The organism is Amorphus orientalis (assembly GCF_030814015.1).
GTDB lineage: Bacteria > Pseudomonadota > Alphaproteobacteria > Rhizobiales > Amorphaceae > Amorphus > Amorphus orientalis.
The window spans coordinates 341162-392500 of sequence record NZ_JAUSUL010000001.1 but is presented as its reverse complement, the minus strand read 5'-3'; the positions used below and the strand labels follow the sequence as shown (position 1 = coordinate 392500).

42 protein-coding genes (2 of these 42 only partly in view) are annotated in these 51339 nt (G+C 67.8%); 12 read left to right on the top strand and 30 right to left on the bottom strand.

Features of this window, described 5'->3' with window-relative positions:
- Positions 1-48 carry the 5' portion of an alcohol dehydrogenase AdhP gene (gene adhP, locus J2S73_RS01785; RefSeq protein WP_306883709.1) on the bottom strand. The gene continues 984 nt to the left of window position 1, outside the view, so 48 of the gene's 1032 nt are visible here — the first part of the coding sequence; its start codon is at positions 46-48; its stop codon lies off the left edge, out of view.
- A 327-nt stretch (positions 49-375) separates the two neighbouring features.
- Here adhP and J2S73_RS01780 point away from each other — a divergent pair, with 327 nt between their 5' ends.
- Entirely contained in the window at positions 376-2358 is a 1983-nt protein-coding gene (locus tag J2S73_RS01780; protein WP_306883708.1) for a M23 family metallopeptidase, read from the top strand.
- 63 nt (positions 2359-2421) lie between these two features.
- Here J2S73_RS01780 and J2S73_RS01775 read toward each other — a convergent pair whose 3' ends face one another.
- A complete protein-coding gene (locus J2S73_RS01775) occupies positions 2422-3456 on the bottom strand; it encodes an aldo/keto reductase (protein ID WP_306883707.1) in 1035 nt (344 codons plus the stop codon).
- 101 nt (positions 3457-3557) lie between these two features.
- On the opposite strand from J2S73_RS01775, the gene J2S73_RS01770 reads away from it, so the two are divergent.
- Entirely contained in the window at positions 3558-4469 is a 912-nt protein-coding gene (locus J2S73_RS01770; protein WP_306883706.1) for a LysR family transcriptional regulator, read from the top strand.
- A gap of 137 nt (positions 4470-4606) precedes the next feature.
- Here the strand turns inward: J2S73_RS01770 and clpB are convergent, their stop codons facing one another.
- The 6 genes from clpB to J2S73_RS01740 form a co-directional block, all read right to left on the bottom strand.
- The gene (gene clpB, locus J2S73_RS01765; RefSeq protein ID WP_306883705.1) at positions 4607-7207 is read right to left on the bottom strand and encodes an ATP-dependent chaperone ClpB; all 2601 of its coding nucleotides are present in this window, start codon (positions 7205-7207) and stop codon (positions 4607-4609) included.
- 607 nt (positions 7208-7814) lie between these two features.
- Positions 7815-8513: a DUF4167 domain-containing protein gene (locus J2S73_RS01760; protein ID WP_306883704.1), complete on the bottom strand. Its 699-nt coding sequence runs from the start codon at positions 8511-8513 to the stop codon at positions 7815-7817.
- A 570-nt stretch (positions 8514-9083) separates the two neighbouring features.
- A complete protein-coding gene (gene prmC / locus J2S73_RS01755) occupies positions 9084-9941 on the bottom strand; it encodes a peptide chain release factor N(5)-glutamine methyltransferase (protein WP_306883703.1) in 858 nt (285 codons plus the stop codon).
- On the bottom strand, positions 9934-11004 hold the full coding sequence (prfA, locus tag J2S73_RS01750) for a peptide chain release factor 1 (protein ID WP_306883702.1): 1071 nt from the start codon (positions 11002-11004) through the stop codon (positions 9934-9936). The genes prmC and prfA overlap by 8 nt, the downstream gene beginning before the upstream one ends.
- 58 nt (positions 11005-11062) lie before the next feature.
- Positions 11063-13324: a phosphoenolpyruvate--protein phosphotransferase gene (gene ptsP, locus J2S73_RS01745; protein WP_306883701.1), complete on the bottom strand. Its 2262-nt coding sequence runs from the start codon at positions 13322-13324 to the stop codon at positions 11063-11065.
- 74 nt (positions 13325-13398) lie between these two features.
- Positions 13399-14658, bottom strand: a complete 1260-nt coding sequence (locus tag J2S73_RS01740) for an aspartate kinase (protein ID WP_306883700.1) — start codon at positions 14656-14658, stop codon at positions 13399-13401.
- 250 nt (positions 14659-14908) lie between these two features.
- On the opposite strand from J2S73_RS01740, the gene ubiG reads away from it, so the two are divergent.
- Positions 14909-15652 (top strand): bifunctional 2-polyprenyl-6-hydroxyphenol methylase/3-demethylubiquinol 3-O-methyltransferase UbiG, encoded by a 744-nt coding sequence (gene ubiG, locus J2S73_RS01735; RefSeq protein ID WP_306883699.1) that lies wholly within the window; start codon positions 14909-14911, stop codon positions 15650-15652.
- A 57-nt stretch (positions 15653-15709) separates the two neighbouring features.
- Here ubiG and J2S73_RS01730 read toward each other — a convergent pair whose 3' ends face one another.
- From J2S73_RS01730 to J2S73_RS01680, 11 genes are all read right to left on the bottom strand, one after another.
- Positions 15710-17887: an FUSC family protein gene (locus J2S73_RS01730; RefSeq protein WP_306883698.1), complete on the bottom strand. Its 2178-nt coding sequence runs from the start codon at positions 17885-17887 to the stop codon at positions 15710-15712.
- A gap of 8 nt (positions 17888-17895) precedes the next feature.
- Positions 17896-19074 carry a pyridoxal phosphate-dependent aminotransferase gene (locus tag J2S73_RS01725; RefSeq protein WP_306883697.1) on the bottom strand — a complete coding sequence of 393 codons (1179 nt, stop codon included), beginning with the start codon at positions 19072-19074 and terminating at the stop codon, positions 17896-17898.
- 109 nt (positions 19075-19183) lie between these two features.
- Positions 19184-20158, bottom strand: a complete 975-nt coding sequence (locus tag J2S73_RS01720; protein ID WP_306883696.1) for a 2-hydroxyacid dehydrogenase — start codon at positions 20156-20158, stop codon at positions 19184-19186.
- Between the two features lie 43 nt (positions 20159-20201).
- Positions 20202-21098: a DMT family transporter gene (locus tag J2S73_RS01715; protein ID WP_306883695.1), complete on the bottom strand. Its 897-nt coding sequence runs from the start codon at positions 21096-21098 to the stop codon at positions 20202-20204.
- A 332-nt stretch (positions 21099-21430) separates the two neighbouring features.
- Positions 21431-21922, bottom strand: a complete 492-nt coding sequence (locus J2S73_RS01710) for a MarR family winged helix-turn-helix transcriptional regulator (RefSeq protein ID WP_306883694.1) — start codon at positions 21920-21922, stop codon at positions 21431-21433.
- Between the two features lie 190 nt (positions 21923-22112).
- Positions 22113-22706, bottom strand: coding sequence for an NAD(P)H-dependent oxidoreductase (locus J2S73_RS01705; RefSeq protein ID WP_306883693.1), 594 nt, complete (start codon positions 22704-22706; stop codon positions 22113-22115).
- 46 nt (positions 22707-22752) lie between these two features.
- Positions 22753-24156: an FAD-binding oxidoreductase gene (locus tag J2S73_RS01700; protein ID WP_306883692.1), complete on the bottom strand. Its 1404-nt coding sequence runs from the start codon at positions 24154-24156 to the stop codon at positions 22753-22755.
- A 2-nt stretch (positions 24157-24158) separates the two neighbouring features.
- Positions 24159-25472 carry a cytosine deaminase gene (locus J2S73_RS01695; RefSeq protein WP_306883691.1) on the bottom strand — a complete coding sequence of 438 codons (1314 nt, stop codon included), beginning with the start codon at positions 25470-25472 and terminating at the stop codon, positions 24159-24161.
- A gap of 2 nt (positions 25473-25474) precedes the next feature.
- Positions 25475-26329: an ABC transporter permease gene (locus J2S73_RS01690; RefSeq protein ID WP_370874375.1), complete on the bottom strand. Its 855-nt coding sequence runs from the start codon at positions 26327-26329 to the stop codon at positions 25475-25477.
- Between the two features lie 26 nt (positions 26330-26355).
- A complete protein-coding gene (locus J2S73_RS01685) occupies positions 26356-27153 on the bottom strand; it encodes an ABC transporter ATP-binding protein (protein WP_306883690.1) in 798 nt (265 codons plus the stop codon).
- Positions 27154-27214: 61 nt separating this feature from the next.
- Entirely contained in the window at positions 27215-28240 is a 1026-nt protein-coding gene (locus J2S73_RS01680; protein WP_306883689.1) for an ABC transporter substrate-binding protein, read from the bottom strand.
- A 289-nt stretch (positions 28241-28529) separates the two neighbouring features.
- On the opposite strand from J2S73_RS01680, the gene J2S73_RS01675 reads away from it, so the two are divergent.
- Complete coding sequence (locus tag J2S73_RS01675) at positions 28530-28925, top strand: RidA family protein (RefSeq protein WP_306883688.1); 396 nt, start codon at positions 28530-28532, stop codon at positions 28923-28925.
- Positions 28926-28981: 56 nt separating this feature from the next.
- A complete protein-coding gene (locus tag J2S73_RS01670) occupies positions 28982-29806 on the top strand; it encodes a creatininase family protein (RefSeq protein ID WP_306883687.1) in 825 nt (274 codons plus the stop codon).
- Between the two features lie 15 nt (positions 29807-29821).
- Here J2S73_RS01670 and J2S73_RS01665 read toward each other — a convergent pair whose 3' ends face one another.
- Complete coding sequence (locus J2S73_RS01665; RefSeq protein ID WP_306883686.1) at positions 29822-31591, bottom strand: adenylate/guanylate cyclase domain-containing protein; 1770 nt, start codon at positions 31589-31591, stop codon at positions 29822-29824.
- A 174-nt stretch (positions 31592-31765) separates the two neighbouring features.
- On the opposite strand from J2S73_RS01665, the gene argE reads away from it, so the two are divergent.
- On the top strand, positions 31766-32923 hold the full coding sequence (gene argE / locus J2S73_RS01660) for an acetylornithine deacetylase (protein WP_306883685.1): 1158 nt from the start codon (positions 31766-31768) through the stop codon (positions 32921-32923).
- A 9-nt stretch (positions 32924-32932) separates the two neighbouring features.
- Here the strand turns inward: argE and J2S73_RS01655 are convergent, their stop codons facing one another.
- Positions 32933-34123 carry a GGDEF domain-containing protein gene (locus tag J2S73_RS01655; protein WP_306883684.1) on the bottom strand — a complete coding sequence of 397 codons (1191 nt, stop codon included), beginning with the start codon at positions 34121-34123 and terminating at the stop codon, positions 32933-32935.
- A gap of 418 nt (positions 34124-34541) precedes the next feature.
- Here J2S73_RS01655 and J2S73_RS01650 point away from each other — a divergent pair, with 418 nt between their 5' ends.
- Positions 34542-35045, top strand: coding sequence for a GNAT family N-acetyltransferase (locus J2S73_RS01650; protein ID WP_306883683.1), 504 nt, complete (start codon positions 34542-34544; stop codon positions 35043-35045).
- 27 nt (positions 35046-35072) lie between these two features.
- Here the strand turns inward: J2S73_RS01650 and J2S73_RS01645 are convergent, their stop codons facing one another.
- The 4 genes from J2S73_RS01645 to J2S73_RS01630 are packed head-to-tail and all read right to left on the bottom strand — an operon-like array spanning position 35073 to position 41901.
- Complete coding sequence (locus tag J2S73_RS01645; RefSeq protein WP_306883682.1) at positions 35073-37145, bottom strand: hypothetical protein; 2073 nt, start codon at positions 37143-37145, stop codon at positions 35073-35075.
- A 16-nt stretch (positions 37146-37161) separates the two neighbouring features.
- On the bottom strand, positions 37162-39957 hold the full coding sequence (locus tag J2S73_RS01640; protein WP_306883681.1) for a DUF4159 domain-containing protein: 2796 nt from the start codon (positions 39955-39957) through the stop codon (positions 37162-37164).
- Complete coding sequence (locus J2S73_RS01635; protein WP_306883680.1) at positions 39954-40856, bottom strand: DUF58 domain-containing protein; 903 nt, start codon at positions 40854-40856, stop codon at positions 39954-39956. Before J2S73_RS01635 ends, J2S73_RS01640 begins: the two co-directional genes overlap by 4 nt.
- Positions 40857-40896: 40 nt before the next feature.
- The gene (locus tag J2S73_RS01630) at positions 40897-41901 is read right to left on the bottom strand and encodes an AAA family ATPase (protein ID WP_306883679.1); all 1005 of its coding nucleotides are present in this window, start codon (positions 41899-41901) and stop codon (positions 40897-40899) included.
- Positions 41902-42130: 229 nt separating this feature from the next.
- On the opposite strand from J2S73_RS01630, the gene J2S73_RS01625 reads away from it, so the two are divergent.
- The 5 genes from J2S73_RS01625 (at position 42131) to J2S73_RS01605 (ending at position 46434) form a co-directional block, all read left to right on the top strand.
- Positions 42131-42748 carry a DUF1285 domain-containing protein gene (locus J2S73_RS01625; protein WP_306883678.1) on the top strand — a complete coding sequence of 206 codons (618 nt, stop codon included), beginning with the start codon at positions 42131-42133 and terminating at the stop codon, positions 42746-42748.
- Positions 42745-43416, top strand: coding sequence for a CoA pyrophosphatase (locus J2S73_RS01620; RefSeq protein ID WP_306883677.1), 672 nt, complete (start codon positions 42745-42747; stop codon positions 43414-43416). The genes J2S73_RS01625 and J2S73_RS01620 overlap by 4 nt, the downstream gene beginning before the upstream one ends.
- A 36-nt stretch (positions 43417-43452) precedes the next feature.
- Positions 43453-43722, top strand: a complete 270-nt coding sequence (locus J2S73_RS01615; RefSeq protein ID WP_306883676.1) for a DUF6111 family protein — start codon at positions 43453-43455, stop codon at positions 43720-43722.
- The gene (locus J2S73_RS01610) at positions 43712-44947 is read left to right on the top strand and encodes a CCA tRNA nucleotidyltransferase (RefSeq protein WP_306883675.1); all 1236 of its coding nucleotides are present in this window, start codon (positions 43712-43714) and stop codon (positions 44945-44947) included. Before J2S73_RS01615 ends, J2S73_RS01610 begins: the two co-directional genes overlap by 11 nt.
- Before the next feature lie 74 nt (positions 44948-45021).
- Positions 45022-46434: a serine hydrolase domain-containing protein gene (locus tag J2S73_RS01605; RefSeq protein WP_306883674.1), complete on the top strand. Its 1413-nt coding sequence runs from the start codon at positions 45022-45024 to the stop codon at positions 46432-46434.
- 123 nt (positions 46435-46557) lie between these two features.
- Here J2S73_RS01605 and J2S73_RS01600 read toward each other — a convergent pair whose 3' ends face one another.
- From J2S73_RS01600 to J2S73_RS01580, 5 genes are all read right to left on the bottom strand, one after another.
- Entirely contained in the window at positions 46558-46962 is a 405-nt protein-coding gene (locus J2S73_RS01600; RefSeq protein WP_306883673.1) for a F0F1 ATP synthase subunit epsilon, read from the bottom strand.
- 41 nt (positions 46963-47003) lie between these two features.
- Positions 47004-48431: a F0F1 ATP synthase subunit beta gene (gene atpD, locus J2S73_RS01595; protein WP_370874374.1), complete on the bottom strand. Its 1428-nt coding sequence runs from the start codon at positions 48429-48431 to the stop codon at positions 47004-47006.
- 76 nt (positions 48432-48507) lie between these two features.
- Positions 48508-49401, bottom strand: coding sequence for a F0F1 ATP synthase subunit gamma (locus J2S73_RS01590; protein ID WP_306883671.1), 894 nt, complete (start codon positions 49399-49401; stop codon positions 48508-48510).
- 33 nt (positions 49402-49434) lie between these two features.
- Positions 49435-50967, bottom strand: coding sequence for a F0F1 ATP synthase subunit alpha (atpA, locus tag J2S73_RS01585; protein WP_306883670.1), 1533 nt, complete (start codon positions 50965-50967; stop codon positions 49435-49437).
- On the bottom strand, positions 50967-51339 hold the 3' portion of the coding sequence (locus J2S73_RS01580; protein ID WP_370874398.1) for a F0F1 ATP synthase subunit delta. It continues 194 nt past the right edge of the window; the window shows 373 of its 567 coding nt (coding positions 195-567); its start codon lies beyond the right edge, outside the window; the stop codon is at positions 50967-50969. The genes atpA and J2S73_RS01580 overlap by 1 nt, the downstream gene beginning before the upstream one ends.

The following is a 51339-nucleotide window of genomic DNA, read 5'->3' as shown; positions in this document are numbered from 1 at the left end:
GGGCTTGCCGAGTTCGCGGACGACCGCTGCCTTCATCATGGGTGCCATCGATAAAAGACCCTCCGACTCACATGAACCAGTTATAGAATCCCGCACGCGCGTGACCGTTCCATGACGTGGATCAACGTGGGCGGGAATTTCCCGGACTATTGCTCCTCGTGCCGACGGAAACGGCGGGGTCGGGCGGCCCGTTCGACAGGCCGCCGCGCTTGACAGTCGGGGCCGCTGCGGCCAACGTCCGTTCAACCTCTGTGACGAAGTCTTTCAGTTCGTCATCTTTCTGCCACGCCGGATGATTTTGGTGGCACGCTTGGTGGTCCATGCAGGGCCCCGTGTTTCGATTCGTCCGCAGATCCGGGAACAGACGCTGCAAAGATGAAAGTTGGCTGGCATCACCACGCCACGGCGCAGAAGGTCGACCTGGGGGAAGAACCGCCCCTCGTCGTCGGCCCGACGGGTCCGGAAGCCTTCGGGCGACGCTCGGTCAGCATTCGCTGGCTGACCGGAACGGTTCTCACCGGCATCACGTCCATCGTCCTGATGGGCGGCGCGCTGATCGGATCCCTCGACGGACGCTATTCCATCACCCTGCCCGCGGCCGCCCACATCGGCGAGTTCGCCCCTTATGCGTCCCAGACCGGACTGGCGACCAAGGGCGACCTGATCAAGCCGGCCGCGGAAGAGTTCTCCAACAAGCAGATCGTCGAGGTCAGCACCGTCACGCGCCAGGGCGAGCGCAACCTGATCAAGAAGCAGCCCTACGCCCTGGTCACCGCGAGCCTGATCACGCGCGCGAGCGACATTGCGGAAGACATTCCGCCCTTCAATCCGCTTTCCATTTTCGCCGACACGACCGTCTTCCCGAGCCGGGCCGCCACCGACGCGATCTACGACGCCCAGGTCGACGGCGAGATCACCATCACCGAGCAGGATTTCCCCACCGGCCACCAGCTGGCCTACGCCCCGAGCGCGACCATGTCGGCCGATGAGGCCGAGGCGCAGCTCCGCGAGCAGCAGTGGTTCGACGGAACCGCCTCGGTCGAGTTCGCCAACACCTCGCTTGCCTCCGACCACCGGTTCGACTTCGCGTTCGCCGATCCCCGCAATCTCGGCGACACGGAGATCAGCATCGTTCCGGAGAACGTCTCCGAGCTGATCAAACGCGACGACGAGACCGGGTCCGTCGGCTCGGCCGACGAAGTCATCGCCCTGGTGGCCAAGGGCGACACGCTCGAGGACGTGCTGAGCGAGTACGGAGCCGACCCGGATGCCGTCGAGGCGATCCACGCGGTGCTGCGCGATCAGTGGAATCTCGAGGAGGTTTCCGCCGGTCAGACCGTCCGCATGGAAGTCGAGCGGATCGGGTTTGACGGCAACGCGCGGGTGCAGCCGGTTCGGGTGAGCATCTATGACGACGCCAGCCATCTGGCGACCGTTGCGATGACCGACGCGGCCGAGTTCGTCGCCGCCGAGCCGCCGGCCGATGCGGAACCGGGCGTTCAGGTCGCCTCGGTGAAGCAGCAGCAGTCGCCCCGGCAGCAGGGCAGCGCGCCGTCGGTCTACGATTCCCTCTACCAGACCGCGCGCGAGCACGAGGTTCCGGAAGACCTGATCGACGATATAGTGCGCACCTTCTCGTTCGACGTCGACTTCAACGGCAATGTCCGGGCCGGCGATCAGTTCACGGTCTTCTATGCGGTGCCCGACGAGAAGGCGGACGTCGAAGCGCCTTCGGAGGTGCTCTATGCGGCGCTTACGGCCGGCGGCGTCGAGCGCCGCTTCTACCGCTTCCGCACCCCCGACGACGGCTCGGTCGACTTTTACGACGAGAGCGGCAAGAGCGCGAAGAAGTTCCTGATGCGCAAGCCGATGGCCCGGGGCGTGTTCCGCTCCGGCTTCGGCTACCGCCGCCACCCGATCCTCGGCTATTCGAAGCTGCACTCCGGCGTCGACTGGGCCGCGCCGCGGCGGACGCCGATCTTCGCCTCCGGCAACGGCACCATCAAGGAGATCGGCTGGAAATCCGGTTACGGCCGCTGGACCCTGATCAAGCATGCCAACGGCTACGAAAGCGGCTACGCCCACCAGTCCGGCTTTGCCGACGGGCTCGAGAAGGGCAGCAAGGTCCGCCAGGGTCAGGTGATCGGCTATGTCGGCTCTACCGGCCTGTCGACGGGCCCGCACCTCCACTACGAGGTGCACGTCAACGGCCGGCCCGTCGACCCGCTCCGCATCCGCCTTCCGCGCGGCCGCGAGCTGACCGGCGACGTCCTGGCGACGTTCGAGCGCGAACGCGATCGCATCGACGCCCTGATCCAGCGCGAGATCCCCTCCGAAGCGAAGGTCGCGAGCCGATAAGGCACCAGGTGCCGGCCCGGAGCGGCCGGCACGCGGGTTTTCGCGTGGTGCACCGGGCTTTTCTCAGACCATCGGCGGATTGAGCCGCGCAGCGCCGGCCTGACGGCGGTAGGGGAAGTAGGGATAGGGCGCAGGGGTCACGCTCGCCGCATCCAGCCGCGCCTTCTGATCCTCGCTCAGCGCCCAGCCGATCGCCCCGAGATTGTCGCGCAGCTGCCGCTCGTTGCGGGCACCGAGGATCACCGACGACACGGTCGGCCGGGTCGTCAGCCAGTTGATGGCGATCTGGGGAATCGAGCGGCCCGTCTCCGCTGAGATCTGGTCCAGAACGTCTACGATGGAATAGAGCCGCTCCTCGTCCACCGGCGGGCCGAGATCCGCGGTGTCGTGCAGCCGGCTTCCGTCCGGCAGCGGCCGGCCTCGACGCACCGCGCCCGTGAGCCGGCCCCATCCGAGCGGGCTCCAGACCAGGGCGCCCACGCCCTCCTCCGCGCCGAGCGGCATCAGCTCCCACTCGTAGTCGCGACCGACCAGCGAATAGTAGACCTGGTTCGCGACGAAACGCGGGTAGCCGTAGCGGTCGGCGACGGCGAGCCCCTTCATGAGCTGCCATCCCGAATAGTTCGATACGCCCACGTAGCGGACCTTGCCAGACCGCACGACCATGTCGAGGGCCTGCAGTGTCTCCTCGACCGGTGTGCCCGCATCGAAGGCGTGAAGCTGCAGGATGTCGATATGATCGGTTCCGAGGCGGCGCAGGGCATCATCGGTTCCGGCGAGGATCCGGTGCCGCGAGGTGCCCGCTTCGTTGGGTCCCTCTCCCATCGGGAGCCCCAGTTTGGTTGAAATCATGAGCCGGTTGCGCCGGCCCCTGATCGCGGCGCCGAAGGCCGTCTCCGCATCGCCGTCGGAATAGACGTCCGCGCTGTCGAACAGTGTGACGCCGGCCTCGAGGCAGATGTCGATCAGACGATCCGCCTCATCGCCTCTGGTCTGGCCCCAGTGTTCGAACAGGGGGCCCTTGCCGGCGAAGGTGCCGGTTCCGAAGCTCAACACGGGCACCTGCAGGCCCGAACGTCCCAACCTTCTGTAGTCCATGGTTCCAATCTCCTCACGACAGGGCTGACGCGAAGATTGGACGCGGCGACGCCGATGAATAGATTGGCGCCAAGAACTTCACTCATGAAATGGATTCCACAATGGTGGACGTGAACCGCTCCGCTGAAATGCAGGTGTTCGTGCGCGTGGTGGAGAATGGCGGCTTCGCCGCCGCAGGTCGCGTCAGCGGCATGACCGCCTCGGCGGTGAGCAAGCTGGTCGGCCGACTGGAGAATCGGCTCGGCGCCCGTCTCGTCCATCGGTCGACCCGGAAGATGGCGGTTACGCCCGAGGGCGCGGCGTTCTACGAACGGGCGGTCCGCATTCTCGCCGACATCGCGGAGGCGGAACGCATGGCGGGGGCCGGCGAGGCTGCCGCGGGCCGGGTTCGCTTGAGCACCAGCGCGTCCTACGCGAACGCCGTCCTCTTCCCGATCCTGCCGGAATTTCTGGCGGCCTATCCGGATGTCGTCGTCGATGTAGGCGTGACGGACGATCTCGTGGACCTCGTCGAACACAGGGTGGACGTAGCCGTCCGCGCGGGGCGGCTTGCCGAAAGCCGGCTGATCGCGCGGCGGCTGGGGGCGACCCGGATGGTGATCGTCGCCGCGCCCGGCTATCTGGAGACCGTCAGCATTCCGAGCCATCCGAACGACCTCCGCAACCACAATCTCCTCGGCCTCTGCAAGGATGGAACGGTGCTTCCGTGGCCGTTCCAGGTCGACGGCGAACGCGTCGAGCTGCCGGTGCGTGGCAACGCGGTGACGGGAAACGGGGACGGCCTCAGGCGGCTGGCAATCGCCGGTGCGGGGCTCGCCCGCCTCGCCCGCTTCACGGTTCAGACCGACATCGCCGAAGGCCGGCTGGTCCCCGTCCTGGAAGAGGCCGTCACCGGCGACGAATTGATCTTCCACGCCGTCTATCTCGGCCAGCAGGCGCCACTTCCCGGCCGGGTCCGGGCGCTGCTCGACTTTCTGTTCGCCCATGGCCGGATCCCGGACCCGGAGGCCTGACCCGGATCCGGGTGACAGCGCGGCTCGTCGGGCGAACCGCCGACCGCAAAAAAGAAACCGGGACCGACCCGCAGCCGATCCCGGTTCCATTTCCGACCTTGCCGGGAGGCACCGCTCCCGGCAACAGCCACCCGTCGTCAGGCAGCGGCGCTCGCGCTGCGCTCCGGCTCGAACACCAGCCGGTCTCCGGCCGGCGTCACCTTCACGGTGTCGCCATCCATGACCTCGCCCTGGAGGATCTTCTCCGCGAGCGGGTCCTGGACCTGCTTCTGGATCACCCGCTTCAGCGGCCGGGCGCCATAGACCGGGTCGTAGCCCTTGTCGGCGAGCCACTCCCGCGCCCCCTCGTCGAGCATGAGCTCGATCTTGCGATCCTCCAGCAGCTTGCGCAGGCGCTTCAGCTGGATGTCGACGATCGAGGCCATCTGCGCCCGCTTCAGGCGGCGGAACAGGATGATCTCGTCGAGCCGGTTCAGGAACTCCGGCCGGAAATGCCCCCGGACGGCTTCCATGACCAGATCGCGCACGGCGTCCACGTCCTGCTCTTCCGGCTGATTGGCCAGATATTCGGCACCGATGTTCGACGTCATGATGATCAGCGTGTTGCGGAAGTCCACCGTGCGGCCCTGACCATCGGTCAGCCGGCCGTCATCGAGCACCTGCAGCAGCACGTTGAAGACGTCCGGATGCGCCTTTTCGATCTCGTCGAACAGGATCACCTGGTAGGGCCTGCGCCGCACCGCCTCGGTCAGAACGCCGCCTTCCTCGTAACCGACATAGCCCGGAGGCGCCCCGATCAGGCGGGACACGGCGTGCTTCTCCATGAACTCCGACATGTCGATGCGGACCATGGCCGTATCGTCGTCGAACAGGAACTCCGCCAGCGCCTTGGTCAGCTCGGTCTTGCCGACGCCGGTGGGGCCGAGGAACATGAAGGAGCCGATCGGACGGTTCGGGTCCTGCAGACCCGCCCGGGCGCGGCGCACGGCCGTGGAGACGGCGTGGACGGCTTCGCCCTGACCGACGACGCGCCGCTCCAGCGCATCTTCCATGCGCAGAAGCTTGTCGCGCTCGCCTTCGAGCATCCGGTCGACGGGAACGCCGGTCCAGCGCGAGACGACCTGCGCGATGTGGTCGGCGGTGACCGCCTCCTCCATCACGTCGCCCTTCTCCTCCGATTCCTCGACGACGGCGAGCTTGCGCTCCAGGTCCGGGATCACGCCGTAGGCGAGCTCGCCCGCCTTGGCCAGATCGCCGGCCCGCTGGGCCTTGTCGAGATCGATGCGCGCGTGGTCGAGCTGGGTCTTGAGGTCCTGGGCGCTCGAGAGTTTTTCCTTCTCCGCCTGCCAGCGGGAGGTCATCTCGGCCGAACGCTCCTCGTAGTCGACCAGCTCCTTCTCGAGCTTGGCGAGCCGGTCCTTGGAGGCCTCGTCGTTCTCCTTGCGCAGGGCTTCCCGCTCGATCTTGAGCTGGATGATGCGCCGGTCGAGCTCGTCGAGCTCTTCGGGCTTGGAGTCCACCTGCATGCGCAGCCGCGCAGCCGCCTCGTCGACCAGGTCGATCGCCTTGTCTGGCAGGAACCGGTCGGTGATGTAGCGGTTGGAGAGCGTCGCGGCCGCCACGATCGCGGAATCGGCGACGCGAACGCCGTGATGCAGCTCGTACTTCTCCTTCAGGCCGCGCAGGATCGAGATCGTGTCCTCGACGGTCGGCTCGGAGACGAACACCGGCTGGAAGCGCCGGGCGAGAGCCGCGTCCTTCTCCACGTGCTTGCGGTACTCGTCGAGCGTGGTGGCGCCGACGCAGTGGAGTTCACCGCGGGCGAGCGCCGGCTTGAGCAGGTTCGAGGCGTCCATGGCCCCGTCGGCCTTGCCGGCGCCGACCAGCGTGTGCATCTCGTCGATGAACAGCACGACGCCGCCTTCGGCCGCCTCGATCTCCGACAGGACGCCCTTCAGCCGCTCTTCGAACTCGCCGCGGTACTTCGCGCCGGCGATCAGCGCGCCCATGTCGAGGGCGAGCAGCCGCTTGTCCTTCAGGCTTTCCGGCACGTCGCCGTTGACGATGCGCAGCGCGAGGCCTTCGACGATCGCCGTCTTGCCGACGCCGGGCTCACCGATCAGAACCGGATTGTTCTTGGTCCGGCGCGACAGCACCTGCACCGTGCGCCGGATCTCCTCGTCCCGGCCGATGACCGGATCGAGCTTGCCGTCACGGGCGTTCTGGGTGAGGTCGCGGGTGTAGCGCTTCAGCGCCTCGTACTGGCCCTCGGCGCCGGCGGTATCGGCCGTGCGGCCCTTGCGCAGGTCGCTGATCGCGGCCTCGAGCTTCTGCGGCGTGACGCCGGCAGCCTTGAGGATCTTGCCGGATTCAGCGCCGGTCTCGCTGGCCAGGGCCAGCAGCAGCCGCTCGACAGTGACGTAGCTGTCGCCCGCCTTCTTGGCGAGCTTCTCGGCCGCCTCGAAGACCTTCACGGTCTCGCGGGCAAGATAGAGCTGGCCCGCACCGGTGCCTTCGACCTTCGGCATCTTGGCAAGGGTCGCCTCGACGGCAGCCAGCGCGTCCGCCGCGCGGCCACCGGCCTTCTCGATCAGGCCGGCCGCCAACCCTTCCGGGTCGTCAAGCAGCACCTTCAGGATGTGCTCGGGCGTGAATTGCTGGTTGCCCTGGCTCATCGCCAGGGTCTGCGCGGACTGCAGGAAGCCGCGCGCTCGGTCACTGTATTTTTCGAAGTCCATCAGGCTCTTCTCCTTCCCGCCTGCCGTCCCTGAAGGCCCGGCGGCGTCGTTCCCCGACGACGGAATCGCGTGTTTCAGAAACCACCCGTCCCGCCGAAGCGCATTGCGCTCGATCACAAACTGCCGCGTCGAGGCGTCGGCATCGCGGACGAGCGCATGACCGTTCTGTCGAGCTGGCCCGGCCAGCTCGATAAACGGCGGCTGCGGCCCCGAATACGGCAACCGCAGACCTCAATATGGTGTTGCCTGAATGCAACAAAAGAGGGGAGGCAGGGGAAAAATGGCGGGGGCGGAACCCCGTTCACCGGGCTGTGCCAGACGCACGGCGGGATCGGTCAACCGCCTGGTCCGGATGCGCTTTCCTGTCGCACCGGACCCTGACCGGTGACGATGTCGACCGGACATGCAAAAGCCCGCCACAACGGCGGGCTCTGCGGGGCGACGAGCGCCCGTTTCTGACGGAAGCCTCCGCAGCATGTCCCGTTCAGACCAGCCTGGCCTGAACGGACTGCCCGTCGGATCGGCTCCGGACCTCTCATCGCCCAGCTGGTTGCATCCGAGCAGAAAGATAAGGTTCCGAGGCCACCGCCGCCTCAGGCTGGACAGCTCACGCGTCGGAGGACGCGGTCTCGCCGTCCTGGGTCTGGGCCGCCGGAGCGCCTTCGGCAGCCTGATCGCTGCTGGCGCGTCGGGTCCGGGTACGCGGGCTGCGCGGGGTCCGGGCGCGGCGACGCGGCTTGGCCTCTCCGCCCTCGGCGTCCTCGCCGGCTTCCGCACCGGTCGACTGATCGGCCTGGGCCTCGTCACCCGACTTGGCGTCCGCCGCGGGTGCCTTGTCCCCGGACGCGCTGTCGCCGTCGTCCTTGGCGGCGTGGCGATCGGCCCCGTTCGACCGGGAGCGGTTTCCGTTCGAGGCCTGACGCTCGAACCCGGAATCGCTCGGCTGATCGGCGTGGGCCGGATCCGAGTGGGCCGAACCGTTGCCGCTGCCGTTGCCGTTGCGCTGATCCGCGCCGTTGTCGGCCTGATCGTCATCGCGCTGCGCGGACTGCTGCGGCTGATTGGAGCCCTGCGCCGCAGCGACGATACGGAAATAGTGTTCCGCGTGCTGCAGATAGTTCTCGCCCATCACCCGATCACCGGATGCCTGGGCATCCCGCGAAAGCTGGAGATATTTCTCGGCGATATGCAGGGCCGTCCCACGCACTTTCACGTCGGGACCGTTCGACTCGTAAGTCTTGGTGAGCGGGTTCGGCCCCTTCCGGTTCCGACCGCGCAGTCGCTTGTTAGGATTTCCTTGTCTCATCCGATCGTTTCTCGTTCGGAAGCAGGTAAGACCGGTCGTGAGCGTTCGTCACTGCATCCGGTCTCGGCGCCGTGGCTAAGCTCTCAGTGTCCCGGGGAACACGGAAAACTCGTGCCGTCAAAGTCCAGCGTCGAATCGAGCTCTGTCGCCCGGCGCGAACGCTTGGGAGCAATCCAGGTCGATCGGACCCGGACCGATTGCTCTAGCACCATTGGATCGAGCGTCGTCTCCGTCCCTTAGATCCCTCGGTTCGGGACTGCTCTGGCCGAATCGCACGTCTCGCTCGAACCCCGCCGGCTCGCCGCAATACCCATGTTTCCAGCTGGAAACGCGGTGGCGAGGGCAGTCGAGTTTGACGCGGTGGTCAGCGGCCTCCTCTTGGGCGCAAGGTTCAGGTTCGATTGCCTCTTCGCAGTCGACCTTTTCGGACACCCGCCTTTGGTCACCCGTGTCGGTGAGCGGCGTCCGTACCCCGTCGGCAACCGGAACGTAGCGATTTCGCTAGCAATTTCCAAGTCCAAAAATCCCACTGACGGCCCGGATTTTCGCCACAGAAGCCAAAATGTGGCTTCATGGCCACGTTGCGACCAGCACTCTGGCATGCCCCGCCATGTCAACGCGCGGCGGCGCGACGTCAAAGCCCGCGGCGCGGCACAGCATGGCCACCGATTCGGCCTGTCCGACGCCGATTTCGAGAATCAGCGCGCCGGCTGGTGCGACCAGACCCGCGGCTTGCGCCACCAGGCGGCGATAGGCGGCCAGACCGTCCGGCCCGCCGTCGAGAGCAAGCCGTGGGTCGTACGCCCGAACCCCGAGATCCAGCCGATCGATCTCGGCGCTTTCGATATAAGGCGGGTTCGACACCACCAGATCGAACGGGCCGCTTGCGGCGGCCGCGAGGTCGCCGACGCAGAACAGCGCCCGCCCGGACAATCCGAGTCTGTCGGCATTCCGGGCCGCGGTCGCTGACGCTTCCGCACTCAGGTCGATGCCGACCCCGATCGCCGCGGGACGTTGCGACAGCAGCGCCAGCAGGATCGCGCCGGTTCCCGTTCCTACATCCAGGATCTTGAGCGGCGCTTGCACGTCCGGCACCCGCTCCAGGGCCGCATCCACGACGGTTTCGGTATCCGGACGCGGTTCGAGCGTCGCCGGCGACAGCTCCAGATCGAGGCCGTAGAACGCGCGGCGCCCCAGAATCCGACCCACCGGCTCCCCGGCGAGCCTGCGCGCGACGACCGCTTCGATGCGCGCCGTCGCGTCCGGTTCGAGCGGGTCGGCGTCGGCCAGGATCATCCCGGTCGCGTCGAGATCGAGGACGTGCCCGACCAGCAGCCGGGCGTCGAGCCCCGCCGTGTCGATGCCGGCGGCCGCAAACCGCCCGCGCACGTCCCTGAGGACAGCGCCGACGGTCGCGCCGTCACGCATCCTGTTCGGCCAGGAGCGCGGCCTGATGTTCGGTGATCAGCGCGTCGATGACCTCGTCCAGCGCCTCGCCCGCCAGGATCTCGTCGAGCTTGTAGAGGGTCAGGTTGATCCGGTGATCGGTGACCCGTCCCTGCGGGAAATTATAGGTGCGGATCCGCTCCGATCGGTCGCCCGACCCCACCTGTCCCTTGCGCGCGGCGGCGCGTTCCTCGTCCAGCTTGCGCCGCTCTTCCTCGTAGAGCCGGGCGCGCAGCACCTGCATGGCGCGCGCGCGGTTCTGGTGCTGGGATTTTTCCGAGGACGTCACCACGATGCCCGTGGGCAGATGGGTGATGCGCACGGCGGAATCGGTCGTGTTGACGTGCTGGCCGCCGGCCCCGGAGGCGCGCATGGTGTCGATGCGAATGTCGGTGTCGGGGATCTCGAAATCGACCTGCTCCACCTCCGGCAGAACGGCGACGGTGGCGGCAGAGGTGTGGATCCGGCCGCCCGATTCCGTTTCCGGCACACGCTGTACCCGGTGCACGCCGGATTCGAACTTGAGCCGCGCGAAGACGCCGCGTCCCGCGAACGAGGCGATGATTTCCTTGTAGCCGCCGGCATCGCCCTCGCTCTCCGACATGATCTCGACCTTCCAGCCGTGCTTTTCGGCGAGGCGCTGATACATGCGGAAGAGATCGCCAGCGAACAGGGCCGCCTCCTGGCCGCCGGTGCCCGCGCGCACCTCCACGATGGCGCTCTTCTCGTCGGCCACGTCCGTCGGCAGCAGCCCGATCCGGATCTCCTGGGCCAGAGCCTCGACCTTCTCGACGAGGTCCGGCCGCTCCGCCTCGGCCATATCGCGCAGTTCCCGGTCGGTTCCCCTGTCGTCCAGAAGCGCGTCGATGTCGGCAAGCTCGGACCGGGCCTGCCGATAGGCCCGGATCTTCTCGACCAGCGGCTGCAGCTCGGCATATTCGCGCGACAGCTCGACATAGGCATCGGTCTCCTCGCCGGAAGCCATGCGGGCTTCCAGCTTCTCGAACCGATCGACCAGGGTGACGAGCTTTTCCTCGGAAAACATGGGGCTTTTTTCGATGTGACTGACAAAGGGAGTGGCGTGGCAGGCAAACGCCAGCGCGCTACAGCGGAATGTCGTGATCCTCGGCGTAGGCCGCCAGGAACGATCGCATGTGGCCGGGCCAGCGCCCCGGCTCCAGCCGCGGCAGAAGCCGGGCGCGCAGCCGGTCCACGTCGAGGGCGCGGGCCATCGCCTTGACCGGACCGATGGCGGCCGGCGGCATGGAGAGTTGCCGGTAGCCGAGCCCGAGCAGCGCCATCGCCTCGAGCGGCCGGCCGGCGAGTTCGCCGCAGACCGTCACCGGCACGTGGGCGCGCTCGCACTCGTCGACGATGCGCTTGAGCGCCCTGAGGAACGACACGCTCAGCGGATCGAACCGCTTGGTCAGCCGGGTGTTGCCGCGATCGGCGGCCAGCATGAACTGGAACAGATCGTTCGACCCGACCGAGACGAAATCGACCGCGGACAGGACCTCTTCCAGCTCGAACAGGAGCGAGGGCACCTCCAGCATGACGCCGAGCCGGATCGCATCGGGCGTGGCATGGCCGTGGCGCTTGAGATGCCGGATCTCCTTGTCGACCAGCGCCCGGGCGGCGGTGAACTCCGTCACCGAGGAGACCATGGGGAACATCAGCCGCAGCTCGCGGCCGGCAGCGGCGCGCAGGAGCGCACGGACCTGCATGCGCAGGAGACCAGGGCGGTCGAGGCCGAGCCGGATCGCCCGCCAGCCCATCGCCGGGTTCTCCTCCTCCACCGCCCGGATGTACGGCAGCACCTTGTCGCCGCCCACGTCGAGGGAGCGGAAGGTGACGGGCCGGTCCCCGGCCGCCTCGTAGATGCGGCGGTAGAGCTCCTCCTGTTCCCCGACCCGGGGCAGGCTGTGGGCCACCATGAACAGGATCTCTGTGCGGAACAGCCCGATGCCGGCCGCGCCGGATTCGTCGAGATGCGGCAGGTCGACCAGCAGGCCGGAATTGATCAGAAGGGTCAGGTCGCGTCCGTCGCGCGTGGTCGAGGGCGCGCTGCGCAGCCGGCGATACTGGGCCTGACGCCGGGCGCGGAAGCGCACCTTCTCCGCGTAGGCGCGCTCGATATCGGCCATCGGGCGGAAATGGACCACGCCGGTATCGCCGTCGACGATCACCGCGTCCTGGTCCTCCACGAGCGACACCGCACCCGCGACCTGCCCGACGGCCGGAATGCCGAGGGCGCGGGCGATGATGGTCGCGTGGCTGGTCGGGCCGCCCTCCTCGAGCACCAGGCCGCGCAGCTGATCGCGGTTGTAGTCGAGGAGTTCGGCCGGCCCCATGTTGCGCGCGATCAGGATCGCGTCTTCCGGGAACGTCGCGGCGCCGTGGGGGCGGCCGACGATCTCCCGCATCAGCCGGTTGGCCAGATCGTCGAGATCGTGCAGCCGGTCGCGCAGATAGGGATCGACGGAGCGCAGCATCCGCGCCCGGTTGTCGGACTGGACCCGCTCCACGGCCGCCTCGGCGGTCAGGCCGTTGCGGATCGCCTCCTCCATCTTGCGCACCCAGCCCCGGTCCTGAGCGACCATGAGATAGGCTTCCAGGACTTCCCGGTGCTCGCCGTGATGGGCGATCTCGCGCCGCGACATCATCTGGTCGAGGGAAAGCCGCACCTTTTCCAGCGCGCTGTCGAGGCGGGACAGCTCGCGATCGGCGTCCTCGGCGATCAGGTTGGTGACGACGACGCGCGGCTCGTGAAGCACCGCATGGCCGAGCCCCACGCCTTCGGCAAGCGCCGCACCCTCCAGATGCATCGTGCGCCTGAGATCGAGCGCGGGCCCCTGCTTGGCCAGGACCTCGATCTCGCCGGCCGCGATCATCTCCGCGATCACCATCGCGGTGGTCTGAAGCGCCTCGACCTCCTCGTCGTAATAGGTCCGATGGGCCTTGTTCTGGACGACCAGCACGCCGAGCGTTCGCCCGGAGCGCAGGATCGGCACGCCGAGAAAGGCGTTGTAGATCTCTTCACCGGTCTCCGGCTTGTAGGCGAAGGCGGGATGATTCTGGGCGTTGGGCAGATTGAGGGCGCGCGCGTCCGCCGCGATCAGGCCGACAAGGCCTTCGCCGATCCTCAGACTTGTCTGGTGCACCGCCGCCCTGTTCAGGCCTTCCGTCGCATAGAGCTCCAGCACCCCGTCGGAGCGCAGCACATAGACGGAACAGACCTCTGCCACCATGTTGGCAGCGATCAGGACGACGATCTTGTCTAGCCGTTCCTGCGCATCGATCGGCTCCGCCATAACCTCGCGGAGCCTTCTCAGAAGGAGGCGCGGACCGGCGAGAGAGCCTCGCATCGTGCCTCCCCGGAACCTCGAACGCCGATCTGACGGCACGCCAAAACGGCCGACCTCTCAGAGGTCAGCCGTTGTCAGGCAGTTGCCACCTTGTCGAGGTCATATACCGAATGCAGCGCTCGCACCGCAAGTTCCGCGTAGGCGGCGTCGATCAGCACGGAGATCTTGATCTCCGACGTGGTGATCGCACGGATGTTGATGCCCTTCGCCGACAGGGCGTTGAACGCGGCGGCCGCCACGCCGGTGTGGCTGCGCATGCCGACGCCGATCACCGACACCTTGACCACGTCGCAGGCGCCTTCCACGGCGGAATAGCCGATCTTGCCCTTCTCCGCCTCGAGCACCGCCATCGCCCGATCGTACTCGCTCTGGGGCACGGTGAAGGTGATGTCGGTGGTCGATCCGTCCGGCGAGATGTTCTGGACGATCATGTCCACGTTGATGTGGGAGTCCGCCAGGGGCCCGAAGACCGACCCCGCCACACCGGGCCTGTCGGCGACCCGGCGGATGGAGATCTGGGCCTCGTCCTTGGAATAGGCGATCCCGGTGACGACCTGCTGTTCCAAGATCTCCTCCTCATCGCAAATCAAGGTGCCGATCGGCTGATTGCCGGCCGCCCGGATCGCGTCCGGGTCGTCGAAGCTGGAGCGGACGAAGGTCCGCACACCGTGAATCATGGCCAGTTCGACCGAGCGCACCTGCAGGACCTTGGCGCCCAACGACGCCATTTCCAGCATCTCCTCGTAGGAGACGCGCGGCAGCCGGCGCGCGCCGGACACGATGCGCGGATCGGTGGTGTAGACCCCGTCCACGTCGGTGTAGATATCGCACCGGTCGGCCTGGATCGCTGCAGCCAGCGCAACGGCGCTGGTGTCGGACCCGCCGCGACCGAGCGTCGCGATGCGTCCGTCCGGAGCGATGCCCTGGAAGCCGGCCACCACCGCGACCTGTCCACCGTCGATGCGCTCAACAAGGCGTTCGCCCTCGATGCCGGTGATGCGGGCTGCGCCGTGAGCGGCGTCGGTGCGGACCGGGATCTGCCAGCCCTGCCAGGAGCGGGCATCGATGCCCATCGCCTGCAGCGTCAGCGCCAAAAGCCCGGAGGACACCTGCTCGCCCGACGCCACCACGGCATCGTACTCGCGGGCGTCGTGCACGGGCGAAATGGCGCGGCAATACTCGACGAGCTTGTTGGTCTCGCCGGCCATGGCGGACACGACGACGGCAACCTTGTTGCCGGCATCGACCTCGCGCTTCACATGGCGGGCCACGTTTCGGATACGATCAAGATCGCCGACGGAGGTCCCGCCGAACTTCATGACCAGTCGGGCCATGGGTGACTTACCGGCTCGTTGGTGATTGATATCTGGCGATCCGCATCGATTGCGGGTTTGCCGAACGGAATGGCGCGGTAGATATCACCGTGCAGCCCGGGCGGCAACTTGCCATCTTCCGGGTGGCGGAGCACGGCGGGAGGGGCTCTTCCGGGGCGCTGGGCGCCCAGCCGCACCCGAACCGACATCGACCGCGTCTTTATTCATTCGGGTCGACGCGACCAGACCCTTCGTGAGGCAGGAAAGCAGCATGAGCGACAGCACGATCGACCAGGCCGAAATCGACCGATTCTCCGCCCTTGCCGACGAATGGTGGGACCCGCGCGGCAAGTTCAAGCCGCTGCACAAGTTCAACCCGGTCCGGCTCGGCTACATCAAGGAGATGGTGGCCCGGCATTTCGGGCGCGACGTGGACGATTCCCAGGCGCTGTCGGGCCTGCGCCTGCTCGATATCGGCTGCGGCGGCGGCCTGCTGTCCGAACCGATGGCGCGTCTCGGCGCCGAGGTGGTCGGTGCCGATGCGGCGGCTACCAACATCGAGGTGGCGCGAATCCATGCCGAGCGCTCGGGACTGGAAATCGATTACCGGGCCACGACGGCGGAGGCGCTGGCCGACGCCGGCGAGCGGTTCGACGTGGTGCTCGCCATGGAGATCGTCGAGCACGTGTCGGACGTCGATTTGTTCGTCTCCGCCTGCGCCAAGATGGTTAAGCCGGGCGGCCTCCTGCTGCTCGCCACCATCAACCGCACGCCGAAGGCCTATCTTCTGGCGATACTGGGCGCGGAGTATGTTCTGGGATGGCTGCCGAAGGGCACCCACCAGTATGAAAAGCTGGTGCGGCCGAGCGAACTGGAAGCGGCGGTGGAAGGCTCCGGCCTCGCCGTTCTGGAAACCGTGGGCGTCGTGTTCGACCCGCTGCGCGACCGCTGGCAGCGCTCGGCCGACATCGACGTCAACTACATGATGCTCAGCGGCCGCTCCGCGTCGGACTAGCCGCGCCTATCCGGGGTTGATGCCGGCCATCTGCAACCCCCGGAAACGGCGCCGGCGTCAGCCCGTTCGCGCCCATTCGGTCTGCAGCTCGCCGAGGGTCTGGCCGATCCTCCGGCCGTAGTAGAGCCGTTCGACCAGGACCGCGGCCTCCGCCGCCGGGATCGACCCGTCGAGGGGGGCGACGGCCGCGAATTTCGGCAGCAGGTCGTCGAAATCCGGCAGGGCGTCCCCGGATCCGGTAAGCACGGCAAAGGCCGCATCCACGCGCCCATCCAGGTCGGCGAACGTTGCCCGGGTCGCTTCGCCAACTTCGATCCGGGTCATCCCCGCGACCGCACGCTCGTACAGGCCGACATAGCTCACCAGCGCCTCCAGCAGCGCCGCGAGCCGGTTGAGCCCGGCACCTCCGGTCCGCCCGAACCAGCGCTCCGCCTCCAGCGAGGGGAGTTCCGCCATCAGGAGGCGCACTTCCGTCTCGAGCGGCGCGGTGTGGTCGATCGCCGGGTTCGGATGACGGCCGATCTCCGCGAAGGTGGCCCGGCACTGGCTCAGGAAAGCCGTCACCTTGCCGCCGAACTGATCGCTGGAAAAGGCCGGCACCACGGTCCAGGCGACGGCCAGAGCCACACCGGCACCGATGAAGGTCTCGTAGGCGCGGGCCAGCATCACCCCCTGCCCGGCTCCCTCCAGCATGTGCAACCCCGTGACCACCAGGAAGCCGATCAGGGCCGACGCCAGCTCGTAGCGGATGTCGAACACCATCACCGCCACCAGCAGGCTGATCGCCACGAGCACCGTTTCCAGGACGAACAGATCGCCGATGAACGGGTTGAGCGCGATCGCCACCAGCACGCCGGCAGCCGTGCCCAACGCGCGCCGCAGCGTCCGTGCCAGTGTCTGGCCGACCGTGCCGTTGAGAACGAGGGCGACGGTGAGCGTCGCCCAGTAGGCATGGTCGAAATGGAAAGCATAGTTGAGGCTCGTGGTAATGGAGGCCGCGACCAGTCCCTGAAGGGCGAGCCGCCATCCCATCGCGTTCGTCCGCGGGGGCGTCTCGGGCGCCGGGCCCTCCACTGTCTCGATCCGTCCGCCCACCGCGTCCAGGGCGCTTTCCACCCGCGAGATGCCGGTCAGGAGCCGGATCAGCTGCAGCTTGGCCTGGCGCGACAGGTCCAGGTCGGCGATCAGCTCGTCGCGGGCGCGGACGAGCCCGTCCCGGTAGTCGGCTTTTGTTGCATCCGAGGCGGTCTCGGAAGCCGCGATATGCGCGGCAAGCGCCGTCAACGCGCTGGCGACCCGGTCGGCCCCGAACCGTCCGCCGAGGTCGGCGGCGTCGATCTCCGTAAGCGCCGAGGCGATCGCCTCCACCGCCAGCAGCAGCCGGAAGGCAGCCGCCACCTCTTCCGCCAGGTGCGCCGAGCGGCCGGGCGATTCGGCGGCGGCGAGTTCCATGGACTTGGACAGGGCGACCCAGCGGCGGCGAAGCGGATGGCCGAAATCGGTCGGACGCGCACCCCGGCGCACCATATCGGCGAAGGCGGAAAGATCCTCCCCGGCGGTCTCCAGGAAGCGGGCGCGTTGGGTCCGGTAGGCGGCGACGGGCGACGGCCGCCACGTGGCGAAGCGCACGGCATAGCCGACACAGACGCCGGCGATCGCGGCGACCGGCAACCAGATCCCCATGGCCCGATCCGGGTTCACGATCACCGCAAACAGCGTGAGCAGGATGATCGAGGTGCCGAAGCGCGCGCCCTGTGGACCGCGGCCGCGCAGATAGAGGCCGAAGCCGATGGTTACGATCCACCACAGATGCATCGGCAGCGCCCCGTACCCCCAGCTTCCGGGCGCGGCGAGACCGAGACCCGCCAGATAGAGGACGGCCAGCAGCGCGAGCGGACGGGTCTCGCGCAGTTCCTGCGCGCGATAGGAGGGCATCACGAGGAGGATGAGATGGGCCGCCACCACCGCCGTGACCAGCGGAACGACGAACTGCCGGTTCTCCACCGCCAGGGCACGGGCATAGGCGGGAACCGTGCGCTCCAGCCAGGGGCCGATCCACTCGGCGACGGCCGCTGCTCCGGCGGTGGACAGAAAGTAGCCGGCCGCGATCGCCGCGGCCACCGCGGCGACCAGATGCAGCCCCCGCGACAGCCGCACCCAGCCCGGATCGAAGTCCGCCAGCCGCTCCAGAAGCTCGGGACGGCGCGCCTGGCTCATGGGCTCGGTCGCAGTCATCAGGCGCCCTATGTCGGGGACCGGGACAGAAAGGTTTCGATACGGCCGAGCGCCTCGGTGATCTCCGCCTCCGACGCGGCGTAGGAGACGCGGATGTAGCCCTCTCCAAGCGTCCCGAAATCCGGCCCGCCGATGAGCGCCACGCCGGTCTCCTCCAGAAGACGGGTGGCCAGCGCCTTGGCCTTCCACCCGCTCTCGCGGATCGAAGGAAACGCGTAGAATGCGCCGCCCGGCATGCGGCAGGAGACGCCGGGCAGGGCGTTGAGGCCGTCGACGACGAGCGTGCGGCGGCGCTCGAAGGCGCTGACCATCTCGTCCACCGCGTCCTGGGGGCCGGTCAGGGCGGCAAGGCCGGCATGCTGGGTCGGCGCGTTGACGCACGACCAGGCGTTGACGGCGAGCTTGCGCGCGGCGTCGATCAGGCTTTCCGGCCAGACGGCATAGCCGAGCCGCCAGCCGGTCATGGCATAGGTCTTCGACCACCCGTCGAGCAGGATCAGCCGGTCCGCGATCTCCGGATAGGACATCAGCGACACGTGCTCCGCACCGCCGTAGAGGATCCGGCTGTAAATCTCGTCGGAGAGGATCGCCGCTTCGGGAAAGCGCGAGAGTCCGGCCACGAACGCGTCGATCTCCGAACGCGGCGTGACGCCGCCGGTCGGGTTCGCCGGCGAGTTCACGATCACCAGCCGGGTCCGGTCGGTCATCAGCGCCAGCGCCTCGGCGGCGGAGAAGGCGAAGTCGTTCTCTTCGCGGATCGGGATCGGCACCGGGGTCGCCCCGGTGAACTCGATCATCGAGCGATAGATCGGAAATCCGGGATCGGGATAGAGGATGTCGACCCCGGGTTCCCCGAGCATCAGGATGGCGGTGAACATCGTCACCTTGCCGCCGGGCACGATGGTGATCCGGTCCGGCAGGGCCTCCGCCCCGGTGCGCGCCAGCAGATCGGCGGCGACCGCCTCCCGCAGCGCTGGAATGCCGGTCGCCGGCGTGTAGCCGTGATGGCCGTCGCGGAGCGCCTTCACCGCCGCCTCGACGATGTGGGGCGGCGTCGGGAAGTCGGGCTGGCCGATCCCGAGATTGATCACGGAGCGGCCCTGTGCGGCAAGCGCGCCGGCCCGCGCCAGAACCGCGAAGGCGTTCTCCTCGCCGATGCGGTCGAATGCGGCGACTGGCTTAGGCATATCTCTCTCCCCTCGACGCATCCCGGCGCCGTCTTTTTCTCAGAAGACATAGCCGAGCGGCGGTTCGGAGCAAATCCGCGATGTCGCGGACCGGGCCGCTTTGGCGGCCTCAGCCCGTCCTGGTCGGAACCGGGATTTCCGGCACCGGGGTCAGCGTCTCGCCGCGCTCGAACCAGGCCCGGAGGTTGTCGATCATGAGCTGGCCCATCGCGGTGCGGGTGGGAACCGAGCCGGACGCCAGATGCGGCAGCAGCACGACGTCGTCGCGCCCGATCAGGGCCCGCGGCACCTTCGGCTCGTGCTCGTAGACGTCGAGGCCCGCGCCGGCGATGGTGCCCGCCTCCAGGGCGGCAACGAGCGCGGTCTCCTCCACCGTGGGGCCGCGTCCGATGTTGATCAGATAACCGTCCGGTCCGAGGGCCTTGAGCACTTCGGCGTTGACCAGATGGTGGGTAGCTGCCCCGCCCGGCGTCGCCACCACGAAGATGTCGCTGGCCTTTGCAAGCGCCTCCGGGGTTTCGCAATAGGCGTAGTCCACGTCATCGCGCCTGGAGCGGGCGTGATAGGCAATCGAAAGGCCGAACGCCTCGGCGCGGCGGGCCACTGCCCGGCCGATCCGGCCGAGCCCGAGGATGCCGAGGGTCGCGCCCCGGAGGCTGTGGGGCGATACGGGAAACGGTCCGTCGTTCTCCCACCTGCCAGCGCGCAGATAGGCGTCGGCGGCCGTCAGCCTGCGCACCGTCATGACGACGAGGGCCATGGCGATGTCGGCGACCTCTTCCGTCAGCGCGTCCGCGGCCTGGGTGACGGCGATCCCGCGGGCTTCGGCCGCGGCCAGATCCACCCCTTCGTAGCCGGCGCCGGCGACACCGATGATCTCCAGATTCGGCAGCCGCTCCATCAGAGCCCGATCGACGCCACCGGTCGGGAACATGGCGATCGCCCGGATACGGTCGGCGACGTCTGCAAGGAGGGCATCCGGGTCGTTCGCCTCGGCGAGCCGGTGAAGCTCAAAATCTGCCTCGAGGGTTTCGCACGTCGCGGGAAGGAGCGGCGTCACCATCAACAGCGGCGTCTTCGTCACATAAGCCTCCGAGGTTCGATTAGAGTCCGTGCAGGCGGCAGGATCACAGTCGGCCCATGCGGCGCAACCGGTGCTCGCGGTGAAGCAGGTAGAGACCCGATCCCACCACGATCGAGGCACCGATCAGCGTTGCCGGTCCCGGCACGTCGCCGAAGACCAGATAGCCGAACAGGATCATCCAGAGCATCTGGGTATAGATGAACGGAGCAAGCGTCGAGGCGGTCGCGATCTTGTGCGCCTTGATCAGCAGGAAATGGCCGAAACCGCCGAACGCACCGGTGGCCAGAAGCAGGGGAACCAGCCAGCCCTCCGGCCACTGCAGCTGCGGTAGCGCGAGCGGCGCGAGCCCGACCGCGCCCACGGCGCCGGAATAGAAGATCAGTCCCTGGGTGGTCTCCGTGGCCCCGAGATAACGGGTCATCAGCGTGTAGCCCGCCAGCGCAACCATCGACAGCAGCGACAGGATCACCCCGATATGGAGCTTCTCGAATCCGGGCTGGGTGATGACCAGGACGCCGCAGAACCCGATCACCACAGCCGTCCACCGGCGCGGACCGACATGCTCTCCCAGAAGCGGACCGGCCAGCGCCGTTACCAGAAGCGGAGCGGCGAACATGATCGAGACGGCTTCGGCCAGCTGCAGATATTGCAGAGCGGCGAAATTGAGCGTCGTGGTGGAGAACATGAAGACGCCCCTGAGGATCTGCAGCATGGGGCGCCGCGTCTTGATGACGACCGGATTGTGCCAGAGGCGCAGCAGGATCGCGACGAAGATCACATGGGTCACGAAGCGAACCCAGGCGACTTCGATCGGCGGCAGATACTGACCCAGGAATTTGGCCGTGGTGTCCAGGCAGGCGAACATTGCCCCGGTCACCGTCATCAGGAAGATGCCCTGAAGATTGGCGCTTGGGGGCACAGCCGAACCCGAACCTGACATTGACCCGCCTTTTGCCGCCGGCCCTCGTCCGGCGGAACTGATACCTGTCGCCCGAGCCTGTCCCGCACGAACCGGATCGGTCCGAAGAGGCGGGCCTGCTCAAGTCATTGAATTCGAAGCCGCTTCCGTCCGCACCGATGTCTCCATCGAAGCAAAGGAGGCTTCAGGACATCGTCAGATGAACGGAAAACGGCGCCGCGGTCCAGATCCCGGGCGTCGTTGACCCGTGGCGGCGCATCCGCCGGGAGAGGTTTTCGGGAGACAGGAAAGCCGCCGCGATCTCGAACCGGCTGTCGGATCGGCCCGATCGCAAGACGGTCGCGGCACAGGGCTCAGGCGCCGGCCGGCTCTTCCGCCTCTTCGGCCTCGTCGTCGATCGCATCCGTGAAGCCGCCGGCCGCGGCCAGGTTCTTCTCCACGACCCGCAGAAGCTTGCGCAGCCGCTTGCGGTCCTTGTCGTCGATGCCGGACAGCGCTTCCTTCTCGAGACGCTTCCATGCCTTGTCGACGTCGGCTATCCGGCTGCGGCCCTCGTCGGTCAGGAAGACCCGGGCCAGCCGGCCGTCGGTTTCCGAGCTCTGCCGCTCCACAAGGCCATGGGCGGCGAGACGGCTGATCATCTTGGTGACGGTGGGCGGCTGCACGCCGAGCACGTTGGCCAGTTCACTCATGGTCTGGCCGTTGGTGTCGGCCAGCGCCTTCAGCACGAATTCCTGCCCCGGATGCAGACCGATACGGCTCAGGTGTCCGCCGGATCGCACGCGATGCGCCTTGGCAGCCTGGGCAAGTCGATAGGTTGCTGTCTTTCGGTAGCTGAATGACATCGTAATCGATCTGATACCAAGCCTTGATGACGGCTACATGACTCCGAAGCCGACAAATGATTCGCCCAAAAACGGTAGTCGACGCACGGGCGCGGGGCAAATGCTATCGTACTTGATCATGGCGGATGGAAAGTTTTCGCGACCGGAAATCCTGCAGAAGACCCAGTGACCCGCCGGTCTCGAAAGGTTTTCAGCGCCCGAACCGGCGCATTGCCGTGTCCACCTCGGCCAGGAAGCGGGTCCGGGCGTCCAGACTCACCGTGTCCATCTGGTAGAGCGCATGATAGCGGGTCCTGCAGCGCCGGTGGCACAGGGCGCGAATACCGCGCAGGATCGTGCGCCGGCCCGGCTCGCCCATCAGCTTGGACACGAACCAGGTGGCCCCGCAGGTGGTGACGACGCTGATGGCGCGAATGCTCTGCAGCCGGCCCTTCAGGCCGTCGGGTCCCGGCGGCATGGTGAAGGTGACGTGAGGCACGAACACCCGGTCGAGCCACCCTTTCAGGATCGCCGGCAAACCGAACCACCAGGTCGGGTAGACGAACACCAGCCCTTCCGCCCACAGAAGACGTTCGATCTCGCCGGCGACCGGCTTTTCGTTCTCTCCCCTGTCGTGATAGCGGCGCCGTTCCTCCGCCCCCATCACCGGGTCGAACCCCTCCGCATAAAGATCGGCGACCCGGACCTCGTGGCCGGCCGCCTCGAGCGCGGCAACCGCCTTGTCCCTCACGGCCGCATTGAAACTGTCCGCGCACGGATGCGCCTGGACGACCAGAACCCTCATCGGCACCCCCCGCGGGGGCGCCGGCCGATCCGGATGCGTCCCCGGCTCATGCGCGGTGCAGACCTGGGAAGAGATAGGTCTTGTGGCTGGAGTAGTCGAAGCTCGGATCTTCCCAGGCGATCATCTTGCCGGGATTCAGAAGCCCCTTGGGATCGGTCTCCTTCTTGAAGGCGAGCTGGACCGGATCGGTCTGCTTCATTCCGCCTTCCTCCAGCGTATAGCGGTGCGGATTGAACACCGGGCAGCCGGCCGTCTCGAACACCGAGACGATCTCGTCCAGCCGCTCCTCGCTGGTGAACCGCACCAGCGGCAGCCCGAAGCAGGCGACGTTGCCGTCGAAGCGCACGAACTCCAGATGGGTCACCACTTCGTCACCGAACTTGTCGGCCATGGCGGCGACCTTGGTCAGATGATCGGGATAGGGAAACAGGATCTGCAGATAGGTGATCGCCGGATCGACCCTGAGGGCGCGCAGCGTGGTGTGGTTCCAGCACAGCTCGTAGGCCGGCGGCACGCTCTCGCCATCGCCGGCAACCGTAACGTCAGACCGGTAGGTCAGCGTCCCCTTCGAGCGATCGACCAGGCCGGCGAGCGCGTCCATGGCAAACGGCGCGACCATCAGCACCACCACGTGCTGTTCGCGGCCGATGAAGCGCTGGTGGCGCAGGAAATAGTCATGGGCGGCCGGCGCGGCGACGACGGCGATCTCCTTGGTCAGGATCCCGTCCTGATTGGCGACCATATCCGCGAACGCCGCCGCCGAGGACAGCGCATCGAAGCCGACCACCACGTCGACCCACTCGTAGGCCGCCGTCAGCGGCATCGTCACCTCGGTGATCACGCCGTTGGTGCCGTAGGCGTGATTGACCTTGTGGATGTCCTCGCCGGCAAGCTCGATGACGCGGGGCTCCGCTTCCATGGTCAGCACCTTGAGGCGGACGATGTTGCCCAGATCCCTGAGCCCGCCCCAGCGCACCGACCCGACCCCGCCGGAGCCGCCCGCCACGAAGCCGCCGATCGAGGCGGTGCGGTGGGTGGAGGGATGCAGGCGCAGTTCCTGACCGGTCTCGGTCCGGGCCCGGCGGTCGATGTCGGCCATGATCGCGCCCGGCTCGCAGACGACCACGCCGGGCTCGATCGAGCGGATCGCCGTCATCTCCGCCATGTTGAGAATGACGCCGCCCGCCAGCGGCATCGCCTGTCCGTAGTTGCCGGTTCCGGCACCGCGCACCGTGACCGGCACGTCGTGCCGGTAGCAGGCGGCCAACACGCGGGCCACGTCGTCCTCGCTCGACGGGGTGACGACGAGATCGCCGGTAACGTCGTCCAGCCGTCGCTTGAGCACGGGGGAATACCAGAAGAAGTCGCGGCTCTTCTGCTTGACCAGCGAGGGATGCGTTTCGAGTTTCAGGCCGCTCAGCTCCGCCTGAAGCGCGTCGAGATCCGCCATCGTCATCCTCCCACCACGTCGTCGAGCTCCCGGTAGTCGGGAACCGACCGCGCAATTGTCTCTCCGCCCCGCATCACGACCCGGTCGGACTGGCCGCGGGCGAGCAGTTCGCTGAACGAGCGCGCCCTCGTGATGACCAGATCGGCCCGCGCACCCGGGGTCAGCGAACCGAAGCCCGGCAGCCCCATGATTTCCGCCGGCGTCCGGGTCACGGCAGCCGGCCAGTCCCCGAACGGATGATCCAGATGAAGGATCCGCGTGGCCGCGCGGAACACCTCGAGCATATCGAGATCACCGTAAGCGTAAAAAGGATCGCGCGTGTTGTCGCTGGCGATTGCGACGTCAATGTCACGCTCGGCCATCTCGTGCACGAGGGTTACCCCGCGCCAGCGCGGCGTCCGGCCGGGCTGCCGGTCCTGAAGATAGAGATTGCAGAGCGGCAGCGTGACCACGCTGATGCCCGCGCGCGCCACGAGATCGAGGGTCGTCAGCGCCTCCGCTTCCGGCTGGACGGCCAGCGAACAGCAGTGGCCTGCGACGATCTGTCCCGCGAATCCGACATCGAGCGCGATCCGCGCCAGCCGGGCGAGGCAGTCGGCGCCGGGATCGCCGCTCTCGTCCACGTGCAGGTCGAGATCCAGTCCGTAGCGGGCGGCCGCGTCGACCAGGCGGGTCAGCCGGGAGTCGATGTCCGGCATCGGATAGGCGGCGGCTCCCAGAATGCCGCCGTGATCGGCGATCAGACGGACATAGTCCTCGAGCTCGCGCCCTTCGGGCAGTTCGTCGATGCCGATGAGGGAAACGCCCTGCAGTTCGATCCGGCCGCGCCAGGTCTCGCGGATCTCCGAAAACAGCGGCCAGGTGACCGGAGCCTGATGCAGCTGCGAATCCAGGTGGGTGCGGATCAGCCGGGTGCCGTGAGCTTCCGCCGAGCGCAGGCCGAACTCCATGCGGCGGCGCATGTCCTCCCGCGTCCAGTGGGCGTCGCGGTCCGCTCCGGCCGCATCCAGCGCCGCGGCGAAGGTGCCGTCGGGATTGTCCGTGCGTGGCCAGATGTGGCCCTTGTCGAGATGGGTGTGGACGTCGGCGAACGCCGGCAGCACCAGCCCGCCATCGAGATCGACGCCGTTGTATCCGTCGTCAGGCGCCGCAGGATCGATCGCGGCGACGGTCTCCCCCGCCAGCGTGATGTCGGCCCGGGCGATCCCCCGGGAATCCGCGTGGCCGGCAAGCGTCGGGCATAGGGATACCGGAACGCCGGCCTGCAGCAGCCGGCGCGGGCGGGTGCCCTCGGAAAGCTCCGGATGCCAACCCATACCTATTTCTCCCGGTCCAGCGCGCTCTCGTGCCATTTGCGCAGGATCAGGTGGGAAACGAGGCTGAGCACCAGATAGATCATGATGCCGGCCACGGAGATGAGAATGATCGCGGCGAACATGCGCGGAATGTTCAGCCGGTAGCCGGCCTCGATGATCCGGAAGGCAAGCCCCGACCCGAAGCCGGCGGTGCCGGCCACGAACTCCGCCACCACCGCGCCGACCAGGGACAGTCCGCCCGCGATCCGCAGACCGCCCAGGAAATAGGGCATGGCGGCAGGAAGCTGCAGATGGCGCAGGGTCTGCCAGCGGCTCGCCCCGTAGAGGGCGAACAGATTGTGCAGGTTGCGGTCGGCCGAATTCAGCCCCAGCGTCGTGTTGGACAGGATCGGGAAGAAGGCGATGATCCAGGCACAGATCAGGAGCTTGGCGACCGTGTTCTCCACATAGATGTTGATCAGCGGAAAAACGGCCACCACCGGAGTGACCTGGAGAACGACGGCGTAGGGAAACAGCGAATATTCCACCAGCCGCGACTGGGAAAACAGGATCGCCAGACCGACGCCGCCCAGCGTCGCCACCACGAGGGCGAGCCCGGTAATCGCCAGCGTGTTGATCATGGACTGGGAAAGGATCGGCCAGTCCTTGATCAGCGTCGTCAGGACAGTGCCGGGGCCGGGCAGGATGTAGGCCGGGATCTCGTTGATCACGACCAGGAAATGCCAGCCGGCGATCAGGAGCACGAACAGCAGGAAGGGCAGCCCGACCCGCGCCAGCCGCGCGCGGCGGTTGTTCCGGGTGTTCGCCTCCTGGGCTGCGGCCCAGGCAACACTGTCGTCGGCTTCAGCTTGCGACACGGCGGGCCCTCTGCTGTCCGCTCACCTCAGGCCACCGCGTCCGCGGCCATGGCCTGGGCCAGCGCGTCCGACGTCTCCCGGCAGAAGCCAGCATAGGCTTCGCTGGTGCGGAAGGCATCTTGGCGCGGATAGGGCTCGTCGATGGAGAGCGTGCGCAGGATCCGGCCCGGCCGCGCTGCCATGACCGCGATCCGGCTCGACAGATAAACGGATTCGAACACCGAGTGGGTGACGAACACCACAGTGAAGCCGTGCCGCTGCCAGAGCTCAAGGAGGTCGTTGTTCAGCTTGAAGCGGGTGATCTCGTCCAGCGCCGCGAACGGCTCGTCGAGCAGAAGGAGGCTCGGCTCCGTGACCAGCGCGCGGGCCAGCGAGACGCGCATGCGCATGCCGCCGGACAGTTCCCGCGGATAGGAGTGGGCGAAGTCGGCGAGCCCGACGCCTTCGAGCGCCGACATCACGCGCGCTTCCGCCGCCCGCTTCGAGACGCCCTTGAGCCGCAGGGGCAGCCATACGTTCGAAAACGCGCTGGCCCAGGGCATCAGGGTGGGTTCCTGGAACACGAAGCCGACGTCGCGGGCTTTCGCATCATGGGGATGCAGGATCTGTCCGGAACTTGGCGACGCGAGCCCGGCGACCATGCGCAGGACGGTGGACTTGCCGCACCCGGACGGCCCGAGAAGGCTCAGGAATTCGCCCTGGCGGACATCCAGATCGACGTGGCGAACGGCCGTCACGCCGCCGGGAAACGTCTTCGTCACCCCGCGCAGGGCGACCGCGCTCTCACTCGCCCGGTCGGCCGAAGCCGCCGCAGTCCGGATCATTCAACCGTTCCTTGCGCCACTATCCACCCCGTTGCGCCGGTTGGTGCGATTGTCCGGCGGCTCATTCTCCGGTCAGTGACTTGCGGAGGTCGAGACCGACCCCCTTGTTGACGAACTCCAGCGTATAGGAAGAGTCCACGTCGAGGCCATCCGGCACGACACCGGCATCCACCATCTTCTCGTAGAAGCTGTTGTAGCGCTCTTCCGTCATCGCGCCGATGCCGAGTTCGAGCGAATCGCCGGAATCGACGATGCCGTACTCCCTCATTTTCTCCCGCGAGAAGGCGAGCTGCTCCGGGGTCATTTCCGGATTGGCGGCCAGGATGAGTTCGTCGCCGGCCGACGGATCGCCGTAGAGATAATTGGTCCAGCCGATCGCAGACCCATCGACGAAGCACTGCACCGCTTCCGGGTTCTCCTCGATCGTCTCGGTCATCACCTCGACAGTGGTTGCGTAGGTGTCGAAGCCGTAATCGGCGAGAAGGAAGATGTTGGGCACGAAGCCGCCGACCTGCTCGATCGCGTAGGGTTCGGACGTCACATAGCCCTGCTGCCCCACCCGCGGATTGGCGACGAACGGGGCCGGGTTGAACGTGTAGGGCTCGCGCTGATCGGCGGAGAAGCCGTAGGCGGCGATCATCCACTGATAATAGGACTGGAACCCGTTGTCCCCCATCAGGAGCTTGATGTCCTTCAAGCTCTCCCAGGTGTCCAGGCCCTGGTCCGGATGGGTCATCAGAACCTGCGGTTCCTTCTGGAAGTGCGCCGCGACCACTTTCAGCGGAATGTCCTGCTCGATCGCGGAAAACGCCTGAATCAGATTGCCGCCCATATGGAACTGGATCTTGCCAGCGAGCAGCAGGGCCCGGTTGTTCACCTGCGGACCGCCGGGCAGGATGGTCACTTCCAGGCCGCAGTCCTCGTAGGTGCCGTCGGCGACCGCCTGATAGTAGCCGCCGTGCTCTGCCTGAGGCAGCCAGTTCGTCCCGAAGGACACCTGTTCCTGGGCCACGGCCGCGGCGGGCAGCGCAACCAGAGCCACTGCGGCTGACAGAACGGATGTCGCGGAAGCATTTGCGCGTGTCATGAGTTCGGATGTCCTTCGCTTGTCCCCGGCCACCCGGCTTTCGGACAAGCGTCCGGCCCGCGCGGCTCCCCTCGGCGAAACTGCAACCGTCATGCCAGATCGCACAGAAAAGCGCCATGGCTAAAGTCCGGTCGACGCCGGTTCGTTTCGAGATAGGGCCCGGCCGCCGGACGACAACTGCGAACCTGACCCCACACGCCGCCGACCGCATTCCCCCGCGCTGCGAAAGCCTTTACGTTCGCTCCGATGTACTTGTCCGGCCGTTCAACGAGGGAGCGTCGCGTCCGCCGTGCTGCACAACCACACGCCTCCGACCATTCGCGCGCCCTTCGCCAACTATGCCCACGGGATCGAGATCCCGGAGGGCCACCGGATGCTCGTGTGCTCCGGCCAGCTCGGCGCCTCGACCGACGGCAGCGTCCCTGAAGATGTCGAGGCGCAGGCGGAGATCTGTTTCGCCAACATCGCCGAGATCCTCCGCTCAGCCGACATGGCGGTGAGCGACATCGTCCGTCTCAACGCCTATGTGGTCGACCGGAGCTGCCTCGCCGGATACATGCGCGCCCGCGACCGGTTCATCGGATCCCACATTGCGGCCTCGACGCTGATGATCGTCTCGGGCTTCTCGCGACCGGAATTCAAGGTCGAGGTCGAGGCCATGGCGGCCGCAAGGACAGCTTCCTGACGACGACGCGCCCGCCACCCTCGCCCCCGCCCCTTTCACCAGCCCTCGGACCCACCATGGCGCACCAGCCCACTCCCGTACCGGCCCGTTACTGGGCCGACATGACCACCGAGACCTTCGCGGCGGCCGAGACCTCCTCCTGGATTGCGGTTTTGCCGGTCGCGGCGATCGAACAGCACGGCCCCCACCTGCCGGTGTCGACCGATGCCGCCATCGCCGAGGGCGTGGTGGCCCGCGTGGTGGAGCGCCTGCCGGACGATCTTCCGGTGACCATGCTTCCGGTGCAGGCAATCGGCAAATCGAACGAGCACATCGCCTCGCCCGGTACGCTCACGCTCTCCTGGGACACGGTGATCCGGGCCTGGATCGAGATCGGCGAAAGCGTCCACCGCGCCGGCGTGCGAAAACTCCTGATCCTGAATGCCCATGGGGGCAACGTGCCGCTGATCGACGTGGTGATCCGGGAGCTGCGCGTCCGGTTCGGGATGCTTGCGGTCCACACCGGATGGTTCCGATTCGCGACGCCCGAAGGCGTCTTCGATCCGGAAGAAGCGGTCTACGGCATCCACGGCCACGATCTGGAGACCTCGGTCATGCTGCACCTCAGGCCGGACCAAGTCCGCATAGACCAGGCCCGGGACTTCCGGTCCACCCAGCTCGATTTCATCGAGGAATTCGACCATCTGCGCGCCCACGGGCCGACCGGCTTCGGCTGGATGGCCCAGGATCTCCACCCGTCGGGCGCCGTGGGCAACGCGGCCGCAGCCAGCGCCGAAAAGGGCCGGATCGCCCTGGACCATGCCGCCGGCGGCATCATCGAGCTTCTGGCCGACATGCACCGGTTCGACGTCACCCGGCTCGCCCGCGTCGGGCCGGAGTGAACCCGTCCGACCGGATTAGCTCGCCTTGCGAACCCAACGCCAGAGACGGCCCGCGTGCCCCTTGGACGCACGCACATTTGCGCGCGAATAGCTCGTCGGATCGTCGACCGCGTAGACCTTGAGCGCGTCGACACGCCCGCGCACCGTCAGTTCCGTGGCCCGGGCCGCCGACACGTCCGCAGCCGCCGCCTTGGCGACGGCCTCGGAGAAGACCAGCGTGGTCCCGAGTTCCTTGGTCGCCGCCTCCAGACGGCTGGCCGTGTTCACCGTGTCGCCGAGCGCGGTCAGGCCCTGGATGCGCTTGTCCTCGATCGCGCCCACTCGTCCGAGCACCACCGGCCCGGCGTGAATCCCGATCCCGATCCGCAGCGGCTCGGACAGGTGCTGCGCGAACGTCCGGTTCAGCCGTTCAAGTCCGCGCACCATGTCGCCCGCCGCCGACAGCGCCATGCCGCAACCGGCCTCCTCGCCCTCCGAAATGCCGAAGATCGCCATGACCGCATCGCCGATATACTTGTCCACGTAGCCGCCGTTCGCGCGGACCGCGGCGCTCATGGTGTTCAGATATTCGTTGAGCAGATAGACCACGTCATAGGGCAGGCGCTGTTCCGACAAGGCGGTAAAGCCGCGCATGTCGACGAACAGGATCGCCGCACGCTGCTCGACCCCCCAGCGGTAGCTCTCCGACGCCGCTTCGAGCGGCGCGGACGTCTCGCGGGTCGGAAACAGCGGCTGGACGCTGATGTCGGAGCGTGGCCGCACCTGGCAGGCAAGACGCACATCCTCCGCCGCGTCGATCCGTTCCAGCACGCGCGCCTCGGTCGGCCTGGGCGGCGGAAGCTTGTCGCCCCCCGCGAGGATGCGCGTGCGGCAGGTGGAGCAGCGCGCCCGGCCACCGCAGACGGAGGCGTGCGGGATCTGTCCGGAGCGGCTGATCTCGAGAAGCGTCGGGCCGGGCAGCGTGTAGATGACCCGATCGCCCGGATAGGTGACACGGATGCCGCTCCACCCGCGTCTGAGCGCGGCCGCAGCGAACGGAATGATCACCAGCGCCAGGATCGCGCAGACCGCGTAGATCACGCGGGTGGTCTCCACCACACCGGCCGACCACCGGAACGCTTCCTCCGTCAGGTTGCTCTGGCGCTCCCCCGCCAGCGCCAGCCGGCGGGCGGCCTCGATCCATCCCCAGCTGGCAAGCAGCGGCATCCCGATTGCGACCGTGAGAAGCCAGGGGGCCGCCGTCGCGTACCAGGTCTTGAGCCGCAGCCAGAAATGGAGGCCGATGCAGCTGTGGACCCAGACCAGCAGCATAAGCGTCGTCTGGAAGCCGAGCAGATCCGGCCACAGCAGTGTGAGAACGCTGCGATAGGTGTCCTCGATGCCGAAGACTTCTTCGAGACCCCGCGTCCCCACCACATGGGTCACCAGCCAGAACGGGATCAGCAGGCCCAGGATGATCTGGAGTGCCTCCCAAACCGGCATGCGGATCGTGCGCCGCCGGGCCACCTTGATCAGCACCAGCACCACATGGGTCGCAAGCGCGCCGTAGAGCAGCACAGTGCCGGGAACGGAGCGCCATATCAGATCCTGGACGAAGGCGGCCGCATCCATCCACGCGAGCGAAACGATGCCGAGCGCATGGCCCACGAAATGAATGAACACGTAGGCGAAGAGGACGAGACCGCTTGCCAGCCGCAGGCGCTGCAGCACGTGGCCTGCGCCGGGGCCGGTCGCGGCCAGCGGCGATCGGCGGGCAAGGTTTCGGCCACGAAAGATCGAGATCACCGTCCGACGGCCTCCCGCCAACGACCAGAAGAGGATAGAGTCGTCCCTGCCCATCGCTCATGCGGCAGAAGATCCACCCGACCGGCCGCTGCGCAGCTTTCGCGATCGCGACAAGGCGCGGCGGAAAGCGAAGAGAAAACGCCGGCACCGTGCCCGGGTTGCAAGGAAAAGCTCGTGTCCTCAGACTTGTCCGCGCGCGAGATGCTCGACCGCCTCGTTGCCTTCCCGACCGTGTCGAGCGAAAGCAACCTGTCGCTTCTGGAATTCATCCGCACTCACCTCGCCGCGCACGGGATCGACGCCACCTACATTTACGACAAGGACGGCGACAAGGCGAACCTATACGCCACCATCGGACCGAAGGTCGCGGGGGGCGTGGTGCTCTCCGGCCATACCGACGTTGTGCCGGTGGAAAGCCAACCGTGGACCAGCGATCCGTGGACTGTGATCGAGCGGGACGGCCGGCTGATCGGGCGCGGCACCGCCGACATGAAGGCGTTCGTCGCCATCGCGCTCGCCCTGGTGCCGGAAATGGCCGGGGCGGGACTTGAGCGGCCGATCCATCTGGCGCTTTCCTATGACGAGGAGGTCGGCTGTCTCGGGGCGCCGTCGATGATCGCCGACATGGCCGCGCATCTCCCGCCCCCGTCCGCCGTCATCGTGGGCGAACCGACCTCGATGCGCGTCGTCACCGGCCAGAAGACGACCTTTTCGTTCACCACCAACGTGCGCGGCAAGCCGGTCCATTCCAGCCAGGTCCATCTCGGCGTCTCCGCCGTCACCAACGCCGCGCGGCTGGTCACCTATCTCGACGACATGCTGGCCCACAACATGGCGAACCCGGTCGCCGACTGCCCGTTCGATCCGCCCTTCACCACGATCCATACGGGCATGATCAACGGCGGGACGGCCCACAACATCGTCGCCCGGGACTGCAGTTTCGTCACCGATATCAGGGCGCTTCCCGACGACGATCCGCACGACTATCTCGACCGCTACCGGGCCTACGTCACTGAGACGATCGAACCGCGGATGAAGGCGGTCGACCCCGACGCCGGGGTGAAAGTCGCCATCCGGGCTCACGTCCCCGGCTTGGTCCCGCAGCCCCGCAACGAGGCGGAAAGCCTGTGCCGGCGCATCACCGGGGACAACGGCGTCCATGCGGTTTCCTATGGCACCGAAGCGGGCCAATACCGCGAACCGGGCTGGGACGTGGTGGTGTGCGGCCCCGGCTCCATCGACCAGGCCCACCAGCCGGACGAATATCTGACCGTCGACCAGCTCGACGCCGGAACGGCCTTCATGCGCGGGCTCATCGCCGAGCTGTCCTGATCCCGGCGGTCAGACCGGCCCGCCGGCGGGTTTGTCGATCGGCCGCCGCCTGGTATCGGCAAGCACCACACAGTTTCGTCCCCGCCGTTTGGCTTCGTAGAGGGCACGGTCCGCGTCCTCCAGCAGCGCTTCCACTCTCTTCTCGCTCGCGCCCGCAACGGCCACGCCGATGCTGACGCTGACCTCGATCGGAACGTCGCGCCAGACGACCGGTTCGGCTGCAAGGCGCGCGCGCAGACGCTCGGCGAACGCCTGAGCGTCCGTCTCGTCGACCTCGCTGAACACCACGGCGAACTCCTCGCCTCCGATGCGCCCGAAGACGTCGTGGGTGCGCAGCGTCTCGCGGATGCGCGCCACGGACGCCCGGAGGACCTCGTCGCCCGCGGCATGGCCGTGGGTGTCGTTCACCCGCTTGAAGTGATCGAGATCGAGCAGCAGGGCGGCGATCGGCTCGGAATGCTTGATCGACCGCGACCGGACCCGCCCCGCAGCCTCGAAGAAGCCGCGCCGGTTCAGGATCGACGTCAGCGGATCGATCAGCGCCGCCATGTGGTCCCGCCGCTCCATCCGCTCCCGGGTCATGACCAGGAGCATGTAGCCGAGCGCCACCGCGAACAGCATCGGCTCGATGGTCAGAAGCGCCAGATGCAGATCGACGCTGGTTTCCCGGAACGGCAGCGGGAAGACGTCGGCCACGGGGATCCGCAGGCCGAGCAACAGGACATGCAGGACCAGAAGGCCGAAGGCGGCCCGGCCGGCGCGAAGCGCGAATGCCTCGCTGCGCGCGACTTCCCAGGCCGTCACAGCCGTGTAGAGCGCCGCCAGCAGCGACATGATCACGACCCGGTCGTCGGTCGAGCCCTGCACTTCCTGGGTCTGGTACGCGATCATCCAGACGATCGCCCCGCCGAGGATTCCGAACCACGGGATGCTTCGGCCCGCGAACGAGCGCACGCCCGCCCAGATCAGTCCGTGACCGAGCACCAGCAGCGACAGCGCCACTTCGACGGACCAGAGGTCCGGTAGCACGTCCCAGTCCCCCAGGAGAACGACGCCGGACGTCGACACGAAAAAGGACGCGGCCCACCAGATCAGCGCGTTGCCGCCCTCCTTCTGAATCCAGGCCCAGATCAGCAGCAGGCCGACCAGTGCGAACACCAGAACCATCGCTGCGTAGAGGGTGCCGACGTCGAAACTCATTGACCTCGCTTCCGACCGATCGGATGGCCCCAACGGGACGGGCCGTGCTGCCTGCCCCGTCGCGGTCCTTCCGCCTGCACCATGCGCAGGTTGTCCGGTCCCGGCAAGCGCGTACGGCGCCCCGCGCAGACCGGAGAGTGCACCGCGCAATGGCTTCTCGTGGACAGCCACCGGTCGGCATGGTAGCCAACCGCGTTTTCTGTGCCGATGGAGCATCTTGGCCGCATGAGTGTTGCCCAGGTCGAGACCGGACGGACGTGCCTGGCGCACGCCGAGCGGGGCTCGCAGACCCGACGACGAACGACGGACGATCGCCGCGCCCGGTCCGGGCGACCGGCGTGCCAGAGCGTTTGATTCGTCGGGACACACCTGCAATGCCTGACGGATGCCGCACAGTCCGCAGGCAGGATTCGGCCCGGTGACCGACCCCTTCTTCTCGATTCGGCTTGAACAGCCCGGCGATTGCCCCGCCATCGATCTCCTCAACGACGCCGCCTTCGGCCCCGGCCGGTTCGCCAGAACCGCCTACCGGCTGCGCGAAGGTGTCCCCCACGACCCGGCGCTCTCCTTCGTGGCGCTGACCGACGACCGGCTGATGGGCTCCGTACGCCTGACGCCGATCGCGATCGGCGGCGACGATGCGCTTCTCCTCGGTCCGCTCGCCGTCAATCCGGAGGTCTCAGGGCGCGGCATCGGCCGCCGTCTCGTGCGGGTGGCCGTCGAGGAAGCCGCCGCACTCGGCCACCGGCTGGTGCTTCTGGTGGGAGATGCGCCCTATTACGCCCCGCTCGGATTCGAGCTGGTGACGCCCGGAGCGATCACTCTGCCGGGGCCCGTCGATCCAAGGCGCCTGCTGGCGGCCCGTCTCGGCGACAGCGCCCACGACATCAAGGGCGAGGCGCGCAGCATCCGCGGCCGCTGATACGCCACGGCCGGGCACCCGCCCGGGTCAGCGCCCTTCCCGGTACCAGGTGGCTCCGATCGCGCCGAGCAGCACGGCCAGTCCGAGGAAGCCGGAAAAGAGCGGAATCTGCTGCACGCCCTCCAGCGAGCTGGCGCTGGAGCGCTTCAGTCCGATCCAGCCGACGCCGCCCATGCGCTCGCCGTCGTCGCGCATGCTGACGCTCGGCAGATCGATCGAGCCGGCGTCGGCGACGCGCCGGACCGATCCGCCGGTGGCGTCCGCCGCAGGCTGCATCCGCTCCGTGGTGGAGCGCAGGTCGGCAATCTCGCGCGGATTCGGCGGACCGACGTGGGTGATGGCGGTCTTGTCGCCGTCGGCGGCGCGGTAGAGGCCCACCTCGTCCACCGGCACGCGGGCGCGCCACAGCCCGGGCTCTGCCGCCTCCAGAACGACTTCCTGCTCCTCGCCGCCGGGTGCGGTGACCGTCACCGGTGCGACCTCGTCGCCCAGGGTCTGGCGCTCGACCACCAGATCGCCGTCCTCGGAGGAAAGCCGAAGCGCTTCTTCCTCCAGCTCGGGCTCCTTCATCAGCCAGTGGGCGAGACGGCGCAGCAGCGGCACGTGCGGGCCGCCGCCTTCGTAGCCGCGCGCCCAGAGCCAGACGTGGTCCGACAGCATCAGCGCGATACGCCCCTCGTCCTGGCGGGCCAGCTGCAGGAGCGGCCGGTCTTCCGGACCGACCATGATCGTGTCGCCGGTGGTGGGCATGGCGTCGACCAGACGGAACCAGCGGCTCCAGTCCGGCGGATCTCCGGCCGCGCCGGGCAGGTCGCGGGTCACCGGATGGCGCTCACCCAGCTCGCTGACTTCCGGGTAGTAGGGCTCTTCCAGAACCTGGCCCGATGGCTCGCCGGGAAGCACGTCGGCCAGCGGCGTGTAATAGATGCTCTGGAGGTTGGCGTAGTCCGGACCGGCGGCGACGAGCACCGCGCCGCCGTTGCGGATGTACTGGGCGATGTTGTCGAAATAGAGCGACGGCAGCACGTTGCGGCGGTGATAGCGGTCGAACACGATCAGATCGAACTCGTCGATCTTCTCCGAAAACAGCTCGCGGGTCGGAAAGGCGATCAGCGACAGCTCGTTGATCGGCGTGCCGTCCTGCTTTTCCGGCGGACGGAGAATGGTGAAATGCACCAGATCGACCGACGCATCGGACTTCAGGAGATTGCGCCAGGTGCGCTCGCCGGCATGGGGCTCGCCGGACACCAGCAGGACCCGGAGATTGTCGCGGACGCCGTCGACGATGGCGACCGCCTGGTTGTTGACGTCGGAGAGTTCGTCGTCCCGGGGCTCGACGTCGAATTCGAAGATGTTGTTGCCGCCGTGGGCGATCTCCACGGGGATGCGCACTGTCTGGCCGACCGGAACCCAGCGGGTCTCGATCTCCTCGCCGTCCCGGCGCACGGTCAGCTCAGCCGTCGCGCCGGTGCGTCCGCCCCGGTCCTCGACCCGGAGCGCAATGGACGGTGTCGAATTGACGAGCCCGAACCGGGGCACCCGTTCCAGCACGATACGGCGGTCGATCTCGCCCTCGCGGCCGGTGATGAGGCCGTGTACCGGCCCGGCAATGCCCGCCTCGGCGTCGGGTCCTGGCGCATCGTGGACCTGGCCATCGGTGATGAAGAGCGCGCCGCCGACCCTGTCGGGCGGAACGTCCGACAGCGCGTCATAGGCGGCGGCGAAGAGTTCGGTGCCGTCCGCCTGGGCGCCGCCATCCCGGCCGACGACGACGGTGCGGACCTCCAGACCGTCGATCGCCCCGAGCTCGGCCACGACCTGTTCGCGGATCTGGTCCGTTTCAGCCGCGCGCTCGCCGATGGTCTGACTCTGGCTTTCGTCGACCACGACGGCGACGACGCTGGACAGCGGAGTGCGGATTTCCTCCCGGAGCGACGGATTGAGCAGCGCCACGGCAAGCGCGGCGACGGCCAGCGCACGCACGACGGCGCCCCTCACCCGGCGCACCAGCCCGCCCAGGACGAGGGCGGCGCCAATCGCCGCGAACACGATCACGAAAACGGTCGGGACCAGGGGATCGAAACTGAGCGACCAGGTCATCGGGCGGACATCATCCTCACTGGCCGAGCCGTTCGAGCAGGGCGGGAATGTGCACCTGATCGGCCTTGTAGTTGCCGGTCAGGGTGTACATCACGATGTTGATGCCGGTGCGGATCGCCATTTCCCGCTGGAAGGGATCGGCCGGCACCGTCGGGAACATGAACTGGCCGTCGGTGCCGATCGCCCAGGCGCCGGCGAAGTCGTTGGCGGTGATCATGATCGGCGAGACCCCGTCGGCCGAGCGCGCCGGCCGGTCCGAAGCGGTCACGTCGGCGCTGAGCGCCTCCACCCAGAGCGGGCCGCCGGCCCATCGTCCGGGAAACTCCTGCAGCAGATAGAACGCCTTGGTGAGCACGTGGTCCGGCGGCACCGGCTCCAGCGGCGGAATGTTGAGGCCGTCGAGGATGGCCCTGAGGCGCAGCGTAGCCGGGCTGGCGCCGAGCCGGTCGACCCGGGTGCCGGCGGAAATCTGGTCCTTGGTGTCGAACAGGATCGTGCCGCCGTTCTTCATGTAGGCGTCGACCTTGGCCATGGCCTCGTCGGTCGGCCGGGCGGCATCCTCGGTCACCGGCCAGTAAAGGAGCGGGAAGAAGGCGAGATCGTCCTCCTCCAGGTCCACGCCCATCGGTTCGGCCGGCTCCAGCGCGGTGCGCCGGGCGAGGAACATCGACAGGCCCGACAGCCCGGCCCGGCTGGTTTCGTCGACCGCGTCGTCGCCGGTCAGCACGTAGCCGAAGCGGGTGGCAAGCGCCGCCTCCATGTCGAAGCCGTCGTCCTGGGCAAACCCCGGCGTCGGCGTCACGACCAGGGCCAGGGCGGCCAGCATCACGGCGGCCGTCGCCTCGCGCCGGCCAAGCCCGAGCCCGCCGGACAGCACCAGAACCGCAAGCGCATCAAGCAGCAGCAGGACCGAAGCCGCGCCGAGCACCCAACCCCTCAGATCGACCGGCCCTTCGCTGGCGTAGTCGGTGATCACGGCGCGATCGGCAAGCGGACCGAGATCGAGGGGCGCGAGGCCGTCGTCGGGTCCGAGGAGATTGATCGCCCGGAAGCCGTCCTCGGTGCCATAGAGGCCGGGGGGATGCTCCGGACCGAGCGCGACCTCGGCCACCGCGCCGGCCGGAAGCGGACGCACGGAGGGTCCCGGCTGCACGAGTTGACCCGCGCCATCGAGCACCCTGAGCGGCGGCAGCGGCGCGGAACTCACCTGCCCCTCGCCGCCGGGCGGCGTTCCCGCCAGGCCGATCAGCTTGCGCAGCATGTCCACGAAGGTTCCCGACAGCGGCAGGGTCGACCAGGTCGTGTCGGCGGTGACGTGGAAGAAAACGAGCCAGCCGTTCCCGAACCCCCGGGCCGTGACCAGCGGCGTTCCGTCGGCGAGGCTCGCCCACGTCCGGTCGGGCAGCACGGCCGACGGCTCGGCGAGAAGCTGACGTGTCACGGAGACGTCGTCCGGTGTCTCCAGACCGGCGAACGGTCCGGTCTCGTCGAACGGGGCGAGCGGCTGGGGATCTTCCCAGGACAGGCTACCGCCCAGCACCCGCGCGCCTTCGCGCATGGGAACGGGGACCAGCGCGTCCACGCCTTCGACCGTGCGCGGCCCGGCGAACCGGATCAGCACGCCGCCGTCCTGCACGAACCCGGAAAGGGTCTCCTCGGTCGATCCGACCAGCGTGCCGACATCGGCCAGCATGATGACGGACACCCCGCCGTCGACCAGTTGATCCACGGCCGAAGCCAGGTCGGAACTGCGCGGCTCGCGCACTTCCGCGAACGGTCCGACCGCACGCTCCAGATAGTGAAGCGGCGACAGAAGCGGCTGCGCGAGATCGGCCGATCCACCCGAAACCAGTCCGACGGCCCGGCGCTGCCAGCGGTCGTCGATCAGCTGGACCGAGCCCGCGGTTTCCGATCCGGGCACGTCGACCCGGGCGATATCGTTGCGGAGCTGGACCGGCAGATCGAAACGGACGGTTGTCTCGGTCGCTCCGTCGGCGAACGCGAACGGCGCCTCGGCGAGGGAGAACCCGCGCCGGTCCCGAGCGACGACGGTTCCTTCCACGGTTTCCGGCGCCGCCCCGTCGAGCCGCAGGAGCCGCACGTCCATGCCGTCGCTGGCGTTGTCGACACCGGCCAGGGCGACCAGGCCCGGCGCGCCTGAGCGGTAGACCCGGATCGGCGCGTCACCCGCCGCCGATGCCAGTGCGGTCTCGAAGGCGTCCGCCCCCTCGCCGCCGACATCCCCGGCGAGCCAGGCAACGCTTCCCGGCGTCGATGCGGCCCCCATGCGCTCCACCAGGGGAACCAGTGCGGCGCGGTCGACCGGCCAGGACCGGGGCTCTAGCGCGGCGAGCCGGTCGCGGACGTCGCCGGCAGCGGCCGGCTCGACCGGCTGGCCGGACCCGTCCGCCGTGCCCACCAGAACCACCGGACGGCCGGCGCTCTGGGCCTCGTCGAGGAGCGTCGTGGCGACCCGGCTGCGGGCTGGCCAGTCGTCCGCCGCACTCCAGCCGTTGTCGACCACGAGCCACAGCGGGCCCGACTGCATCGACCCGTCGGCGGCCGGTCGCCAGATCGGACCGGCGAGGGCGATGATGATCAGCGCGGCCAGAAGCAGGCGCAGAAGCATCAGCCACCAGGGGCTGCGCGAGGGCGTTTCCTCGCGCTTGGCCAGTTCCATCAGCAGGCGCGTCGGCGGAAAGGCGATCCGCTGCGGACGCGGCGGGGTCACGCGGAGCAGCCACCAGATCACCGGCAGGAGCGCCAGCGCGGTCAGGACGATCGGCGCGGTGAAGCCGAGGGACGCGATCATGGCTTGCCTCCGGCGGCCATGCGCGCCCTCAATGCCAGCAGCGGCTCGGCGGCGGAGCGGTCGGTATGATGAACGAGGAAGGTCCAGCCCAGCCGCCGGCACCGGTCGGCCAGCGCTTCGCGGTGCGCCTCGAGAACCCGGCGATAGTCACCGCGCCAGCGCTCGGCACGGCCGACCAGCAGCGTGGTTCCAGCTTCCGGATCGCGGAATTCCGCCCGCCCGCCGAAGGGAAACGTCTCCTCGACCGGGTCGAGCACTTGGACCAGATGCGCCCGGGCGCCGGTGCCGGCGAGCTTGTGCATCCACGCGTCGATCTCGTCGAGCGGATCGAGGAGGTCGCCGACCACCACCACGTCGGAAAAGCGGCGCACCTGTTCCGTTTCCGGCAGGGCCGAGGACGGTGCCAGATGCATCAGCGCGTCTGCGACACGCTCGGCGGCGTCCCGACTGGCGGTGGGCCGCATTCCGCCGATGAGACCGATCCGCTCGCCGCCGCGGGCCAGCAGGTCGGCGAGCGCCAGGGTCAGCACCACCGCGCGGTCGCGCTTCGTGACCGGGGACAGCTTCGATCCGAATGCCATGGAGGGCGACCGGTCGACCGACAGCCAGACGGTGTGCGCGGCCTCCCACTCCTGCTCGCGCACGAACAGGGCGTCGTCGCGCGCGGACCGGCGCCAGTCGACCCGGTGGGCCGGCTCGCCGGTCTCGAACGGACGGAATTCCCAGAAGGTCTCGCCGGGACCGGCCCGGCGGCGGCCATGCCAGCCCATCGCGACCGTCGCGGCGACGCGTCGCGCCTCCACGAGCAGGTCCGGCATCGTCGCGGCGACCGAGCGTGCGGACGCAAGGGCCGCCTGCCCCTCGCCTTGTGCCGATAGACCGCTTCGATCAGACGCCACGCGCTATCCTCGCCTTCGCCCTGGAGTGTGCAGTCGCTGCTCAGGCAATCTGCGCCTTGAGCTTCTCGATGACGCCGCGCACGGTCTTGCCGTCCGCACGGGCTGCGAAGGTGAGCGCCATACGGTGCTGCAGCACCGGCTCGGCCAGCGCAACCACGTCGTCGACGGACGGCGCGAGCCGGCCTTCGATGAGGGCGCGGGCGCGGACCGTCAGCATCAGGGCCTGGCTGGCGCGCGGCCCCGGTCCCCACGCGATGTCGCCGCCTTCGCCGTCGAGCTCGCCGGGCCGGGCGGCGCGGACCAGATCGAGGATCGCCTCGACCACCGATTCGCCGACCGGAAGGCGCCGCACCAGGGTCTGGTAGTCGACCAGTTCGCCCGGCTGCAGAACCGCTTCGGGGTTCGCGTCGTCGGCGCCGGTGGTCTCCAGCAGGATCTGACGTTCCGCCTCGCGCTCCGGATAGAACACGTCGATCTGCATCAGGAAGCGGTCGAGCTGGGCCTCGGGGAGCGGATAGGTGCCTTCGTGCTCCAGCGGGTTCTGGGTGGCCAGCACGTGGAACGGGTGCGGCAGCTCATGGGACTGGCCGGCGACCGTGACGTGGCTCTCCTGCATGGCCTGCAGCAGCGCCGACTGGGTGCGCGGGCTCGCCCGGTTGATCTCGTCGGCCATCAGGAGCTGGGCGAAGATCGGCCCGCGGATGAAGCGGAAGGTGCGGCTGCCGTCGGCGGCCTGTTCCAGCACCTCGGCGCCGAGAATGTCGGACGGCATCAGGTCCGGCGTGAACTGGATGCGCCGGGAATCGAGCCCGAGCACGGTGCCCAGCGTGTTGACCAGCCGCGTCTTGGCGAGACCGGGAACGCCGACCAGCAGGCCGTGCCCTCCCGACAGAAGGGTGACCAGAGTGCGCTCGACCACCGCCTCCTGGCCGAAGATGACGCGCCCGATCTCCTCGCGCGCGGCCACCATGCGCTCCGCCGCGGTTTCGGCCGCAGCCACGATGGCAGCGTCGTCGACGTCGTCCGGCTTGTTCATCACACTCATTCAGCTTGCCCTCTCACGAGGTCCCGCGCCGCGCCATCGGACGGCGGCAACCGGATCCGGTGTTGGTGACGAGTTTAGGGTCTTTACCCTGCCACGCCCATACGGGGGGCGCGCAATCCTCGCCATCCGGCTCGTAGCAACTTATGTTCCACGCACGAGACCAAAGCCTGAAGCACGGCGGAATTGCGGCATTGCACGCCGTCGCCAGAGCAGCGCGGGAGCGACCGACATGACCGGAGAACCCGACAATCAACACGACGTGAACACCGGCCTTTCCGGCCTGGAGGCCATGATCCGGCGCGCCGAATCCGGCGGCGGCGCGGCCCCTGTGGAGAAATGGGACCCGCCCCACTGCGGCAAGCTCGACATCCGGATCGCCCGGGACGGCCTGTGGTACTATCTCGGTACCCCCATCGGACGCGAGCCGCTGGTCCGGCTGTTCGCCTCGGTTCTGCGCCGCGACGACGACGGGATCACCTACCTGGTCACGCCGGTCGAGAAGATCGAGATCACGGTCGATGACGTCCCCTTTATCGGCGTGGAGCTGCATGCGACCGGCACGGGCCGGGATCAGGTGCTGACGGTCCGGACGAATGTCGGCGACGTGGTGGAAATCGACTCCGAACATCCGTTGCGCTTCGAGAAGGAAGCGGACACGGACGGCCTTCAGCCCTATCTTCTGGTCCGCGGCCGGCTGGAAGCCCGTCTGGGCCGGCCGCTCCTCTACGAACTGGTCGACCTCGGCACCACCGAGGAACGGGACGGCGTCGACTGGTTCGGCGTCTGGTCCAACGGCCTGTTCTTTCCGATGATGCGGCAGGCAGAACTGGAGCGTCTCGCCGGATGAGACAGGATGGTACCGCCCTGGAGGGCGGCCGCACGGACACCGTGGCGGACTGGCGCTCGATCCGGGCGCGGTCCGGCCGGCTGACCGCGTTCGACCGGTTCGTTCTCGACCGGCCGAACGCCGGCGACCACGTGCTCAATCCTCATCTGCCGAATACCGTCGGCGAGGGCTCCCATCTGCGCGACGCCGCCGTCCTGTTCGGCGTCGTGAAGCGGGATCCCGAGGCGACCGTCCTGTTCACGGTGAGGACCGAGAAGCTCAGCTCCCATGCCGGCCAGATCGCGCTTCCCGGCGGCAAGATCGATCCCGGCGACCAGGACCCGCTCGCCGCGGCGCTGCGGGAGGCGGAAGAGGAAATCGGGATCTCCCCCTCGCTGGTGGAGCCGCTCGGCTACGGCGACACCTACGCGACCGGCTCCGGCTTCCGGATCGTGCCCGTGGTCGGTCTGATCGATCCGGCCGCGAAGATCCGGGCCAATCCCCATGAGGTCGCCGATGTCTTCGAGGTGCCGCTCGGTCATCTGATGACCCCGTCCAACCACCAGCGCAACAGCCGCGAGTGGGAAGGGGGCCGCCGCTATTTCTATTCCATGCCCTATCGCGACCGCTATATCTGGGGCGTCACCGCAGGTATCGTCCGCACGCTCTTCGAACGCCTCTATCGCTGAGGCTTCCTTCCCGCACGAGCCCGAAGGATCGCCCAAATGGTGCGCGTCATCCTCGTCCAACTGATCCTGTTCCTGCTGCCGTTCATCGGCTGGGCCATCTTCCTCGCCGTCACCCGGGGGCTGTCCGACGCGCGCGCCAGCTATTTCATCGGCCCGATGCCCTACTGGCTTGCGGTCGCCGGACTGATTCTGTCGATCGCGGGGTTCCTCGCCCTCGGCGTGGTGGGCGACCAGGAAACGGGGGTCTATCACCCGCTGCGCTTCGAGGACGGCAAGCTGGTCCCCGGCGGATTTGATGACAACTGACGACCTGCCCTCGCTGGCCGATGCGGAGTGGCTCGGCCATCCGGCCACCCAGGCGCTGCTCGCGATCCTGGACGTCGATGGAGAAGAGGCCCGTGTGGTGGGCGGGGCCGTGCGCAACGCGCTGCTCGGCGAGCCTGTCCACGAGGTCGACATCGCGACGACCGCGCCGCCGCAGACCGTGACTGCGCGCGCAGAGGCGGCGGGGTTCAAGGTCGTGCCCACCGGGATCGACCACGGCACCGTCACGGTGGTGGTCGACGGCACGCCGTTCGAGGTGACGACGCTGCGCGAGGACGTGGAAACGTTCGGTCGCCATGCCACCGTCCGCTTCGGCCGGGACTGGACCGCCGACGCCCATCGCCGCGACTTCACCATGAACGCGCTTTCGGTGGACCGGACCGGCCGGCTGTTCGATCCGGTGGACGGATATCCCGACTGCCGCGCCCGGCGGGTCCGCTTCGTCGGCCGGGCCGACAGCCGGGTGCAGGAGGACTATCTCCGGATCCTGCGTTTCTTCCGCTTCCACGCGCACTACGGCGAGGGCCCGCCCGATCCCGACGGCTTTCTGGCCTCGATCCGCGGGCGGGACGGGCTCCGGAGGCTTTCGGCGGAGCGGATTGCCCAGGAGACGCGACGGCTGGTCACGGCACGGCGGGCCGGCGAGACCCTCACGCTGATGTCGGAGGCGGGGATCATCGAGATCGTGTTCGCCGGCATCGCCTATCCCGGCGTCTTGGACCGGCTGGCGCATCTGGAGGCGGAACGCGGAGAGGGTGCCACGCCCGCCCTGCGTATTGCTGCCGCCGGCACGCGTCTGCGCGAAGACGCCGAGCGCATCGCCGAACGGCTGAAACTCTCCAAGGCGGAGACGAAGACGATGCGCGCCGCGGTCGACGCCGCTCCGCATTTTCCCGTCGCCCCCGGCCAGCCGGCCCGTGCCCTGCGCTACCGTCTCGGCCGGGACGCCTTCCATGACGGCGTGCGGCTCGCCTGGGCGCAAAGCCTGGACCCGTCCCATGCCGCCCCCTGGCCGGAGCTGTTCGACCTGGCGGATCGCTTCACCCCGCCGGCCTTTCCGCTCGACGGCAAGACCCTGATCAAGGCCGGCGTGCCCTCCGGTCCGGAGCTCGGTGCCGCGCTGCGCCGGCTCGAGGACATCTGGATCGCGAGCGACTTCAGGCACGATCGGTCGGCGCTTCTGGAAAGGCTGGAAACGACACGCTGATCCCGCGCGGTGGGTCGCGGTGACACACGCCCGCCCCCGTGGCAAAAGATGCGCCTGACTTCCGGAGACCTGCCATGGCCAAGTTCCGCCTTCGCTCCTATTTCCGCTGGCTCGCGATCGGGTTTGCGGTGGTTATTGTCAGCGTGATCGTCGCGGCCGCCTGGACGCTCCCGCCGATGCTGGCGATCGGCTCGGCCTACGTGGCCAAGACGGTCTGTTCCGGCATGTATGTCTCCAATTTGAATCTCGACCGGATCTGGGACGAGGACGTGCTCGGTCGGGAAAACCCGCTGCTCAACCTCTACAGGGTGACGGTGGACGACCCGGTGAAGCAGATTTCCGCCTCGCCGTTCGGGGTCGGCGTGTTCGAGCGAACCGCGGTTCACCGCGACGGGCTGGGCTGTGCGCTCGCCATCGGCGTGTCGCCGTCTGACCTTGCCGACGAGACGCTACCTCCGATGACGGGGGCGCGCGAGAACGGCGCGCTCTGGCCCGAAGGCACCGGCATCGACGGACCGCCGCCGCAGGCCCTCGATGCCGCCCTCGAGAGGGCGTTCGCGGAGCCGGAGGGCGCCAATGCCGGCAAGCTCCGCACCCGGGCCGTCGTCGTCGTCCAGAACGGCCGGCTCATCGCCGAGCGCTATGCCGACGGGATCACCGCCGCGACGCCGCTGATCGGCTGGTCGATGGCAAAGACCGTGACCGGCGCGCTCGCCGGCGTCGCCATGGCCGAGTCCGATCTGGCTCTCGACATCGACCACCTGCTGCCGCAGTGGTCGAACGATGCCAATCCCAAGAGCCGCATCCCCTTCTCCGCGCTGCTCGATATGACCGACGGCCTCGCCTACAACGAGAGCTACGGCAGCGTCACCGATACCACCCGGATGCTCTACGAGAGCGGCAACGCGGTCGATTTCCTTGCCGCCATGGAGCAGGAGAGCCCTCCCGGCGAGACCTGGGACTATTCCAGCGGCGCCACCATGCTCGCCATGGGCGCGATCCGCGCCGCCCTGCCGACGGACCAGTGGCTGACCTTTCCCCGCGAGGCCCTGTTCGAGCCGATCGGCATGACCAGCGCGGTGTTCGAAACCGATCCGGCCGGCACCTTCATGGGCCCGTCCTGGCTGTCGGCGACCGCCCGCGACTGGGCCCGCTTCGGGCTTCTGATCCTGGAGAAGGGTCTGTGGGAGGGCGAACAGGTGCTCCCGGTCGGCTGGGTCGACACCATGGTCGAACCCGTCGAACAGTCCGGCGGGCGCATGGGCAAGGGCCAGATCTGGCTGCAGTCGGGCCTGTCGGGCGACACCATCCCGCCGGACACGCTCTGGATGCGCGGCCACGACGGCCAGACCGTCGCCATCGTCCCGTCGCAGGATCTGGTGGTGGTGCGGCTCGGCATGACCAATCCGCAGGGGCTCTACGATCGCAACGCCCTGCTGGCGGATGTGATCGGCGCCCTTCCGACGGGCGCGGCCTCGAGCCAGTAGGCCGCCTCCTTCGCCCAAAGGACCCGCCGCGACCGCCGCGCAAACGAAAAAGCCCGCATTCGGCGAATGCGGGCTTCTTCAATTTGCTATGTCCGGCGACGGTGCCGCCCCCGGCGACTGGCCTCAGTGACCGAGCGCCCGCTGCACGTCGCGGAGATGCTCCAGGTGCCGCTCGGCTTCGTCCCGGGTCGCCTCGTCCTTGGCGTCGTTGACGTCGTCCTGGGCGTCGGCGATCTGCCGCTCGATCTCCTCGCGGTCGATCTCCTTCACCGGGATCGCCTCTTCCGCCAGCACCGTCAGCCCGTTCGGCCCGGTGTCGGCGAAGCCGCCGCGCACGAAGATCTCGCGCTCGCCGTCGGCGCCGCCGCGCACCCGCAGGATGCCCGGCCGGAGCGTCGACAGGAACGGCGCGTGGCCTTCGAGAACCTCGAACTCGCCCTCGCTGCCGGGAACCCGCACGGCCGCGACCTCTTCGGAGACGAGAAGTCGCTCCGGCGAAACCAGCTCGAAGTGGAAGTTACCGGCCATCTGCCGTTCCCTCGCTTGTCCGTTGATCCGGGTTCAGCCGATTACGCCGCTTCCGCGGCCATCTGCTGACCCTTCTCGATGGCTTCCTCGATGGTGCCGACCATGTAGAAGGCGGCTTCCGGAAGGTGATCGTACTCGCCTTCGCAGAGACCCTTGAAGCCCTTGATGGTGTCGGCCAGCTCGACGAACACGCCCGGCTTGCCGGTGAACACCTCGGCCACGTGGAACGGCTGCGACAGGAAGCGCTCGATCTTACGGGCGCGGGCCACCGTCAGCTTGTCCTCTTCCGACAGCTCGTCCATGCCGAGAATGGCGATGATGTCCTGGAGCGACTTGTAGCGTTGCAGGATCTCCTGGACCTGGCGGGCGGTGTTGTAGTGCTCCTCGCCGATGATCATGGCGGAGAGCATGCGGCTCGTGGAGTCGAGCGGGTCCACCGCCGGGTAGATGCCCTTCTCCGAGATGGCGCGGTTGAGCACCGTCGTGGCGTCCAGATGAGCGAACGAGGTGGCCGGCGCCGGGTCGGTCAGGTCGTCGGCCGGCACGTAGATGGCCTGCACCGAGGTGATCGAGCCCTTGGTGGTGGTGGTGATCCGCTCCTGCAGCGCGCCCATGTCGGTGGCGAGCGTCGGCTGATAGCCCACCGCCGAAGGAATACGGCCGAGAAGCGCCGACACCTCGGAGCCCGCCTGGGTGAAGCGGAAGATGTTGTCCACGAAGAACAGCACGTCCTGGCCCTGGTCGCGGAAATATTCCGCGACGGTCAGGCCGGAGAGCGCCACACGGGCACGGGCGCCCGGAGGCTCGTTCATCTGGCCGTAGACCAGCGCGGCCTTGGAGCCTTCGCCGCCGCCTTCCTTGTTCACGCCGGACTCGATCATCTCGTAGTAGAGATCGTTGCCCTCGCGGGTGCGCTCGCCGACGCCGGCGAACACGGAGTAACCGCCGTGCTGGGTGGCGACGTTGTTGATCAGTTCCTGGATCAGCACGGTCTTGCCCACGCCGGCGCCGCCGAACAGGCCGATCTTACCGCCACGGGCGTAAGGCGCGAGCAGGTCGACGACCTTGATGCCGGTGACCAGGATCTCCGCTTCCGTCGACTGGTCCACATAGGACGGGGCCGGGGCGTGGATCGGGCGGGTCTCGGTGTGGGTGATCGGACCGCCTTCGTCCACCGGCTCGCCGATGACGTTCATGATGCGGCCGAGGGTGCCGTCGCCGACCGGAACCTCGATCGGGTTGCCGGTGTCGGTCACGTCCTGACCGCGGACGAGGCCTTCCGTGCCGTCCATGGCGATGCAGCGGACGGTGTTCTCGCCGAGGTGCTGGGCGACCTCCATGACGAGGCGCACGCCGTTGTTGTCGGTCTCCAGCGCGTTCATGATCGCGGGAAGCTCGCTATCGAACTTCACGTCGACGATCGCGCCGATCACCTGATGGATGGTTCCCACATTATTCGCCATGTGCATGCTCCGTCTCGAGCTGTGATCCGACCAACGTTTCGCTTCAGCGTCGCAAGCGGCCCGAGGGCCGCCTGGTCCGACGTCAGAGCGCCTCGGCGCCGGAAATGATTTCGATCAGTTCCTTGGTGATCTGGGCCTGACGCGTCCGGTTGTATTCCTGCGTCAGCTTGTCGATCATCTCGCCCGCGTTCCGGGTCGCATTGTCCATCGCGCTCATCCGAGCGCCCTGTTCCGACGCGGCGTTTTCCAGGAGCGCGTGCAGCACCTGGACCGAGACGTTCCGGGGGACGAGATCGGCCAGGATCTCGCTTTCCTCCGGCTCGTACTCGCGCACGGCCGTGGTGCCGTCGGTCTCGCTCTCGGCCGCATCCTCTTCCTCGCCCGGATCGGCCGGGATCAGCTGCTGGGCCGTCGGGATCTGGCTGATCACCGACTTGAACTGCGAGAAGAACAGCGTCGCCACATCGTAATCGCCGTTGTCGAACCGCTCGATCAGCTTCTCGCCGATCTTCTGGGCGTCGGCGAAGGAGATGCGCCGCACGTCCTTGAGTTCGACCACGTCGACGATCTGGCTCTTATACTCGCGCCGGAGGATGTCGTAGCCCTTCCGGCCGACGCAGAAGAACTGCACCGTCTTGCCGCTGGCCTGCAACCGCCGGGCATGCTCGCGGGCAAGCCGGACGATGGAGGAATTGAACGCGCCGCAAAGGCCGCGGTCGGCGGTGCAAACGACCAGAAGATGGGTGTCGTCGCGACCGTTGCCGACCATCAGCTTCGGGGCTTCGTCGCTTCCCCGCACCGCATCGGCAAGCGACACGAGCACGGCATGCATGCGTTCGGAGTAGGGACGCGCGGCCTCGGCCGCCTCCTCGGCTCGACGCAGTTTTGCCGCCGCGACCATCTGCATGGCCTTGGTGATCTTCTGCGTCGACTTGACGGAGGTGATCCGGTTGCGCAGGTCCTTCAAGCTCGCCATAGCGCGTCCTTTTTAGACGTGGGGCGCACGCGATTACGCGCTGAAGGTTTTGGCGAAGGAGTCGATCGCCGATTTGAGCTTGTCGCGCAAATCGTCTTTCAGCTCCTTTTTCTCCCAGATCTCGTCGAGGAGACCCTTGTGCTCGCCGCGAAGATAGCTGAGCAGCCCTTCCTCGAAGTCCTGCACGGCCGAGACCGGCAGCTTGTCGAGGTAGCCGTTCACGCCGGCGAAGATGACAGCGACCTGCTCTTCGGTCTTGAGCGGCGAGAACTGGGGCTGCTTCAGGAGCTCGGTCAGACGGGCACCGCGCGCCAGCAGGCGCTGGGTCGCCGCGTCGAGGTCCGAACCGAACTGGGCGAACGCGGCCATCTCGCGATACTGGGCCAGCTCGCCCTTAATCGGGCCGGCGACCTGCTTCATCGCCTTGATCTGGGCCGACGAGCCCACGCGGGACACCGACAGGCCGACGTTCACGGCCGGACGGATGCCCTGGTAGAACAGGTCGGTCTCCAGGAAGATCTGACCGTCGGTGATCGAGATCACGTTGGTCGGAATGTAGGCCGACACGTCGTTCGCCTGGGTCTCGATGACCGGCAGCGCCGTCAGCGAGCCGGAGCCGAGCTCGTCGTTGAGCTTGGCGGCGCGCTCGAGCAGGCGCGAATGCAGGTAGAACACGTCGCCCGGATAGGCTTCGCGGCCCGGAGGGCGGCGCAGCAGCAGCGACATCTGGCGATAGGCGACGGCCTGCTTGGAGAGGTCGTCGTAGCCGATCACGGCGTGCATGCCGTTGTCGCGGAAATACTCGCCCATGGCGCAGGCGGTGAACGGCGCCAGGAACTGCATCGGCGCCGGGTCGGAGGCGGTGGCGGCGACGACGATCGAGTACTCGAGCGCGCCGTTCTCCTCCAGCGTCTTCACGAACTGGGCGACCGTGGAGCGCTTCTGACCGACGGCGACATAGACGCAGTAGAGCTTCTGGCTCTCGTCGTCGCCCTGGTTCAGCGGCTTCTGGTTCAGGAAGGTGTCGAGGATGATCGCGGTCTTGCCGGTCTGACGGTCACCGATGATCAGCTCGCGCTGGCCGCGGCCCACCGGGATCAGGGCGTCGATCGCCTTCAGACCCGTGGACATCGGCTCGTGCACCGACTTGCGGGGGATGATGCCCGGGGCCTTCACGTCGACGCGGCGCCGTTCGGCGGCGTCGATCGGTCCCTTGCCGTCAATCGGATTGCCGAGCGCGTCGACGACGCGGCCGAGCAGACCCTTGCCGACCGGAGCGTCCACGATGGCGCCCGTGCGCTTCACCGTGTCGCCTTCCTTGATCTGGCGGTCGTCGCCGAAAACCACGATGCCGACATTGTCGACCTCGAGGTTCAGCGTCATGCCGCGGATCCCGTTCGGGAACTCGACGAGCTCGCCGGCCTGGACCTTGTCGAGGCCGTAGACGCGGGCGATGCCGTCACCGATCGAGAGAACCTGGCCGACCTCGGAGACTTCGACTTCCTCGCCGAAGTTCTGGATCTGCTGTTTGAGGATGGCGGAGATTTCCGCGGCGCGAATATCCATCAACCGACCTCTTTCATAGCGGTCTTGAGCGAATTCAATCGTGTACGCAAGGACGTATCGATCATGCGGGAGCCGACTTTGACAACGAGGCCGCCGATCAGGCTCGGGTCGACTTTAGTCGAGAGCTTGATAGCACGTCCTGTCTCGCCGGCAAGGATCTCGCGCAGGCGCGTCTCGTTATCTTCCGAGAGCGGCTCCGCGCTGGTGACCTCGGCGAGCATCTCGCCGCGGTGAGCAGACATAAGTGACTGGAAGGCACGGACGATATCCCGGGCTGCGAACAGCCGGCGGTTTTCCGCGACCACCTTGAAGAAGTTGGCCGTGAGCTTTCCGGTTTCCGCCTTGGCGAAAATCGCGTCGAGCGCTTCGACC

Bases quoted from the DNA above. Each gene is read 5' to 3' on its own strand.
- J2S73_RS01780 (WP_306883708.1), top strand. From the start codon at position 376: ATGAAAGTTGGCTGGCATCACCACGCCACGGCGCAGAAGGTCGACCTG.
- J2S73_RS01775 (WP_306883707.1), bottom strand. From the start codon at position 3,456: ATGGACTACAGAAGGTTGGGACGTTCGGGCCTGCAGGTGCCCGTGTTG.
- J2S73_RS01770 (WP_306883706.1), top strand. From the start codon at position 3,558: ATGGTGGACGTGAACCGCTCCGCTGAAATGCAGGTGTTCGTGCGCGTG.
- clpB (WP_306883705.1), bottom strand. From the start codon at position 7,207: ATGGACTTCGAAAAATACAGTGACCGAGCGCGCGGCTTCCTGCAGTCC.
- J2S73_RS01760 (WP_306883704.1), bottom strand. From the start codon at position 8,513: ATGAGACAAGGAAATCCTAACAAGCGACTGCGCGGTCGGAACCGGAAG.
- prmC (WP_306883703.1), bottom strand. From the start codon at position 9,941: ATGCGTGACGGCGCGACCGTCGGCGCTGTCCTCAGGGACGTGCGCGGG.
- prfA (WP_306883702.1), bottom strand. From the start codon at position 11,004: ATGTTTTCCGAGGAAAAGCTCGTCACCCTGGTCGATCGGTTCGAGAAG.
- ptsP (WP_306883701.1), bottom strand. From the start codon at position 13,324: ATGCGAGGCTCTCTCGCCGGTCCGCGCCTCCTTCTGAGAAGGCTCCGC.
- J2S73_RS01740 (WP_306883700.1), bottom strand. From the start codon at position 14,658: ATGGCCCGACTGGTCATGAAGTTCGGCGGGACCTCCGTCGGCGATCTT.
- ubiG (WP_306883699.1), top strand. From the start codon at position 14,909: ATGAGCGACAGCACGATCGACCAGGCCGAAATCGACCGATTCTCCGCC.
- J2S73_RS01730 (WP_306883698.1), bottom strand. From the start codon at position 17,887: ATGACTGCGACCGAGCCCATGAGCCAGGCGCGCCGTCCCGAGCTTCTG.
- J2S73_RS01725 (WP_306883697.1), bottom strand. From the start codon at position 19,074: ATGCCTAAGCCAGTCGCCGCATTCGACCGCATCGGCGAGGAGAACGCC.
- J2S73_RS01715 (WP_306883695.1), bottom strand. From the start codon at position 21,098: ATGTCAGGTTCGGGTTCGGCTGTGCCCCCAAGCGCCAATCTTCAGGGC.
- J2S73_RS01710 (WP_306883694.1), bottom strand. From the start codon at position 21,922: ATGTCATTCAGCTACCGAAAGACAGCAACCTATCGACTTGCCCAGGCT.
- J2S73_RS01705 (WP_306883693.1), bottom strand. From the start codon at position 22,706: ATGAGGGTTCTGGTCGTCCAGGCGCATCCGTGCGCGGACAGTTTCAAT.
- J2S73_RS01700 (WP_306883692.1), bottom strand. From the start codon at position 24,156: ATGGCGGATCTCGACGCGCTTCAGGCGGAGCTGAGCGGCCTGAAACTC.
- J2S73_RS01695 (WP_306883691.1), bottom strand. From the start codon at position 25,472: ATGGGTTGGCATCCGGAGCTTTCCGAGGGCACCCGCCCGCGCCGGCTG.
- J2S73_RS01685 (WP_306883690.1), bottom strand. From the start codon at position 27,153: ATGATCCGGACTGCGGCGGCTTCGGCCGACCGGGCGAGTGAGAGCGCG.
- J2S73_RS01680 (WP_306883689.1), bottom strand. From the start codon at position 28,240: ATGACACGCGCAAATGCTTCCGCGACATCCGTTCTGTCAGCCGCAGTG.
- J2S73_RS01670 (WP_306883687.1), top strand. From the start codon at position 28,982: ATGGCGCACCAGCCCACTCCCGTACCGGCCCGTTACTGGGCCGACATG.
- J2S73_RS01655 (WP_306883684.1), bottom strand. From the start codon at position 34,123: ATGAGTTTCGACGTCGGCACCCTCTACGCAGCGATGGTTCTGGTGTTC.
- J2S73_RS01645 (WP_306883682.1), bottom strand. From the start codon at position 37,145: ATGACCTGGTCGCTCAGTTTCGATCCCCTGGTCCCGACCGTTTTCGTG.
- J2S73_RS01640 (WP_306883681.1), bottom strand. From the start codon at position 39,957: ATGATCGCGTCCCTCGGCTTCACCGCGCCGATCGTCCTGACCGCGCTG.
- J2S73_RS01630 (WP_306883679.1), bottom strand. From the start codon at position 41,901: ATGAGTGTGATGAACAAGCCGGACGACGTCGACGACGCTGCCATCGTG.
- J2S73_RS01625 (WP_306883678.1), top strand. From the start codon at position 42,131: ATGACCGGAGAACCCGACAATCAACACGACGTGAACACCGGCCTTTCC.
- J2S73_RS01620 (WP_306883677.1), top strand. From the start codon at position 42,745: ATGAGACAGGATGGTACCGCCCTGGAGGGCGGCCGCACGGACACCGTG.
- J2S73_RS01615 (WP_306883676.1), top strand. From the start codon at position 43,453: ATGGTGCGCGTCATCCTCGTCCAACTGATCCTGTTCCTGCTGCCGTTC.
- J2S73_RS01610 (WP_306883675.1), top strand. From the start codon at position 43,712: ATGACAACTGACGACCTGCCCTCGCTGGCCGATGCGGAGTGGCTCGGC.
- J2S73_RS01605 (WP_306883674.1), top strand. From the start codon at position 45,022: ATGGCCAAGTTCCGCCTTCGCTCCTATTTCCGCTGGCTCGCGATCGGG.
- J2S73_RS01600 (WP_306883673.1), bottom strand. From the start codon at position 46,962: ATGGCCGGTAACTTCCACTTCGAGCTGGTTTCGCCGGAGCGACTTCTC.
- atpD (WP_370874374.1), bottom strand. From the start codon at position 48,431: ATGCACATGGCGAATAATGTGGGAACCATCCATCAGGTGATCGGCGCG.
- J2S73_RS01590 (WP_306883671.1), bottom strand. From the start codon at position 49,401: ATGGCGAGCTTGAAGGACCTGCGCAACCGGATCACCTCCGTCAAGTCG.
- atpA (WP_306883670.1), bottom strand. From the start codon at position 50,967: ATGGATATTCGCGCCGCGGAAATCTCCGCCATCCTCAAACAGCAGATC.